A 40,406-nucleotide genomic window follows, 5' to 3' on the forward strand; every position below is an offset into this window, starting at 1 on the left:
GGCGGCCCCCGACGGCGCGCCGCCGCCGTCGCCGGTGATCACGGCGGGATCCGACGATCCCAAGTGCGTCAATTGACGACCCTGACCGACGCGCTGCTGGACCCGCTGCTGTCCGCCGGCTCGGCTGCCGACCGGATGGGCCCGCGCATCACCTACTACGACGACGCGACCGGCGAACGCATCGAACTGTCCACCGTGACGCTGGCGAACTGGGCGGCCAAGACAGCCAACCTGTTGCGCGAGGAGTTGGGCGCCGGGGCTTCCAGCCGGGTGCTGGTGCTGCTCCCGGCGCACTGGCAGACCGCGGCGGTGCTGCTGGGGGTGTGGTGGATCGGCGCGCAGGTGGCGCTGAGCGACCCGCCCGGGACGTCCGCGGATCTCGCGCTGTGCACGGCCGACCGGCTGGCCGAAGCCGACGAGGCGGTGTCCGGCGGGGAGGTCGCGGTTCTGTCACTGGACCCGTTCGGCAAGCCGGTAAGCGATCTTCCGGTCGGCGTAACCGACTACGCCACCGCGGTGCGGGTGCACGGCGACCAGGTCGTGCCCGCGCCGGATCCGGGACCGGCGCTGCAGGGCCGATCGGTCGACGAGGTGCTCGAGGCGGCCCGGCTCAGTGCCCGGCGCCAGGGCCTGACGGCCGCCGACCGGGTCATGTCGGACCGGAGCTGGTCGGACCCGGGCGAACTCACCGACAACCTGCTGGCGGTCCTGGCCGCAGGCGCGTCGCTGGTCCAGCTCGCCAATCCAGACCCCTCGGTGCTGGATCGGCGCCGGGTGACCGAGAAGGTCACCCGGACGCTGGACTAAGCGGCGGGCGCGGAGGCCGCCGGAGCCGCAGTCGGAGCCGGAGCGGCCGGAGCATCCACAGCGGGAGCGGCCGGAGCCGCCGGGGCATCCACCGCCGGGGCGGCCGGGGCATCCGGGGCGGCGACCGACGCCGGCTCGGCCGTCGCGGGCGCCGCGGGCGCCTCAACCGAGGCCGGCGCGACCGGAGCCGGCTCGACCGGGGCCGGGGCGGGAGCGGCCGCGTTCCACACCGCGGGGTCCTGCGCCGGGTAGGTCGGGCACTTGGCCGCGACGTCGTTGGCAGTCGGCTCGGCGGTGCGGAACAGCCCGACGTAGGCCGGGAAGATGTTGGCCAGCTCGTCGACCTCGGCCTGCCGCTGATCCGGGGTCTTGGCCAGCAGCAGGTTCATGTGCTTGACGATCTCGCCCTGGACCCACGGCGGCTCGGTGTTGTACTTCTCGATGATCCCGCCGTAGGTGATCGGGTCGACGACCTTGGTGGCGGCCATCAGCTGATCCAGCGTGCAATTGGTGTCCAGCATGGCCTGCGGAACGGCATCGGGGTCATCGGCTGCGGCGATCCCCGGGAAGCCCAGGACGGCGACGGCACCGGCCAGCGCGGCGGCGCCGCGAAGCGAACGAAGAGTAGTCATGGGGCCTGAACCTATCCCAGCCGCCGGTTTCGTCAAAAACGCCCATAGGCTCACGGCATGACCCCGCCGCCGCAACACCCGCCGCTGGACATCGCCGGAATCCGCCGTGACCTGGCCGGACCCGGCCGCGCACTGCGCCGCATCGACCTGGTCGAGACCACCGGCTCCACCAACGCCGACCTGTTGGCCCGGCACGCCGCCGGCGAGGATGTCGGCGGAGCGGTCCTGGTCGCCGAGCACCAGAGCGCCGGCCGGGGCCGGCTGGGCCGCGGCTGGTCCACCCCGCCCCGGACGCAGGTCGCGCTGTCGGTGGGCGTCGACGCCGCCGGGGTGCCACCCGCCGGCTGGGGCTGGCTGCCCTTGCTGACCGGGGTCGCCGCGGCCGACGCGGTGGCCGCCACCACCGGAATCGAACCAGCGCTCAAGTGGCCCAACGACCTGCTGGTCGGAAACTCCAAGCTGGGCGGGATTCTCGCCGAGGTGGCCGCTCCGGACCCGGTGATCGTGGTGGGCCTGGGCGTCAACGTGACGATGACCGCCGCCGAGGCGCCGGACGAGCGGGCCACCTCGCTGCTGATGCTCGGTTCGACCATGCTGGACCGAACCGCGCTGCTGGGCGCCATCCTGGCCGAACTCTCCGCCCGCGTCGACCGCTGGCGGGCCGCCGGCGGTCCGGACCACGGACTGGTCGCCGACTACCGCCGCCGCAGCGTCACGCTGGGCAGGCGGGTGCGGGCCACGCTACCCGGCGATCGCGAGATCACCGGAACGGCAACCGATCTCGACGAACTCGGCCAGCTGCACATCGACACCGGGGCGCAGAGCGTGGCGGTGTCGGCCGGCGACATCACCCACCTGCTCGACGCGCAGGACTGACCGCGGCGGTCAGCGCAGCAGCGCGCGTGACATCACCACGCGCTGAATCTGGTTGGTGCCCTCGTAGATCTGGGTGATCTTGGCGTCGCGCATCATCCGCTCGACCGGGAAGTCGACGGTGTAGCCGGCGCCGCCGAAGAGCTGGACGGCGTCGGTGGTCACCTCCATCGCGACGTCGGAGGCGAAGCACTTCGAGGCCGCGGAGATGAATCCCAGATCGCCCTCGCCGCGCTCGGCGCGGGCCGCGGCGGAGTAGACCATCAGCCGGGCGGCCTCCACCTTCATCGCCATGTCGGCGAGCATGAACTGCACTCCCTGGTTGTCGGCGACCGGCCGGCCGAACTGCTTGCGGTCCTTGGTGTAGGCGATCGCGGCGTCCAGCGCACCCTGGGCGAGGCCGACAGCCTGGGCGCCGATGGTGGGCCGGGTGTGATCGAGGGTGGCCAGCGCGGTCTTGAACCCGGTGCCCGGCTCTCCGATGATCCGGTCGCCGGGGATCCGGCAGTTCTCGAAGTACAGCTCGGTGGTCGGCGAGCCCTTGATGCCCAGCTTGCGCTCCTTGGGCCCGACGGTGAAGCCCTCGTCGTCCTCGTGAACCATGAACGCCGAGATGCCGTTGGCGCCTTTGTCCGGGTCGTTGACCGCCATCACGGTGTACCAGGCCGACTTGCCGCCGTTGGTGATCCAGCACTTGGAGCCGTTGAGGATCCAGTCGTCGCCGTCGGCCTTGGCGCGGGTGCGCATGGACGCGGCGTCGCTGCCGGCTTCGCGCTCGGACAGCGCGTAGGAGGCCATCTTGCCGTCGGCGATCTCGGGCAGCACCTTCTTCTTCAGCTCGTCGGAGCCGCGCAGGATCAGACCCATGGTGCCCAGCTTGTTCACCGCGGGAATCAGCGAGGCCGAGCCGTCGACGCGGGCGACCTCCTCGATGACGATGCAGGCCGCCACCGAGTCCGCGCCCTGTCCGCCGAACTCCTCGGGCACGTGCACCGCGTTGAACCCCGAGGCGGTCAGGGCGTCTAGGGCCTCCTGCGGGAAGCGAGCGTCCTCGTCGACCGCGGCCGCGTACGGGGCGATCTCCTTCTCGGCCAGCGCGCGGATCGCCGCGCGCAGTTCCTGATGCTCCTCGGGCAACTGGAAAACATCGAACGACGAATCGCCGGTCCAAGCCATGTCGGTCTCCTCACCACTCGCAGGTGACTTTACTTGTTCGCTCACTCACCCAGTAATCGCCGGCGAAGCGCCCGGTCCTTGGTCAGGACCTGGGCCTCCAGGTCGGCCTGGAAATGCCGCATCCGGGTCCGCAGCGCCGGATCCGACGACCCGAGGATCCGCACGGCCAGCAGGCCGGCGTTGCGGGCCCCGCCGATGGACACCGTCGCCACCGGGACCCCGGCCGGCATCTGCACGATCGACAGCAGGGAGTCCATCCCGTCCAGACCCGCGAGTGGAACCGGGACACCGATCACCGGCAGCGGTGTGGCCGAGGCCACCATTCCCGGCAGGTGCGCCGCGCCCCCGGCGCCGGCGATGATCACCTCGATGCCGCGGCCGGCCGCGTCGCCGGCGTACTGCAGCATCCGCCCGGGCGTCCGGTGCGCGGAGACCACGCCCACCTCGAAGGGCACGTCGAACTCGGCCAGCGCCTCGGCGGCGGCCGACATCACCGGCCAGTCGCTGTCGCTGCCCATGATGACGCCCACCCTGGGCTCAGCCGGCGCAAGCTCAGTCATGCGTTTTCCACCCGTCTGTCCATGCCGCGTGCGACAACCAGTGTGCCGCCCGTTCGGCCCGCTCACGCACCGACTCCAGATCATCGCCGAGCACGTTGACGTGGCCGATCTTGCGGCCCGGGCGTTCCTGCTTGCCGTAGAGGTGCACGTGCGCCTCGGGTATCCGGCCGAAGAGGTGGTGCAACCGCTCGTCCATGCCCATCGCCGGAGCCTGCCGCGCACCGAGCACGTTGGCCATCACGGTGACCGGCGCGATCGCCCGGGTATCGCCGAGCGGGTAGTCCAGCACCGCGCGCAGGTGCTGCTCGAACTGCCCGGTGACCGAACCGTTCATGGTCCAGTGCCCGGAGTTGTGCGGCCGCATGGCCAGTTCGTTGACCACCAGTGCGCCCCCGGCGGTCTCGAACAGCTCCACTGCGAGCACCCCGACCACGCCCAGCTCGTCGGCGATCCGGAGTCCGAGCCGTTCCGCCTCGGCGGCCGGCTCCCCGGACAGGTCCGGAGCGGGGGCCAGCACGGTGACGCAAATACCCTGCCGCTGAACCGTTTCCACCACCGGCCAGGCCGCGCCCTGGCCGAACGGGGAGCGGGCCACCAGCACCGCCAGTTCGCGGCGCATCGCCACCCGCTCCTCGAGCAGTACCGCCACCCCGTCGGCGAGGTACCCGGCGACGGCATCCCGCGCCGCGGCGACGTCGTCGGCGAGCACCACCCCGCGGCCGTCGTAGCCGCCGCGCACCGTCTTGACCACGACCGCCCCGCCCACCCGGGCGGCGAACGCGTCGACGTCGTCCACCGAGGACACCTCGGCGAAACGCGGCACCGGCACCCCCAGGCCGGAGAGCCGGCGGCGCATCGCCAGCTTGTCCTGGGCGTACACCAGCGCCTCCGGCGGCGGCAGCACCGTCACCCCCTCGGCGACCAGCGTGTGCAGCAACTCGGTGGGGACGTGCTCGTGGTCGAAGGTCAGCGCGGTGGCGCCGGTTGCGGCCCGCCGCAGCGCGTCGAGGTCGGTGTGGGAGCCGATCACCACGTCCGGGCTGACCTGTGCGGCCGGGTCGTCCGCGCTGACCGCCAGCACCCGCAGGGTCTGGCCCAGCGGAATCGCGGCCTGGTGGGTCATCCGGGCCAGCTGCCCGCCGCCCACCATCGCAACCACGGGTCCGCTAGGCACACAGACATGGTGGCACGAGACATGGCGGCAGGTTGGTCGTAGCTCGGCCTTACCGGCGGTGACCTGCGACGCTACGCAGCCTGCACGGATTTCCGTAGAATTTGCCCTTATGTCATTCGCTGACGCCACGATCGCCCGGCTGCCCGGGCCGATCCGGCCCTTCGCCGAGCGGCATCACGAGCTGATCAAGTTCGCGATCGTCGGCGCCACCACATTCGTCATCGACTCGGCGATCTTCTACACGCTCAAGCTGACGGTCCTGGAGCCCAAGCCGGTGACGGCCAAGGTGATCGCCGGGATCGTGGCGGTGATCGCCTCCTACATCCTCAACCGGGAATGGAGCTTCCGCGACCGCGGCGGCCGCGAACGCCACCATGAGGCACTGCTGTTCTTCGGCGTCAGCGGCGTCGGCGTCGTGCTGGCGATGCTCCCGTTGTGGATGTCCCGCTACGTGCTCGACCTTCAGGTCCCGAACGTCTCGCTGGCCGTGGAGAACGTCGCCGACTTCCTGTCGGCCTACCTGATCGGCAACCTGCTGCAGATGGCCTTCCGGTTCTGGGCGTTCCGGCGCTGGGTGTTCCCCGACGAGATGGTCGCGGCCGGGCCCGACCGGGCGCTGGAGGCTCTCACCACGGGTGGCATCGCCGAGGCGCTCGAGGACGAGATCGAGGCCCGCGACAAGCGCCGCAGGCTGGTTACGTCGCTGCGGCGGACGCCGCCGGCGGCCTGACCCCGGTCGCCGACGAGCCCAACCCCTAGGACTCCCGGTCGTCGAACACCTCGTGATCGACCACCTCGTGATAGAGCAGCGAGTGCACGTACTCCACCTGCGGGATGTCGCGAAACTCCAGCGGGTCCTGCGAGGCCGACTCGATGACCAGGGTTCCGGTTCGCGCCAACCGGTCGAACAGGCCGCGCCGGAACTCCACGCTGTTGATCCGGGCCAGCGGAATGTCGATGCCGGCCTTGGTGAGCACCCCGTGGCGGTACATCACCCGACGGTCGGTCAGCACGAAATGCGTTGCCTTCCAGGCCAGGAACGGCCTCAGCGTCAGCCAGAGGACAAGCAGCAGCCAGCTCGCCGCGATCCCGGCCGACACCCCCTGGCGGATGTGCGGCTCCCAGTCGGTGCGACTGACCACCGCGGCGGCGAACGAGGCCAGTGCCGTGGTGACCAGAAGGGCCAGCACCGGACCGACGAGCCGCTTCCAATGCGGGTGCCGGTGCAGCACAACTTGCTCATCTGACGCCAAAGCGCTGTCGGGATAGCCCATGATGAACTCCTACGTCACCCGCACCGGAATATGCAAGGACCCGCAATGGGCGATACCCCGCTCCATGACGCATTCAAGAGGTACCTCGCCGATCCCGGGACGCCGTTCTGCACACCCGGGCACAAACGCAACCCCGAGCTGGTCGACGAGTTCCTGGCTTTGGACGTGCCGCACTACCTGGGCGTGGAGAACCGCCGGGTGTCGACCCGGCGGCTGGCCGCCGCCGAGCGCCTGGCCGCAGAGCTGTGGGGCGCGGACTGGTGCGGGTTCTCGGTGCAGGGTTCGACGCACGGCAACGAGGCCATCTGCCTGACCGTCGGCAAGCCCGGCGACAAAGTCGTGGTGGCCCGCACCATCCACAAGTCGCTGTTCTTCGGACTGGTGCTCGCCGGCCTGGTCCCGGTGTGGGTGCGTCCCGACATCGACCCCCACACCGGCCTGACCGCGGGGATGCCGGTGTCCCGGGTCGCCGCGGCGCTTGAGGCTCACCCCGACGCCAAGGCGGTGATTCTGGTCGAGCCGAGCTACGTCGGAGGGATCTCAGACGTCGCAGCGCACGCCGAACTCGCCCACGCGCACGGCATTCCGCTGGCCGTCGACGCCGCCTGGGGCGCGCATCTCGGGTTTCACCCGGATCTGCCGCCGCACGCCATCGCGGCCGGTGCGGACATCCTCGTGACGAGCATCCACAAGCACGTGACCGGCTTCACCCAGTCGTCGATGGTGCTTGCCCGGGGCGAGCGCATCGACCTCGAACTGCTCTATGCGGCGTTCGAGGGACTGCACACCACCAGCCCGTCCGGGTCGATCTTCGCCAGCATCGACTACACCCGCGAACTGCTCGCCGAACGCGGGAAGGAGCTGCTCGGCCAGGCCATCACCCTGGCCGCCGGGGCGCGCGAGCGCTTCGGGCAGGTGCCCGGCCTCGGGGTGGTCGGCACCGAGATCGCCGACCGTTCGCCGGCGCTGCTGATGCACGACCCGACCAAGATCGTCCTGACGCTGACCGGCACCGGGGCCGACGGGCAGGAGGCGGCCGACGCCCTGGAGCGACGCGGGCTTCGTCTGGAGTTCTCCGACCGCGACACGTTCTGCCCGGTGATCACGCTGGCCGACACCCCCGACAGCGTCGACTATCTGGTCACCGAGGTTACCGCCGCGATCGAGGAACACCGCGGGCAGCCCCGGCCGGTGGTCCCGATCACCTCCTGGACGCTGGAGCCCGACACCGCGATGACCCCGCGCGACGCCTTCTTCGCCGACCGCGAGCGGGTGCCTGCCGCCGAGGCGGTGGGCCGGATCGCCGCTGAGACCGCGGCCCCCTACCCGCCCGGGGTCCCGGCGCTGGCGCCCGGCGAGCGGATCCGCGCCGAGGTGCTGGCCGCGCTGCAGGCCGAGGCGGCGAGCGGGACCCGGATGGCCTACTGCGGGGATCCGACGCTCAACTCGGTGCTGGTCGTACGCGAACTCAGTGCCTGATTCAGTGGCCCCCGGTGACCGCGATCTGAAACGCGGAGATCGTCATGACCACACAGATCAGCGCGATCAGTCCGACGGCGAACATCGCCACCGGCCTCGTCCAGTGCCCGGTGCCGAGACAGCCCGAGTCGGTATCACTGGTTCCGGCGTCCCACATCAGGACGGCCGCGCAGGCGAAGATCGCGGTCCCGAAAACCACGAAAGCCCATGTGTAGGTGTGTAATCCGAGGACGGCCGGTCCGAAGCCGGGCGGCTCCCCCGGATAGGGGCAGGCGTTGATCAGGATGTGCCGGAAGGCCGCCAGCGCACCTGAGACCGCGAACATGACCGACACCGCGTAGTGCCTGACCCGCATCCCCAGCGTCAGATTCAGCACCGCGCCCAGCGCAACGCCGATCATGCACACCCGCTGCAGCTGACACAGCTTGCACGGCTGGTCGCCCACGACGAACTGGTAGTACAGCGAGGAGCCCAGTACCGCGGCGATCGCCAGAATCCCGGCCGTGTTCAGGACCCTGGCGACCACGATCGGCCGCCGCGCCCCGGCTGCGGGAGTGCTCACAGGCTGACCCCTATCCCGACGTCGGAGAGCAGGACGTAGATGAGCAGTGTCAGGGCTACGCAGACGACCGCGGCGATCCAGGTCCGGCCGACCCGCCGCAACGCCGCGGCCAGACAGCCGCACATCAGCAGGAACGCCAGCGCCAACAACCAGAGTGTCACGGCTACCATCGTCACCCATGACGACCACCGAGTCCGACGCCCACGCGGATATCCACACCACGGCCGGCAAACTGGCCGACCTGCGCCGCCGCGCCGAGGAGACGTTGCACCCGGTCGGTGAAGCCGCCGTCGAGAAGACCCACGGCAGGGGGAAGCTCACGGCCCGGGAACGGATCCTGGCCCTGCTCGACGAGGACTCCTTCGTCGAACTCGACGCGCTGGCGCGCCACCGCGCCACCACCTTCAACCTGCAGGAGAACCGCCCGGTCGGCGACGGCGTGGTGACCGGCTACGGCACCATCGACGGCCGTGAGGTGTGCATCTTCAGCCAGGACGCCACGGTGTTCGGCGGCAGCCTCGGCGAGGTGTACGGCGAGAAGATCGTGAAGGTCCAGGATCTGGCCATCAAGACCGGACGTCCGCTGATCGGCATCAACGACGGCGCCGGCGCGCGCATCCAGGAGGGTGTGGTCTCCCTCGGCCTGTACAGCCGGATCTTCCACAACAACATCAAGGCCTCCGGGGTGATCCCGCAGATCTCACTGATCATGGGCGCGGCCGCCGGCGGCCACGTCTACTCCCCCGCGCTGACCGACTTCGTCATCATGGTCGACCAGACCAGCCAGATGTTCATCACCGGCCCGGACGTGATCAAGACCGTCACCGGCGAGGACGTCACCATGGAGGAGCTCGGCGGCGCCCACACCCACATGGCCAAGTCGGGAACCGCGCACTACGTCGCCTCCGGCGAGCAGGACGCCTTCGACTTCGTCCGCGACCTGCTCAGTTTCCTGCCGCCGAACAACTACGCCGAGCCGCCGCGCTTCCCCGCCCCGCCGCATCCGGGCGCGATCGAGGACAACCTGACCGACGAGGACCTCGAACTGGACACGCTGATCCCGGATTCGCCCAACCAGCCCTACGACATGCATGAGGTGATCACCCGGATCCTCGACGACGACGAGTTCCTGGAGATCCAGGCGGAGTACGCGCAGAACATCGTCGTCGGATTCGGGCGCATCGACGGGCGGCCGGTCGGCATCGTGGCCAACCAGCCCACCCAGTTCGCCGGATGCCTGGACATCAACGCCTCGGAGAAGGCGGCCCGGTTCGTGCGCACCTGCGACTGCTTCAACATCCCGATCGTGATGCTCGTCGACGTGCCGGGGTTCCTGCCCGGCACCGAGCAGGAGTACAACGGCATCATCCGGCGCGGCGCGAAGCTGCTCTACGCCTACGGCGAGGCCACCGTCGCCAAGATCACCGTCATCACCCGCAAGGCCTACGGCGGCGCCTACTGCGTGATGGGCTCCAAGGACATGGGCTGCGACGTCAACCTGGCCTGGCCCACCGCGCAGATCGCGGTGATGGGCGCCTCCGGCGCGGTCGGCTTCGTCTACCGCAAGCAGCTCACCGATGCCGCCAAGGCCGGCGAGGACGTCGAGGAGCTGCGGCTGGAGTTGCAGCGCGACTACGAGGATACCCTGGTCAACCCCTACATCGCCGCCGAGCGCGGGTTCGTCGACGCGGTCATCCCGCCGTCGCACACCCGTGGCTACATCGCGACCTCGCTGCGGCTGCTGGAGCGCAAGATCATTCAGACCCCGCCCAAGAAGCACGGGAACATTCCCCTCTAAGGAGACCGGTCCGTGAGGCACGAGGACATCACCGAAGTCAGCGATCCGCACCAGCTGACCATCGACGAGCCCGAGCATGCGATGCCCGAAATCAGGGTGCTCAAGGGCAATCCCACCGACGCGGAGCTGGCGGCGGCGGTCACCGTGCTGGCCGCCCTGGGCGGCACCCCCGGCCACCCCGGCCCGCAGGAGCTCAACCTGTGGGGCCACCCGGTGGACCGGCTGCGCTACGGCTTCGCCAGCTGGCAACTCGTGACGCTCAGGGACCGGACGCACGTACGCCGATGACCGGGCTCCACGCCCGGCGCCGCCGATGACCGGGCTCCACGCCCGGTGACGCGCGTCGTTCTCGCCTCGGCCTCGGCCGGCCGGCTGCGGGTGTTGCGCAGCGCCGGGATCGACCCGATGGTCGTGGTGTCCGGCGTCGACGAGGACGCACTGATGAACCGGCTGGGCCCCGACGCGGACCCGGCCCGGGTGGTGACCGCGCTGGCCGAGGCCAAGGCCGAGGCGGCGGCGGCGACCCTGGACACCCGGGTTTCCGCGGACTGCGTGGTGATCGGCTGCGATTCCATGCTCTATGTCGGCGGGACGTTGAGCGGCAAGCCCGGCACACCCGAACAGGCTCTGCGGCAATGGAATTCGATGGCGGGGCGGGACGGCGAGTTGTTCACCGGCCACTGCGTGATCCGGATGTCCGACGCCCGGATCACCCACACCGGGAGCACGGCCGCCGTGACGACGGTGCGCTTCGGCGTCCCCTCGGCCGATGAGCTGCGGGCGTACATCGCCAGCGGCGAACCGCTGGGGGTGGCGGGCGGTTTCACCCTCGACGGGCTGGGTGGCTGGTTCGTCGATTCCGTCGACGGGGACCCGGCGAACGTCATCGGCCTGAGCCTGCCGGCCACCCGGCGGCTGCTGGAATCGGTGGGCCTGGAACTCGGTGAGCTGTGGGGGGCTAATCGGTAGGCTTGCCGGGTGCCCTTACCGCCGGATCCGAACCCCGCCCTGCAGCAGTACGCACACCCGGAACGGCTGGTGACCGGTGACTGGCTGTCCGAGCATCTGGGCACCCCGGGCCTGGTGGTGGTGGAGTCCGACGAGGACGTCCTGCTCTACGACGTCGGGCACATCCCCGGCGCGGTGAAGGTCGACTGGCACACCGACCTCAACGACCCCCATGTCCGCGACTACATCAACGGCGAGCAGTTCGCGGACCTGATGAACCGCAAGGGCATCTCCCGCGACGACACCGTGGTGATCTACGGCGACAAGAGCAACTGGTGGGCCGCCTACGCCCTGTGGGTGTTCACCCTGTTCGGCCACCCGGACGTGCGGCTGCTCAACGGGGGCCGCGACCAGTGGCTGGCCGAGGGCCGCGATACGAACCTCGACGTGCCGACGCGAACCACCACCGGCTACCCGGTGGTCAAGCGCAACGACAAACCCATCCGGGCCTACCGCGACGACGTGCTGGCCGCCCTGGGCGAGCAGACCCTGATCGACGTCCGCTCGCCGCAGGAGTACACCGGCGAGCGCACCCACATGCCGGACTACCCGGAGGAGGGTGCGCTGCGGGCGGGCCACATCCCCACGGCGGTGTCGGTGCCCTGGGCGAAAGCGGCCGACGAGCAGGGACGTTTCCGCAGCCGGGCCGAACTCGACGAGATCTACTCCTTCGTCAGGCCCGATGGCCCCGGCACCATCGCCTACTGCCGGATCGGTGAGCGGTCCAGCCACACCTGGTTCGTGCTGACCTACCTGCTCGGCATCCCCGGAGTGCGCAACTACGACGGCTCGTGGACCGAGTGGGGCAACACCGTGCGGGTTCCGGTGGTGGCGGGCGAGCAGCCCGGTTCGCTGCCCGAGATGCCGTGAGCATGCCCGGGCCGCTGGCCGAGGTGGTGTCTGAGTTCGCCGAAGTCGCCGGCCAGGACAAACTGAGGCTGCTGCTGGAGTTCGCCGACGAGCTTCCCGGCCTGCCCGACGAGCTGAACGAGGCCGCGATGGAGCCGGTGCCGGAATGCCAGTCCCCGCTGTTCCTGCATGTCGACGCAGACGACCGGGCGCGTGTGCGGCTGTACTTCAGCGCACCTGCCGAGGCTCCCACCACCCGCGGGTTCGCCTCCATCCTGGCCACCGGGCTGGACGGCCAGTCCGCCGACGCAATCCTGGCGGTACCCGACGACTTCTACGCCGAGCTGGGACTGGCCGCGCTGATCAGCCCGCTGCGCCTGCGCGGCATGTCAGCCATGCTGACCCGGATCAAACGACGGCTGCGGACCTAGAAGTGCGGCGGGTTCGCCTGCCGGGCTTCATGTCTCGCCCCGCCGGCGGCGTCCTTGTGGCCGCCGTCACGGACTATTCACCCGAAAAGCCCGCGTGAGGGCCGATCGGCACCCAAGATGGCGCTATGAACATGACTCCGATCATCATCATCGCGTCTGCGGTTGTCCTGGTCGCGCTGATCACGATCGCCCTGCGCAAGACCATCCGGCACGACCGCGCCGCGATCCAATCCGACATGGACGAGCCGCACGAGATCCAGCGCTACCGGGATAACTTCGGCCCCAAGGAATAGCGCGGCGTGGACAACCGTCCACGCCTTCCGGGGACCACCCGTAACGTCGTACACGCGTTCGATCCCTTGAGCCGGTCCGGCAAATGCGGCCGGAGCACCACGCTCTAGACTGCCTGCGAACTTATATTTTCAGAGCCGTCTTAGAGTCCCCCACAGGAGGCGCAGTGCCCACCATCTCCAAGGTCCTCGTCGCCAACCGCGGAGAGATCGCGGTCCGGGTGATCCGAGCGGCCAAGGACGCCGGCCTGGCGAGTGTCGCGGTCTACGCCGAGCCCGACGCCGACGCCCCGCATGTGCGGCTCGCCGACGAGGCATTCGCACTGGGCGGACAGACCTCCGCGGAGTCCTATCTGGATTTCGGCAAGATCCTCGACGCCGCCGCCAAGTCCGGCGCCGACGCCATCCACCCCGGCTACGGGTTTCTCAGCGAGAACGCTGATTTCGCGCAGGCCGTCATCGACGCGGGCCTGATCTGGATCGGCCCGAGCCCGCAGGCCATCCGCGACCTCGGCGACAAGGTCACCGCCCGGCACATCGCCGCGCGGGCCCAGGCGCCGCTGGTGCCCGGTACGCCGGACCCGGTCAAGGACGCCGACGAGGTGGTCGCCTTCGCCCGCGAGTACGGCGTACCGGTGGCCATCAAAGCCGCCTTCGGCGGCGGCGGGCGGGGGATGAAGGTGGCCCGCACGATCGAGGAGATTCCGGAGCTGTTCGAGTCGGCGACCCGCGAGGCGGTCGCCGCGTTCGGCCGCGGCGAGTGCTTCGTCGAGCGCTACCTGGACAAGCCCCGCCACGTGGAGGCACAGGTGATCGCCGACCAGCACGGCAACGTCGTGGTCGCCGGCACCCGCGACTGCTCGCTGCAGCGCCGGTTCCAGAAGCTGGTCGAGGAGGCCCCGGCGCCATTCCTGACCGACGCCCAGCGCGCCGAGATCCACGAGTCGGCCAAGCGGATCTGCAAGGAGGCCGGCTATCACGGCGCGGGCACCGTCGAGTACCTGGTCGGCCAGGACGGTCTGATCTCTTTCCTCGAGGTCAACACCCGCCTGCAGGTGGAGCACCCGGTCACCGAGGAGACCTCCGGACTGGATCTGGTGCGTGAGCAGTTCCGCATCGCCAACGGCGAAACGCTCGCCATCACAACCGATCCCACCCCGCGCGGCCATTCCATCGAGTTCCGCATCAACGGCGAGGACGCCGGCCGCGGCTTCCTGCCCGCACCCGGACCGGTGAACCGCTACGACACCCCCAGCGGCCCGGGCGTGCGGCTGGACTCCGGCGTCGAGGCGGGGTCGGTGATCGGCGGACAGTTCGACTCGATGCTGGCCAAGCTGATCGTCACCGGCGCCGACCGTGCCCAGGCCATCGAGCGGGCACGTCGGGCTCTCGACGAGTTCCACGTCGAGGGTCTGGCCACCGTCATCCCGTTCCACCGGGCCGTGCTGCGTGACCCGGCGTTCGTCGGCGACGCCGACGGCTTCACCGTGCACACCCGCTGGATCGAGACCGAGTGGGACAACACGATCGAACCGTTCACCGGCGGCGGCGCCGTCGACGCCGAGGAGGAGCAGCCGCGCCAGACGGTCGTCGTCGAGGTGGCGGGCAGGCGGCTGGAGGTGTCGCTGCCCGGTGATTTCGCGGTGGGCAACGGCGGCGGCGCGGCCGCGCCGGGAGTGATCCGCAAGAAGCCCAAGCCGCGAAAGCGCGGCGCCCAACTCGGGTCGGCCGCCTCCGGTGACGCGGTGACCGCCCCCATGCAGGGCACCGTCGTCAAGGTCGCCGTCGAGGAGGGTCAGACCGTCGCCGTCGGCGAACTCGTGGTCGTGCTGGAGGCGATGAAGATGGAGAACCCGGTGACCGCGCACAAGGACGGCGTCATCACCGGCCTGGCCGTGGAAGCCGGTGCCGCGATCACCCAGGGCACCGTCCTGGCCGAGATCAAGTAGCGCTCCCCGAGCACACGTGAGCTGCCCGGACATCAACGCCGGCGCCTGGTACCTCAAGGCGGTCGGCGAGGGAAGCTGGGAGGTCTGCGAACCGGTCACCGGCGAGGTCCGTGCGCGGGTCACCGCGACCGGGGACGCCGCGGCGGCCGGCGCCGGCGCCGAGGCGGTGGGGCGGTTTCTACTGCAACTGGTCGCGGAGCCGGGCGAGCGACCTGGCCAGTAGCCGGGAGACGTGCATCTGGGAGATCCCGACCCGCTCGGCGATCTGGGTCTGGGTCATCGACTCGAAGAACCGCAGCATCAGCACCGTCCGCTCGCGCTCGGGCAACTCCGACAGCAACGGGCGCAACGCCTCCCGGTTCTCGATGCGGTCCAGACCGGCGTCGGCCGCTCCCAGGGTGTCAAGGATCGCCGGGACGTCCTCCGAACCGGTGCTGTCGATCGAGAGCGTCTTGTAGGAGCTACCCGCGACCAGCCCCTCGACCACCTCGTCGCGGTCCATCCCGAGTTCGGCCGCCAGTTCCGAGGCGGTGGGCGCGCGGCCGAGCCGCTGGGAGAGCTCCGCGGTGGCCGCGCCGAGCCGCAGGTGCAGTTCCTTGAGGCGTCGCGGCACTTTGAGCGACCAGCTGTTGTCTCGGAAGTAGCGGCGAACCTCACCCATGATGGTCGGCACGGCGAACGACAGGAATTCCGAACCGGTGTCGACGTCGTAGCGGATCACCGCGTTCACCAGACCCACCCGGGCCACCTGGACGAGGTCCTCGCGGCTCTCGCCGCGGCCTTCGAAGCGGCGCGCGATGTGGTCGGCCAGCGGCAGGCAGCGTTGGACGATCCGGTCGCGGCTGCGCCGGAACTCCGGCGAACCCGGTTCCAGCGTCGCCAGCTGACGGAACATCTCCGGAACGTCGGCGTACTCGGAGTCCCCCGCTCTCAGCGTCACTGCCGGGCGACCGCCCGCCTCGTGGTCAGGGTGATGCCGAAAACCGGATCATCGTCGTGGTCGCGGTGGAAGGTCTGCACCTCGTCGGTCAGCGAGCTGAGCACATGCCAGCTGAAACTGCCCTCGGGCACGACGTCGTCGGTGTCGCAGCTGGTCGATGCTTCCACCACGATCGCGTCGTCGCGGGGATCGACCAGCACCACCAGGGTGGCGCCCGGTGTGGCCGACCTGATCAGCCGGGTGCAGGCTTCGTCGACCGCCAGCCGGAGGTCGGCCACAGCGTCGAAGTCGAGATCGGCGCAGGTGCCGACGGCCCCGACCAGGGTGCGAAGCACCGCCAGGTTCTCCAGTAGGGCCGCCACCCTGAACTCGACGGCGGCGGGGCTGCGCCGCCCCGCCCCGCGGCGGCTCCCGCTGTCGGTCATCCGGCCTCCCAGGATCATCACGGTGCGGACGCATACCCGCTGGCGCACCGAAAGTAAACGCGCCGCAAGTCAAAGCACCGAAGGAGGACACCATATCGAGGTTTCACCCCCGATCGGGCCGGGAAGAAGAAGGTATGCGACAGACCGCCGCGCGGGACCGGCGAGACGAGCCGGGTTCCCCGTCCTTCCGGCCCAGCCGGTCGTGCGCCTACGAGGGCTGGACCGTCGTCGAACTCAAGAAGAGGGCCCGGCAACTGGGCATCTCCGGCTATTCGGGCCTGAGCAAGGAAGAGCTCATCTGGTTGATCCGCAACCACTGAATCAACGGTCGGAAAGCTCCCACACGGCGGCGGACATCCGGTCGGCCAGCCTGGTGGCCGTAGCCCGGCCCGAGTCGTCGCCGCGGCAGGCCATCACCTGCAGGACTGCGTTGTTGCGCAGACGCGCCTCGCCGTGGCACACCCAGTCCATCGGTATCCCGAGCTGCTGCTTGCGCCAGCGCACCGCGTCGGCGTCGATCACCGGGACGGTGAAGCTCCAGGCGGCGTCACCGCCGGTACCCAGCGCCCGCTGGCCGTCGCAGGCCCGGGCGGCGCCGGTCGCGGCGGCGAACGACGCCGCCGCCGCGCCCGCGTCGGGGTAGACCGCCACCGCCTCGGCCAGCACCTGATCGTGCCGGTCACCGTCGGTGAAGAGCAGCATGCGGAACTTCGACCAGGAGTCGCCGACGAAGGCCGACATCCCGACCGCGTCGAGCGCGGAACAGGCCGGCGCCGCCGAGGCTCCCATGATCGGCCGGGAGCGGTCGGCGTCGAGCTGGAGTGTGGCCCCGACGGTGTCGCTGAGTTCGGCGGTGGCCGGCAGCACCCGGTCGGCGTCGCCCGGGCGAAGTCCGGCGACGGCCTCGGCCGGGCTGAAACTCGCGGCTCCGGTCACGGTGTGCGAGCAGCCGGCCAGCACCACCGGTAGCACCATCGCACCCAGGAGGACCCGCAGCCGCATGGCACCCGATGCTAGACCGCGTTCCCGCCGCGGCGAACCCCGTTGAAGAAGGTCCGCACGTCCTCGACGAACAGCTCCGGCTGCTCGAAGGCGGCGAAGTGACCTCCCCGCGGCATGTCGGTCCAGTGGGTGATGTTGTAAGCCGACTCGCACCAACTGCGCGGAGCCTTGACGATCTCCTTCGGAAAGTGGGCGACCCCCGTCGGCAGCTCGACCTTCCCGCCACCGCCGAACGCGCCGAAGCTCTCCCAGTACAGCCGCGCCGAAGAGGCGCCGGAGTTGGTCGCCCAGTACATCATCACGTCGTCGAGCATCTCGTCGCGGCTGAAGATGTTCTCCGGGTGCCCGTCACAGTCGCTCCACGCGTACAGCTTCTCCACGATCCACGCCAGCTGACCCGCGGGCGAGTCGGCCAGCCCGTAACCGATCGTCTGCGGACGGGTGGCCTGCTGTTTGGAATAGCCGGCCTCCCAGCGCTGGTAGTGGTCCAGCGCCGCCAGCGCCTCGAGCTCCTCCGGGGACGGATCGCTCAAGTCGCCGACAGGCGCCGCGATCGGCATATTGATGTGGATGGCGATGCAGCCCTGAGCATTCCGGCCGATCTGGGTGGTGACCGCCGCACCCCAGTCGCCGCCCTGGGCGCCGTATCGGTCGTAGCCCAGCCGCTTCATCAGGATATCCCAGGCCAGCGCGACCCGCTCGACCGTCCATCCGGCGGCCGTCGGCTTGCCGGAGAATCCGAATCCGGGCAGCGACGGGCACACCACGTGGTAGTCCCGATTGAGCGGCCCGATCACCTTGGCGAACTCCACGATCGAGCCCGGCCAGCCGTGAGTGATCAGTAGCGGGAACGCATCCGGGTCGGTGCTGCGCTGGTGGATGAAATGGATGTCCACGCCGTCGATCTCGGTGACGAACTGCTCGAAGACATTGAGCCGGGCCTCGCGGACCCGCCAGTCGTAGTCGCCGGCCCAGTAGGCCGCCAAATCCCGCACGTAGTCCAGCGGAACGCCCTGGCTCCAGTCCGACACGCACTCGCGGTCCGGCCAGCGGGTCCGGCTCAGGCGATCGCGCAGGTCGGCGACTTCCTCGTCGGGCACGGCGATGCGGAACGGACGAATGTCTGTCATGCCCGCCAATGTTGCCACGCGCGCTACTACTCTCAGTGCCCATGCGACTAGTTGTCGATCTCAACAAGTGTCAGGGTTATGCCCAATGCGTGCCGTTGGCGCCGGAGGTGCTCAAACTCAACGGCGAGGAGGCTCTGGCCTACGACCCCAACCCGGATGAATCACAGCGCCGGCACGTGCTGCGGGCGGTGGCCTCCTGCCCGGTGCAGGCGATCATTCTCGAGCTGGATCCACCGGCCGACCGGACAACCCTGTGAGTGGTTTCTACTCGTTCGACGAGATCCTCGCGAAGTTCCGGGCGCAGGGCCGAATCGTCATCGTCGGCGCATCCCTGGCCGGCCTGCGCGCAGCGGAAGCGCTGCGCGAGATGGGTTTCGAGGGATCGCTGACGATCATCGGCGATGAGCCGCACGAACCGTATGACCGGCCGCCGCTGTCCAAGGCGGTCCTCAAGGGCTGGGTACCCGCCGACCACACCAAGCTGCCGCGGCTGCGCCGGGTCGACGCCGACTGGAAGCTGGGCGTTGCGGCGGTCGCGCTTGACCGGATCAACCACGTGGTGAAGCTGGGCAACGGCGAGGAGATCGGCTACGACAGGCTGCTGATCGCCACCGGCACCCGGGCCAGGCCATGGTCGAATCCGGAGGAAGCCGCGCTGCAGGGCGTCTTCACCGTTCGGACGGTGGAGGACGCCGCGGGACTGTCCGCGGCGTTCAAGGCCAAGCCACGACGGGTGCTGATCATCGGGTCCGGTTTCGTCGGCTCGGAGATCGCCTCGGTGTGCCGCGAACTCGACCTGCCGGTCACGGTGACAGAGCGCGGCAGCGGCCCGCTCAAGGGCGCCCTGGGCGGGGTGATCAGCGATATCTCCGCGCAGATGATGCGCGACGCGGGGGTCGACCTGCGCACCGGGGTATCGGTGAAATCCCTTCACGGCGACGAGTCCGGACACGTGCGCTCAGCGACGCTGTCGGACGGCACCGTCCTCGACGTCGACGTGGTCATCCCGTCGCAGGGCTCCGTCCGCAATGTGGAGTGGCTGGCCGGCTCGGGCCTGGCCGCGGGACAGTGGGGGGTGGGCTGCGACGCCGGCTGCCGCGCCTTCGACATCAACGGTGTGGTGACCGACCACATCTTCGTCGCCGGCGACGTGGCGCGCGCTCCGCACGTGCTCTACGGCTATGAGTTCCTGGCTCTCGAGCATTGGGACAACGCGGTTTTCGGCGCGGAGGTGGCGGCGAACAACATGCTCAACCTCGAGGTGGGCCGCCGCCCGCACCTGCCGCTGCCGTCGTTCTGGTCCGCCCAGTTCGGGGTCAACATCAAAAGCGTCGGGGTGTGTTCGTTCGGCGACGAGATCGTCTTCACCCAGGGCTCTCCGGACGAGCGCCGGTTCGCCGCCGCGTACGGCAAGAACGGCCGCATCGTCGGGGCGGTGACGTTCAACCACGGCAAGTGGCTGCCCTACTACGCGGAGTTGATCGAGCGCTCCGGGCCGTTCCCGCCGCCGCCGCCCGGCTTCGACCAGCCGGTCAACCACGAGGTGATGCCGGCCCGGTTCCCCGATCCGCGGGAGCCCGCCGGCAACCCCGACGTCGTGCTGACCGGGCACGACCCGACCGACCGCCACGCCGAATTCCGGCCACGCGGCAACTAGCCCGAACCGTCAGCAGGAGAACCGATGGACGCCGCAACCGCCTGGGCCGAGGCGATGAAGTTCGAAAACCGCCCGAACCCCTACCCCTTCTTCGCCGAACTGCGCAAGACGCCGGTCGCCAAGGTCTCCGAGAAGACCTACGCCGTGACGGGATACGACGAGGTGGTCGCGCTGACGCACGACCCGCGGATCAGCTCCGACACCTCCCGCAGTCCGTCGGGACTGTTCGGCGAGAAGCCCGATGCCCAGATCCAGGCCACGGACGGCTATGCGCCTCCTTCGAGCTTCATCGGCACCGACCCCGCCATCCACGACCGGATGCGCCGCCAGTGCATGCGGCACTTCGGGCCGCCGCACACACCCGACCTGATTCCCAGCATGGAGCCCTACGTCGTGGACATGGCCAACGACCTGCTCGACACGGTCAAGGCCCGCGGCGGGGGTCGAATGGATGTGGTCGACGATTTCGCCTACCCCATCCCGGTTTCGGTGGCCTGCAAGATCCTCGGTGTGCCGGTGAAGGACGTTCCGACGCTCCACCCCTGGATCTTCGACTTCATGGATGGCGCCGACCTCGGGCCGGAGGCCCACACCGAGGACGGCCGCGAGAGGGCGGCCAGATCCGCCGCCGGCCTGGGCAAGTTCAAGGCCTATCTCGACGAACTGGCCGATGGCTATGCCCGCCAGCCCGGCCCCGGCCTGATCTCGGCGATCCTGCACGACACCGATGGTCCCGACGGCCCGATGTCGGTCGAGGAGGTCGTGCCCAATGCGATGCTGCTGTTCTTCGCCGGTCACGACTCGACGGTCAACACGATGAGCCACTGCGTGCTGACGCTGCTGCGGAATCCCGGTTCGTGGGAATTGCTGGCGGGCAACCCCGAACTGATCCCCAGAATGATCGAGGAGGTGCAACGGCTTCAGTCGGCGGTGCAGTTCTTCCCGTCCTTCAGTGCCACCACGGACATCGAAATCGCGGGCACGACGATCAAGGCCGGATCGGCGGTGCATCTGATGTACGGCGCGGCGAACCGCGATCCGCGCCGGTTCCCCGATCCGGATCGGTTCGACCTGCATCGCCAGAACCGGGAGCACCTCGGCTGGGGCAGCGGAATCCACGTCTGCTTCGGCGGCCCGTTGGCGCGACTCGAAGTCAACGCCGCGCTGGAAGTGTTCCTCCGCCGGGTTCGCGGCCCGAGGCTTGTCGTCGATCCGCCGCCGTACCGGCGCAACCAGGTGTTCCGGGGACCGCTGCACCTGTCGATCGACTTCGACGAGATCGTGGACTGACGCGCCGATCATTCAGAACGGCGGCGGTTTCCCGCGTTCGGCGACGAGAACGTCGTTGAGTGCCCGTTCTCGTTTGACATAGGCGACCCGGTTCTGGGCGCGTGTGCGTCTTCGGGCCGGCATCATCAGCGTTCGCGCCCGCATCGGGTCGACCGGTACTGGTGGCGGTAGCGGGCTCGTGACGATGTTCCATCGCGGGAAGAGCACCCGGCTTCCCGGATGCGTCAGGTAGGTCTTGCCGGTCGGCGATGTCCACTCGACCGTGCCGTCCGGGAACTGAAGGTCCGACCAGCCATCCCAGAACGTCTTGAGCAGGTGGTCTTTTCGGCACATGCACTTGAGATTGGAGGGGTGGGTCGGGCCGAACGGCCAGGGGACGGTGTGGTCGACGTCGCACAACTCGGCGGGCACATCGCAGTTAGGGAACCGACACGTGAGGTCGCGGAATCGGACGAACTCCTCCAGCGCGGCTGACGGCCGGTAACCCGGCTCCGGCTGTTCGGAGGGTCGGCGGACGTGCCGCACTCTGGCACCGCCGCGGATGAGTTCGGCGATCACCGGGGTCGGAACCATCCCGCCACGACCGGTCAACGTCGCCGTCGACCTCTTCGCCGGCGAACCGTCACGGGAGTCATCGGAGTCGACGCCGTCGCCGGACATGGCCGGGTCGGATGCAATCGTGTCGATCGCGGCATCGGTGACCACGTGAATGACGACACCGGTGGCGCGGCCGTCATCCGCGGCGGCCGGGCAGACTGACGATCCGCACTGGCAGGCCAACCGGTCCGCGCCGGCGGCCAGCGCTCCGAGCGCATCGGCGCGGCGTTGGCCGGTGGTACGCGGGTCGTCTTCGCAGACACCCCGAGCCATCTGCATCAGGCGGCGATCCAGTAGCGCGGCATCGGTGGCGTAGAGACGACCCCGCACCGATGTCGACCCCGGGGCGTCCTCGCGGGCGCCGAACTGGACGTCGCGGTCCCGAGCCCTCGACCTCGTCTGGTGAAGTGCGCCGGGGTCGATCTGGTAAACCCAGGCGTCGATGGCCTTTTCGAGTTTGTAGGCCGAGAGCGCGCCCCATGACCGCGCGTGTTCGGCGACGGCGGCATCGATGAGGTCGAGTGCATCCCGGTCCTGGATGAGGTCGGTGCGGTCAACGATCGCCGCGCACACCCGCTGGCTGATCAGGCCGTCCCTGAACAAGCCCGCAACGCGCGGCAGGCGATCACGAAGCGACAGGCTCAGATGCATTTCCCCGGAGGCGCGTCCGCGGCTGATCTGCAGCGCCGCGCCGATCTCGGCAGCCGTCGCATCCCAGTCATCGCAGGCCCAGTAAGCCTGCTCGTCATCGCCGCAGCGCCGGCGAACCAACTCGCCGATCGCCGCGACGCGCCTGGCCGCAATCCTGGCTTCCTGGCGGGCCAGATCGGCGATTGCCTCGACAACGGCCGCATCGCTCGCTGACCGCCACCCATTGTCGAACATGTGTTCGATAGTATCCCGAGGGGGTGACAAGTCCGGACTCATCGCGTGACTGGCACTCTGGAGAGCGTGACCCCCGACCCGTTGGACCGGTTCTCGCCGCTGACCCGGCGCTGGTTCGGCGGTACCTTCCCCGCGCCGACGGCGGCGCAGGCGCAGGCGTGGAAAGCGATCGCCGACGGCGACCACACGCTGGTGATCGCGCCGACCGGTTCCGGCAAGACCCTGGCGGCATTCCTGTGGGCCATCGACCGGTTGGCCACCGAGCCGGGACCCGGAACGCGGGTGCTCTACATCTCACCGCTGAAGGCGCTGGCCATCGACGTCGAACGCAACCTGCGCACTCCGCTGGCCGGAATCGCCCGGATCGCCGAGCAGGAAGGCCGGCCCGCGCCGAGGATCACCGTCGGGGTGCGCTCCGGGGACACCACGCCATCCCGCCGGCGCGAACTGATCACCCACCCGCCCGACATCCTGATCACCACACCCGAGTCGCTGTTCCTGATGCTCACCTCGGCGGCCCGCGACACCCTGGCCGGTGTCGAGACGGTGATCATCGACGAGGTGCACGCCGTCGCCGGCACCAAACGCGGTGCGCACCTGGCCCTTTCGCTCGAGCGACTCGATTCTCTGTTGAGCGAGCCGGCCCAGCGGATCGGGCTGTCGGCAACCGTGCGCCCGCCCGAGGAGGTGGCGCGATTCCTCACCGGGGACAGGCCGGCGCGCATCGTCTCCCCGCCGGCGGCGAAGACCTTCGAGCTGGCAGTCCAGGTGCCGGTGGCGGATATGACGAACCTGGAGAACAACACCATCTGGCCCGACGTCGAGGCGCGCATCGTCGCCCTCGTCGAAGAGCACACCTCCACCATCGTGTTCGCCAACTCCCGGCGGCTGGCCGAGCGGATCAGTTCGCGGATCAACGAGATCCACGCCGAACGGACCGGCACCGAGGAGCAGCTGGCCCGCACCCACCACGGCTCGATGTCCAAGGAGCAGCGGGCCGTCGTCGAGGACGACCTCAAGCGCGGACGGCTGCGAGCCGTCGTCGCCACCTCGAGCCTGGAGTTGGGCATCGACATGGGGTCGGTGGACCTGGTGATCCAGGTGGAGGCGCCGCCTTCGGTGGCCAGCGGGCTGCAGCGGGTCGGCCGGGCCGGCCACCAGGTCGGCGAGATCTCCCGGGGTGTGCTGCTGCCCAAGCACCGCACCGACCTGATCGGCTGCGCGGTGAGCGTGCAGCGCATGCGCGACGGCGCGATCGAGACCATGTCGGTTCCGGCCAACCCGCTGGACGTGCTGGCCCAGCACACCGTCGCCGCGTGCGCCCTCGAGCCACTGAGCGCCGAGGTCTGGTTCGACACCGTGCGCCGCAGCGCGTCGTTCGCCGCGCTGCCGCGCAGCGCCTTCGAGGCCACCCTGGACCTGCTCTCCGGCAAGTACCCGTCCACCGACTTCGCCGAGTTGCGGCCCCGGCTGGTCTACGACCGCGACAGCGGCACGCTGACGGCCCGGCCCGGCGCGCAGCGGCTGGCGGTGACCTCCGGCGGTGCGATTCCCGACCGCGGACTGTTCGCCGTGTACCTGGCCAGCGAGACCGAGAAGCCCTCCCGGGTGGGTGAACTCGACGAGGAGATGGTCTACGAGTCGCGCCCCGGCGACGTCATCGCCCTCGGCGCCACCAGTTGGCGGATTACCGAGATCACCCACGACCGGGTGCTGGTGGTGCCCGCGCCGGGTCAGCCCGCGCGGCTGCCGTTCTGGCGCGGCGACGACGCCGGCCGGCCCGCCGAACTGGGCGAGGCGATCGGGCGCTTCACCGCCGAGCTCGCCGGCCTGGACCAGAAGACCTTCCAGCAGCGCTGCGCGCACATCGGTTTCGACACCAATGCCACCGAGAACCTATGGCGGCTGATCGACGACCAGCGTGCGGCCACCACGACGGTGCCCAGCGACAGCGTGCTGGTGGTGGAACGCTTCCGCGACGAACTGGGCGACTGGCGGGTGATCCTGCACTCGCCCTACGGCCTGAAGGTGCACGGCCCGCTGGCACTGGCGGTCGGCCGCCGGCTCGCGGAGCGCTACGGCGTCGACGAGAAGCCCACCGCCGGCGACGACGGAATCGTGGTGCGGCTGCCCGACACCGGGGAGGCCCCGCCCGGGGCGGAACTGTTCGTCTTCGACCCCGACGAGGTCGAGCCACTGGTCACCGCCGAGGTCGGCGGGTCGGCGTTGTTCGCCGCCCGGTTCCGGGAGTGCGCGGCGCGCGCCCTGTTGCTGCCGCGCCGGCATCCCGGCAAGCGCTCCCCGCTGTGGCACCAGCGCCAGCGCGCCGCCCAACTGCTCGACGTGGCGAGGAAATACCCGGAGTTCCCGATCGTCCTGGAGACGGTCCGGGAGTGCCTCCAGGACGTCTACGACGTGCCGAGGCTCACCGATCTGATGACCCGCATCGCCCAGCGCAGGGTCCGGCTGCTGGAGGTCGAGACCTCCACCCCGTCACCCTTCGCGGCGTCGGTGATGTTCGGCTACGTCGGGGCGTTCATCTACGAGGGCGACAGCCCGCTGGCCGAGCGCCGGGCGGCTGCACTGTCGCTGGACACCGCGCTGCTGGCCGAACTGCTGGGCCGGGTGGAACTTCGCGAACTGCTCGACCCCGAGGTGGTGTCCACCACCGAAAGACAGCTGCAGCACCTGGCGGCCGACCGCCGGGCCCGCGACGCCGAAGCCGTGGCCGATCTGCTCCGGCTGCTGGGACCGCTGACCGAAGCCGAGATCACCGAGCGCGCAACCACATCCGCCGTCGGAGCGTGGCTGGACGGTCTTCAGGCCGCCAAGCGGGCACTGCCGGTCTCCTACGCCGAGCGGACCTGGTGGGTCGCCGTCGAGGACATCGGCCGGCTGCGGGACGCCGTCGGGGTTGCGGTGCCGGTCGGGGTCCCGGCCGATTTCACCGCATCGGTGCCCGACCCGCTCGGTGAGCTGCTCGGCCGGTACGCCCGCACCCGCGGCCCGTTCAGCACCGCCGAGGCGGCAGGCCGGTTCGGATTGGGACTGCGGGTCGCCGCCGACGCGCTGAGCCGGATGGCCCAGGAAGGCAGGCTGATTCGCGGCGACTTCACCAACACCGACCAGTGGTGCGACGCCGAAGTCCTGCGGATCCTGCGACGGCGCTCGCTGGCCGCCCTGCGCGCCCAGGTCGAGCCGGTCGGCACCCGCGCCTATGCCCGGTTCCTGCCCGCCTGGCAGCTCATCGGGGGCACCTCGGGCACCGACGGTCTGGCCGCGGTCATCGACCAGCTGGCCGGGACCCCGCTGCCGGCCTCGGCGGTCGAGCCGCTGATCTTCACCCCGCGGGTCCGCGGCTACTCCCCCGCCATGCTCGACGAGCTGCTGGCCTCCGGCGAGGTGGTGTGGTCGGGCGCCGGCGCGATCTCCGGCAGTGACGGCTGGGTGGCGTTTCATCCCGCCGACACCGTCGGGTTGACGCTGGCCGACCCGGCGCACCTCGACCTCACCGACACCCACCGGAGGATCCTCGACGTCCTCGGTGCGCCGGGCGACTCCCGCGGGGCGTTCTTCTTCCGCCAGTTCGGCTCCGACGTCGCCGAGGAAGCCGCCAAATCCGCTCTGTGGGAACTGGTCTGGGCCGGCTGGGTCAGCGGGGACACCTTCGCCCCGGTGCGCGCCCTGCTCACCGGGGGCCGCCGGCCCGGCACCCGCCGCCCCGCGACCGCGGCGCACCGGCACCGGCGGGCCCCCCGGCTCAGCCGGTACTCGGTCGCGCACGCCCAGACCCGGCCCTCCGATCCGGCGGTGGCCGGCCGCTGGGCGGCGCTGCCGGCCCGCGAGCCGGACTCCACGCTGCGGGCGCACTTCACCGCCGAACTGCTGATGAACCGCTACGGGGTGCTGACCCGCAACGCGGTTGCCGCCCTGGACGTTCCGGGCGGCTTCGCCACCCTCTACAAAGTGCTCAGTGCGCTCGAGGAGGCGGGTCGCTGCCAGCGCGGCTACTTCGTCGAGTCGCTCGGCGGCGCCCAGTTCGCGACGGCGGCCACCGTGGACCGGTTGCGGGGCTACGCCGAGGCCCTCGACGGCGAGCGCGCGCTGGAGGCCGTCGTTCTGGCCGCGGCCGACCCGGCCAACCCCTACGGCGCGGCGCTGCCCTGGCCGGCCGGCGGCCCGCACGGTCACCGGCCCGGCCGCAAGGCGGGTGCGCTGGTGGCCCTGGTCGACGGCGAACTGGTCTGGTTCCTCGAGCGGGGCGGACGCTCCCTGCTGACCTTCGGCGCCGATCCCGACGCCCAGCAGGCCGCCGCCGGCGCGCTGGCCGGGATGGTGGCCGGCGGCCTGATCGGCGGCATCGTGGTGGAGAAGATCGACGGGGTGCCGGTGCTGGAGTCCGCCGGCGACACCTCCGCGGCGCTGCTGGCCGCCGGCTTCGCCCGCACCCCCCGCGGCCTGCGGTTGCGGTAGGCGCCGATGCCCGAGGGCGACACCGTCTTCCGCACCGCGGCCGCACTCGGCGAGGCGCTGACGGGCCGGACCGTGACCCGCTGCGACGTCCGGGTTCCGCGCTACGCGACCGTGGATCTGACCGGGCACCGGGTGGACGAGGTGCTCTCCCGCGGCAAGCACCTGTTCATCCGGGTCGGACCGGCCAGCGTGCACTCGCACCTGAAGATGGACGGCAGCTGGCGGCTGACCTCACGGGGAGTTCCGGCGCACAAGATCCGGATCCTGCTGGCCGCGGGCGGGGTCACCGCCGCCGGTGTCGACCTGGGGGTGCTGGAGATCCTGGACCGCGAACACGACATGGACGCCGTCGCGCACCTCGGCCCGGATCTGCTCGGCCCGGACTGGGACGCGGAGCGGGCGGCCGCCAACCTCGTCGCCGAACCCGGCCGGCAGATCGGCGCCGCCCTGCTCGACCAGCGGGTGATGGCCGGGGTCGGCAACGTGTACTGCAACGAGTTGTGTTTCCTGTTCGGCCGGCTGCCGACCAGCGCCGTGGACAGCCTGGCCGATCCGCTGCGCCTGGTCAGCAGAGCCCGGGAAGTGCTGTGGGCCAACCGGTTACGCCGGTCACGCACCACCACCGGCAACACCAGGGCCGGCGAGCAGCTGTGGGTCTACGGACGCGGCGGTCAGCCCTGCCGCCGGTGCGGCACCCGCGTCCTGCGCGCCGAGCACAGCGGCGAGCGGGTCAGCTACTGGTGTCCGTCTTGCCAGTCGTGACGTCGCTCATCACCTCGGCGATCGAGCGTTCGATGCCGTTGACCGTCGAGCGGTCCAGGCGCAGTTCCCGGAACGCACTGGCATTGCCCAGCGTCAGTTCCATCGGCTCCCGTCCGTTCGGGTAGACCACCGCCAGGATGACGGCGGTCCCGGCCGCCAGGGCCTCCCCGACCTCGTGCTGCAGCTTGGTGCGCAACTCGTGCTCGGCGAAGGCCGCGACGGCGCCGGCCGTCGCCCCGCCGACGAACAGCGCCCGGGCCAGCGGCGGTGCGAACAGTCCGAACAGCACGCCCAGTCCGGCGCCCACTCCGAAGGCGAACCGCCCGTGATGATTGGCGGCCTCCACCACGTGCGGCTCACCGGCGTTGTCCTTGCTCACCAGCGCCGCCGCCCGCATCTCCAAGCCGTGCTTGAGCCTGCGCTCCACCTCGTCGAAGTCGGTCTGCGCGGTCTCCAGACTCGGATACGCGGCGATGAGAACGAGTTGATGGTCGTCGTCCATAAGTCCTCCTCAGTCTCACCCTATCCCCCGGGCGCTGCGGAAGCTCAGCCGCTCGCCACTGAACGGATCGGTGAAGCACAGTTCCGCGGCGACCAACTGCAGGGGAGCCGAAAAGTTCTCCGGCTCAACGGTATTGACACTGGGATAGAGGGGGTCGTTGTCGATCGGCAGGCCCAGGCCTGCCATGTGCACCCGCAACTGGTGGGTGCGCCCGGTCCGCGGAGTAAGCCGGTAGCGCCCCCCACCCAGGGGCTCGATCCTGGTCACGGCGTTGGGCTCGCCCGACTCGACCTCCGCCTGCAGGTTGCCGCGTCGTTTGACGATCCGGTTGGACACCACCACGGGGTCCGACAGCGCCGGCCGGCCGGACGACCGGGCGAGATAGGTCTTGGAGACCTCGCCCCTGGCGAACATGCCCTGGTAGGCCCCGCGCACCTCGGGCCGCGCGGTGAACAGCAGCACCCCGGCGGTCAGCCGGTCCAGCCGGTGGGCGGGGCTGAGGTCGGGCAGGTCCAGCTCGCGGCGCAGCCGCACCACCGCGGTCTGGGCGACGTGGCTGCCGCGCGGCATGGTGGCCAGGAAGTGCGGCTTGTCGGCCACGACGATGTTGCGGTCGCGGTAGAGCAGCGGGACGTCGAACGGCACCGCGACCTCGTCGGGCAGGTCGCGATACAGATAGACCACCGACCCCGCCGGCAGCGCGGTGGAGCCGTCCACCGCCGCACCGTCTGCGCGAACCACCTCGCCGGCCAGCACCTTGGCCGCGGCCCGCGGACCGAACCGCCGGCCGAACTCCTCGGCGACGTTGCCGCCCTGAAGCCGCAGCCGAGCCGGGCCGAGCCCGTCGCGCACCGGCAGCGGCGCCCGCCGGCTCAAGTCAGCGGCACCGGCTCGAGGATCTCCGCCCGCGCCTCGGGGGCCGCCGCGCGCAGTGCGTCGGCGGAGGCGTCGTCGGGCTGGGTCTGCGACCGGACCTCGGCCTCCACCCGGGCGACGTAGGTGTCGACCTCGGTGTCGATGTCGTTCTGCGACCAGCCCAGGATCGGTGCCACGATCTCGGCGACCTCCCGCGCGCAGTCCACGCCGCGGTGCGGGTACTCGATCGAGATCCGCATCCGCCGGGTCAGGATGTCCTCGAGGTGCAGCGCGCCTTCGGCCGCCGCGGCGTAGGCGGCCTCAACCCGAAGATAGATCGGCGCGGTGGTGATCGGCTCGAGCAGCTCCGGGTGCCCGTCGGCCATCCCGAGCACCTCGCCGATCAGCGAGCCGTACCGGTCCAGCAGGTGACGTACCCGGTAGGGGTGCAGACCGTACTGATCGCCCACGCTGTCGGTCTGGTTGACCAGGGCGAAGTACCCGTCGGCGCCGAGCAGCGGCACCTTCTCGGTGACCGAGGGCGCCACCCGCGCCGGAACGAACTCGGCGGCCGCGTCGACGGCGTCGGCGCCCATCACCCGGTAGGTGGTGTACTTTCCGCCCGCGATGGCGACCAGCCCGGGGGTGGGTGAGGCCACCGCGTGCTCGCGGGAGAGCTTGGAGGTCTCTTCGCTCTCACCGGCCAGCAGCGGCCGCAGCCCGGCGTACACCCCGTCGATGTCGTCGTGGGTCAGCGGGGTGGCCAGCACCGTGTTGACGTGCTCGAGGATGTAGTCGATGTCGGCCTTGGTGGCCGCCGGGTGGGCCAGGTCGAGGTTCCAGTCGGTGTCGGTGGTGCCGATGATCCAGTGCGTGCCCCACGGGATGATGAACAGCACCGATTTCTCGGTGCGCAGGATGATCGCCACCTCGCTGACGATGCGGTCGCGGGGGACCACGATGTGCACGCCCTTGGAGGCCCGCACCCGGAACCGGCCGCGCTGCTTGGACAGCGCCTGGATCTCGTCGGTCCACACCCCGGTTGCGTTGATGACGACGTGGCCGCGCACGTCGGTCACTTCCCCGGTCTCGGAGTCCCGGACCGTCACCCCGACCACCCGATCACCCTCGGTGAGCAGCGCGACGACCTGGGTGGAGTTGCGCACCACCGCGCCGTAGTGGGCGGCGGTGCGGGCCACCATCATGGTGTGGCGGGCGTCGTCGACGACGGTGTCGTAGTAGCGGATACCGCCGATCAGCGCACCGCGCTTGAGGCCGGGGGCCAGTCGCAGCGCGGCCGATCTGGTCAGATGCTTCTGGGCGGGAACGGATTTGGCCCCGCCAAGCTGGTCGTAGAGGAAGATGCCGGCGGCGATGTAGGGCCGCTCCCATACCCGGTGGGTCAGCGGGAACAGGAACGGCAGCGGCTTGACCAGGTGCGGCGCCAGCACCGACAGCGACAGCTCGCGCTCGTGCAGGGCCTCGCGCACCAGTCCGAACTCCAGCTGCTCCAGATAGCGCAGGCCGCCGTGGAACATCTTCGAACTGCGGCTGGAGGTGCCCGAGGCGAAGTCGCGGGCCTCAACCATCGCCACGCTCAGGCCGCGGGTCGCCGCGTCGAGGGCAGCCCCGGCGCCGACCACGCCGCCGCCGATCACCACCACGTCGAACTGCTCGGCGCCCAGCCGCTGCCAGGCCTCCGCGCGCTGCGCGGGTCCGAGAAAAGTGCGGCCGGTGCCCGGTCGAAGGATCGGGTCGTTCACTGCCCCTCCTGGAAGTTACCGATGAGTATCGACAGGTTAGTCCAGATCATCATGGGTCATCAGCCTTCGCGCGGCTTCCACCACCGAGCCCGACAGCGACGGGTAGACCGACAGCGTCTGGGCCAGGTCGGTCACCGAGATGCGGTTCTGAACGGCCAGCGCGATGGGCAGTATCAGTTCGGAGGCGATCGGGGCCACCACCACCCCGCCGATGACCACACCGGTGGCCGGCCGGCAGAAGATCTTGACGAATCCCCGTCGCAGCAGCGACATCTTGGCCCGCGGGTTCGACGACAGCGGAAGCATCAGCGTGCGGGCCGGCACGGCGCCGCTGTCGATGGCGCTCTGCGGCACCCCCACCGCGCCGATCTCGGGCCGGGTGAAGGTCGCCGATGCCACGGTGCGCAGCCGGATCGGCGCCACGCCCTCGCCCAGCGCGTGGTACATCGCGATCCGGCCCTGCATGGCCGCCACCGACGCCAGCGGCATCAGTCCGGTGCAGTCCCCGGCCGCGTAGATCCCGGCCGCCGGGGTGCGCGACACCCGGTCGACCGGGATGTAACCGCCGGGTGAGAGTTCGACGCCCACCCGTTCCAGACCCAGCCCGGCGGTGTTGGGCACCGAGCCGACGGTCATCAGCGCGTGACTGCCCACGACGACACGACCGTCGGCCATGGTCACCGCGACCCCGTCGACGGTGCGCACCACCGAGTCCGCCCGGGCGTTCTTCACCAGTGTCACACCGCGTTCGGCGAACACCTCCTCCAGAACCGCCGCGGCGTCACTGTCCTCGTGCGGCAGGATCTGATCGCGACTGGCCACCACCGTGACGGCGACGCCGAGTTCGGTGTAGGCGTTGCAGAACTCCGCGCCGGTCACTCCCGAGCCGACGATCACCAGATGACCGGGCAGGTCGGGCAGGTCGTAGAGCTGACGCCAGTTGAGGATTCGCTCCCCGTCGGGCGCCGCGCCGGGCAGTACCCGCGGGGTGGCCCCGGTCGCGATGAGGACCACGTCGGCCTCGAGCACGCCGGTCTTGCCGTCGCCGGTGGTGACCTTGACCCGGTGGCGGGCCATGCCGGGGACGTCGTCGGTCAGCTCCGCGCGGCCGGCCACCACGGTGACCCCGTGGTTGAGCAGCTGCGCCCCGATGTCGGCGGACTGCGAGCGGGCCAGCGTCTTCACCCGGTTGTTGATCTGGGGCAGCGAGATCTTGGCGTCGTCGATGCCGATGCCGAAACCGAGGCCGGAGGCGCGACGCAGTTCGGTGCGCACCCCGGTGGAGGCGATGAAGGTCTTGGACGGCACGCAGTCGTAGAGGACACAGGCTCCGCCGATCCCGTCGGAGTCCACCACGGTGACGTCGACGACGTCCCGGCCCCGCGCGGCGGCCACCAGCGCCGCCTCGTAACCGGCCGGACCCCCGCCGATGATGACGATCCGCTTGGGCGTGGGGGCAGTCACGCGCTAAAGGTAACCTCTACGCTGGCAGCGTGCCTCTCTACGCCGCCTACGGGTCGAATATGGACCCCGAGCAGATGCTCGAGCGGGCGCCGCACTCCCCGATGGCGGGCACCGGATGGCTGCACGGCTGGCGGCTGACCTTCGCCGGCGAGGACATCGGCTGGGAGGGTGCGCTGGCCACCCTGGTCGAGGACGTGGCCTCGAGCGTGTTCGTCGTCCTTTACGACATGACCGCGGCCGACGAGACCAACCTGGACCGCTGGGAGGGTTCGGAACTCGGGCTGCACAAGAAGATCCGCTGCCGCATCGACCGCGAATCCTCCGACACCACAACCGATCCGGTGCTGGCGTGGCTGTACGTGGTGGACGCCTGGGAGGGCGGGCTGCCGTCGGCTCGCTATCTCGGGGTGATGGCCGATGCCGCCGAAGTGGCCGGGGCGCCCGCGGACTACGTGCACGACCTGCGCACCCGCCCGGCCCGCAACATCGGCCCGGGTCCGGCGGGCTAGCGGCGCGACCGCGGTGCCGCAGGCGCCGACCCGGCTCGGCCGGTGGGCGGCAGGCGGTAGGCCGCCGTCGCGGCGTCGGCCTCGGCGCCGGCGTCGGCGAAATCCGCGCCCACAACCGGGCGGCCTTGTTCGACAAGCACTTTGGCGCACGCGCTACCCGGATGGCCCGCGCCGCCGGTGACCAGCAGCCTTACCCGAAGACCGCCGACTGCTCGACGATGTTGACCAGAACCCGGACCCCGACCGCCAGGGCCCGCTCGTCGAGGTCGAAATTGGGCTGGTGCAGATCCAGTTCCGGACCGTCACCGGCCCAGACTCCGAGCCGGGCCATCGCGCCGGGCACGTCCTCCAGATACCAGGAGAAGTCCTCACCGCCACCGGACTGCCGGGTGTCGGCGAGGACGTCGGGACCGACCGCCTCGATCGCGTGGGTCATGATCTGGGTGGAGCGCTCCTCGTTGACAACCGGCGGCACACCGCGGCGGTACTGCAGCGAGTGCTCGATGCCCAGCGGGGCGAGCAGGCCCGAGACTATTTCCCGGACAAGGACTTCCATCTCCAGCCAGGCTTCGCGGCTGGCGGTGCGGACGGTGCCGGACAGGGTGCCGATCTGGGGGATCGCATTGGCCGCCACACCCGCGTTCGCCGCACCCCACACCATCACGGTGTCGTGCCGTGGATCGAGGCGACGCGACAGCACACCGGGCAACCCGGTGATCACGGTGCCCATGCCGTAGACCAGATCGGAGGTCAGGTGCGGCCGAGAGGTGTGGCCGCCCGGCGAGTGCAGGGTGATCTCGACCGAGTCGGCCGCGGAGGTGATCGGGCCCGCGGTGATGGCTACCCGGCCGACCGCCAACCGGGGATCGCAGTGCAACGCGAAGATTCGCGACACCCCCGCCAGCGCCCCGGCCTCGATCGCGTCGATGGCCCCGCCCGGCATCAGCTCCTCGGCCGGCTGGAAGATCAGCCGCACCGCGATCGGCAGCTCCGGCACCGACGCCAGCGCGGCGGCCGCGCCGAGCAGCATCGCGGTGTGGGCGTCGTGACCGCAGGCGTGGGCCACACCCGGGACCGTCGAGGAGTAGGGCGCCCCGGTCCGCTCGGTCATGGGCAGCGCGTCCATGTCCGCGCGCAGCGCCACGCGTGGTGCGTACTCGGGCCCGAAATCGCATGTCAGACCGGTTCCGCCGGGCAGTGCCTTCGGGTTGAGCCCGGCCTCGACGAGCCGGTCGGCGACGTACTGGGTGGTGGCGAACTCCTGCCGGCCCAACTCGGGGTGGCGGTGGATGTGACGGCGCCAGGCGACGAGGTCGTCGTAGTGCGCGGCCAGCCACGACTCCGCGGTGTAGGCCAGGGGCATCCTGGCAGTATCGCACCGCGGCGCTAGCGCGGCCCGAACTGGCGGTCCCCGGCGTCACCCAGGCCGGGCACGATGTAGGCGTCGGCGTTGAGCCCGTCGTCGACCGCGGCGGTGACAAGACGTGCTGTCGGGGCGGCTTTTTCCAGTGCGGCAACACCTTCCGGCGCGCAGACCACGCAGACCACGGTGATGTCGACCGCGCCCCGGCTCTGCAGCAGTCCGATGGTCTCGACCATCGACCCGCCGGTGGCCAGCATCGGATCGAGGACGATGACCGGCACCGCGCCCAGGTCGGCCGGCAGCGACTCCAGGTACCGCACCGGCTGGTGGGTGGCCTCGTCGCGCGCGATGCCGACGAACCCCACCCTGGCCTCCGGGATCAGGGCGTGCGCCTGGTCGACCATCCCCAGGCCGGCCCGCAGCACCGGCACCAGCAGCGGCGGGTTGGCAAGCCTGGCGCCGGTGGTGTCGGCCAGCGGCGTGCGCACGCCGACCGCCTCCCGGGGCGCCTCCCGGGTGGCCTCGTAGACCAGCATGTGAGTCAGATCGCACAGGGCCGCACGGAAGGCGGCGTTGCCGGTGCGTTCGTCGCGCAGGGTGGTCAGCCGGGCGGCAGCCAGCGGGTGGTCGACGACACGCACGTCCATGGGCACAAACTGTAGGTCGTTAGGCTGTCCGGCATGGCTGCACAGCTGGTACCGATCCGACTGAGTGTCTCCGCGGGTGACCTGTACACCCTCTGGGCCCCCCGCTGGCGGGACGACGGCGACGAGTGGGAGGGGTTCTTGGGCAGGGACGAGGACCTCTATGCCTTCGAGTCGGTGGCCGACCTGGTGGCGTTCGTTCGTACCGACACCGACAACGACCTGGCCGACCATCCGGCCTGGGAGCGGCTGGCCAAGGCCAACGCCCACAAGCTGCTGCCGGCCGAGGACCGCCACGCCGACCTGGTCGGCACCGAGGAACTGCTCGCCGACAAACCCACCGAGGCGTCGGTCGATTCGTTGGCCGGGACGCTGGCCGTGGTGTCCTCGCTCGGGTCGGTGTGCGAGCTGCCGACGGTGTCGCGGTTCTTCAACGGCAACCCCAACCTGGGCCTGGTGGCCGGCGGGATCGACCAGTTCACCGGACGGGCCGGACGCAAGCGGTGGAGCACGGTCGGGGAGATCTTCACTCGCGGCTGGGACGGCGTGATCGCGGCCATCGACGAGATCATCAGGACGCCGGAGGTCGACCGGCGGGTCGCCGCCGAGGCCGCCGCCGAACTCGAGGAGCCCTACGAGGACGACGGCGAGGAACTGGCGGCGGAGGAATCGTTCGCCGACCACGGTGATGCCGATGGGGACGGCGGCGAGGCAGCCGCCCTGCGCGCCACCGGCGCCCCGGTGATCCTGGGCGGCGACGCACGGTTCTGGGAACAGGTCGGGATCGACCCGGTGCGGGTGATGACCAGCGGCGGCACGCTGTACACGCTGCGCTGCTACTTCGACGACAAGCCGATCTTCCTGGGCCGCAACGGCCGGATCAGCGTGTTCGGCTCCGAGCGCGCGCTGGCGCGCTACCTGGCCGACGAGCATGACCACGACCTGGCCGACCTGGCGACCTATGAGGACATCCGCACCGCGGCGACCGACGGCTCGCTGCGGGTGGACGTCACCGACGACAACGTCTACGTGCTCAGCGGACTCGTCGACGACATCGCCGACGGCCCCGACGCTCTGGACCGCGACCAGATGGCCCTGGCGGCGGAGTTCGTCCGCGACGTCGGGGACTACTCCGAGGACGACACCGTCGACCGTCTGCTCGCCGGGGACTCCGCGCTGGGCCGGCTGGTGGCTTACACGCAGGATCCCGATTCCGCGCCCCGGCCCGCCGGATCCCCCGCCCAGGCGGTGGCCGAATGGGAGGAACTCGAGCGGTTCGTGGAGTCGCGGCTGAGGCGCGAATAGCGCCGAAGACGGCGACGACATCCGCCCCAGAGTCGCGGCTGAGGCGCGAATAGCGCCGAAGACGGCGACGACATCCGCCCCAGAGTCGCGGCTGAGGCGCGAATAGCGCCGAAGACGACGACGACATCGCGCTCGAGGGAAACGGCGCCCAGTTATCGGCTCGCTCACCTAGGATTCTCCGCAAATCCGGGGCGTAGATCGGGATGGAAGTGTCGGGTAGAAGAAAAGTTCTCGGGGCGGCGCTCCTCGCTTGTGGCGGCTTGATGCTCACCGACGGCCACACGATGGCCGTCGCCGTGGCGGACAGCACCGACACTGCGGGCGCCACATCGTCGGCCGGGCCCGATTCTGCTGTGCCTCGTCAGGCCGCCCGAAGGAGCCGTCCCGCCCGAACAAGCCAGCCCGAGCCCGGAACAGCGGCCAACCGCCACCGGTCCAGACCCGGTCCGGCCGCCTCGAAGCCGGTCGCCCGCGTAACACCGGTGGCGACATCACCCCGGCTCCCGGCCGGGGTCAGAACACGACCGAGCAAAGCCGTCACACCACCCAAGGCCACAGCCGGCCCCGCAGCGGTCGTGGTCGCGATTCCGGCGGCCGCCACGGCGGCCGCAGCAGGACCGGCGCCGGCCGTAGAGCAGCCAGCACCGGCGCCGGCGCCGGCGATCGCCACTGCCGCACCGCAGTCGGCCCACCCGGTCGGCCGTCCGGCGGATTCGATCCGGGACTGGCTGGCCGGGCTCCCGACGAACCGGTTTTCCGGTTTCACCACCGGCGCGCTCTTCCTTCTACGCCGCGACTGGTCGGAAGCTGAGCCCGGGGCTGCAGCCGCCAGCATCACCAGCCTGCCGGGTCAAAATGTATTCGCCGTCAGCACGCTCTCGGATTCCGGCGCCGGATCGCTGCGGCAGGCGATTCTGGACGCGAATGCCGCCCCCGGGGCCGACCTCATCAGGTTCGACGTCGCAGGCGTGATCCGCGTCGGCTCTTCGTCCCTGCCGGCCGTGACCGACACCGTCAAGATCGACGGAACCACCGCGCCGCGCTTCTTGGACAGCCCCATAGTCCGCATCGACTTCCAGAACACCGACGGTTTGAGACTGGCTGCCGGCGCGTCGAATTCCGAAATCCTCTCACTTTCGCTCGTCGACGCGGCCGGCGCGGGCGTCACCATCGCGGCCTCGGATACCACGCTGACCGGAAACTACGTCGGGGTGTGGGGCGACGGCCGCACGGTCGAAGGCAACCGGGGTGACGGGATCCTGCTGGCGCCCGGTGCGACCGGTAACAAAATCGGGACCGGCGAGGACGGTCCGTTCGTTCTGTCAAACGTGATCAGCGGCAATTACGGCAACGGCATAACCATCTCCGCAGCCGGTTACAACGTGGTGCAGGCCAACTACATCGGCACGGACTCCACCGGACAACGCCGACTTGCCAACCGCGGTAACGGAATTCAGATCACCGATGCCGCATTCGGCAACCTCATCGGCGGAGACGCAACCAACAACAACAGTCCGACCCAGGGCACTTTCGCCCGGCCCCCGCTGGGCAACCTGATCTCCGGAAACCGGGGCGACGGTGTTCTCATAGACGCGAAAGCCACCGACAATACGCTGAGCGGCAACTACATCGGCACCACGGCATCGGGCACCTCGCCGCTGGGAAACCGGGGCGACGGTGTTGCGATCGTGGGCGCCGACTTCAATCGCCTCGCCGGCACGACCGCCACCCAGGAACCGTTCGTCTTCTTCAACGTGCTCGCCGGCAACCGGGGCAACGGCCTGCGAATCAGCGATTCCAACGACACGATCGTGTGGGCCAACTTCTTCGGTGCCGGTTCTGACAACGCCACCGCCGTACCCAACCGCGGCGACGGCGTGCTGGTCGAAGGCAGTTCCGCCAGGACCCTCGTCGGCGGCGAGATACCGCTGGGCAACGTGATGGCCGGCAACGGCCGGTACGGTATCGAAGTCACCGACACGGCAAGCGGATTCCTCTCGTTCAACAGTTTCGTCGGGCAGACCGCTTTTGGTCCGACACCCGTCCCGAACCACGCGGGTGGAATCCGAATCACCTCGAGCAACCCCGCCTTCGACATCCAAGACTCACTGACCTGGAACGTCATTCGCACCTCGCTGATCGGCGGCAACTGGGGCAACGGGATCGAGTTCCTCGAAGACGCCCATGGCGCGGAGGTCAAAGACACCGCCGTCGGCACGAACTACAAGATCAACAGCGCACTTCCCAACCGCGGCAACGGCATCGTCATCGGCGGCAACGCCAGCAAGATCGCGATCGGCGGCTTCAACCCCTCGATCCAGCAGTTCGACAGCAATTTCAGCGTCCACGTCGGCAGCAACGGCGGCTACGGGATCGTTCTGCAGGGCGGCGCCCACGACAGCACCGTGTTCGACACCCGAGTCGGCCTCGGAATCGGGGTTCCCATCGGCAATGCCTGGCAGCTTCCCAACCAGCGCGGCGGAATCCTGATCAGGGGAACTTCCAGGATCACCATCGGCGGCCCACCCGAAACCGACGAAGGGCGGCGACTGGCCGATGAAATCGCCGCCAACCGGGGCAACGGCGTGACGGCGATGTTCGCTCAAGAGCTGCAGATCCTGGGCAGCGTAATCGCTGACAATGCCCGCTCCGGCATCGTCCTCGTCGGCGGCAGCGGAACCGAGATCGGCCGCCCCCTGATCGGCAACATCATCAGGAACAACGGCTGGTACGGCCTCAGCGCGACGGGACGAATGGATGGTTCCGTCGCCCAGTCATCAACCATCAGCGACAACGGAAGCTCCGGTGTGCGACTCTCCGGCGCCCGGGGAATCACCATTGGCGGTAACGGTCTGGCACTGGTCAACGACATCTCCCGCAATCAGGGCTGGGGCATTCTCGCAACCGGATGGAGCCGAGGGTCCACACTGGCCACCAACATCAGCAACGACAACACACGCGGTGATGTGAACACGGCACTCGCGTTCGGCCTCGACACCTAGCCGGGCGCCCGGCCGCCGACGCCGAAGCGCGCGGCCACACTAGCCGAGGCCGGCGACTATCTCGCTGATCGCCTTGTCGGCGGCCACGCAACTGGGCGGGTCGGTCTTGCCCGAAAGAGCGACCAGTTCGTAGCCCTGATCGAGGTCGTCCCGGTGCAGGTAGCCGAAGTTGTACTTCGCGACGACCGCCCCGAGGAAACTGAAGCGCGCATCGCCCAGGGGGATCGAGCCGTGTCCGGAGCGGGGGTGGTCCACGCTGGCGTCGTAGTAGATACCGTCGTCCACTCCGCGGGAGTGGTAGTGCCAGAGCCGGCCATCGGGCAACAACAGCTGCGGGGCCACCGCGTCGAGCACGAAACCCTTGGGCGACCGGAGCTTGAGCAGGCTGCCCGCCCGGCCGCGGCCGTAGGAGACCCGCTTTGGCCGCGCACCGTTGGCGGTGAGCCGATCGGCGACGGCTTTGAACTTGCCGGCCAGCTCATCGGCCGCGGCCTGCCGCACGGCCTCGTGCGACGCCCCCTGCGGCAGGTCCTCAGCAACCACACCCAACCCCTGGAATCCGTAATGTCAACAGCGAACTTAGGCGAAGCCGTCCGGGCGTTGCAAATCCCGTAAGCCGTCGGCGCGCTAGCCGACGAGGACCGCGTAGCGCGGCTTGACGACCTCGTCGATGATAGCCAGCCGCTGGTCGAAATGGATGAAAGCCGACTTCATCGCGTTGATGGTGAAGCGCTCCAGGTCACTCCACCCGTAGCCGAAGGCCTGCACCAGAAGCAACATCTCCCGGCTCATGGTGGTGTCGCTCATCAGCCGGTTGTCGGTATTGACCGTGACGCGGAAGCGCAGCCGGGCCAACAGGTCGAACGGGTGCTTCTCGATGCTGGCCACCGCTCCGGTCTGCACGTTGGAACTCGGGCACATCTCCAGCGGAATCCGTTTGTCCCGCACGATGGCGGCCAGCCGCCCCAGGCCCGCG

40 protein-coding genes and 1 pseudogene are annotated in these 40,406 nt (G+C 70.1%); 21 read left to right on the forward strand and 20 right to left on the reverse strand.

The window, feature by feature from the left end:
• Positions 1-63 precede the first annotated feature (63 nt).
• Positions 64-807, forward strand: coding sequence for a TIGR03089 family protein (locus tag ACKOQ4_RS01640; RefSeq protein ID WP_526288175.1), 744 nt, complete (start codon positions 64-66; stop codon positions 805-807).
• On the opposite strand, the gene ACKOQ4_RS01645 is transcribed toward ACKOQ4_RS01640, so the two are convergent.
• Positions 804-1,439 carry a DUF5078 domain-containing protein gene (locus tag ACKOQ4_RS01645; RefSeq protein WP_526288177.1) on the reverse strand — a complete coding sequence of 212 codons (636 nt, stop codon included), beginning with the start codon at positions 1,437-1,439 and terminating at the stop codon, positions 804-806. The two genes, ACKOQ4_RS01640 and ACKOQ4_RS01645, sit on opposite strands and share 4 nt — an antisense overlap.
• A 57-nt stretch (positions 1,440-1,496) precedes the next feature.
• Between ACKOQ4_RS01645 and ACKOQ4_RS01650 the strand changes: the two genes are divergently transcribed.
• A complete protein-coding gene (locus ACKOQ4_RS01650) occupies positions 1,497-2,315 on the forward strand; it encodes a biotin--[acetyl-CoA-carboxylase] ligase (RefSeq protein WP_526288179.1) in 819 nt (272 codons plus the stop codon).
• Positions 2,316-2,324: 9 nt separating this feature from the next.
• On the opposite strand, the gene ACKOQ4_RS01655 is transcribed toward ACKOQ4_RS01650, so the two are convergent.
• Genes ACKOQ4_RS01655 through ACKOQ4_RS01665 form a run of 3 tightly spaced genes read right to left on the reverse strand, consistent with a single transcriptional unit; the run spans position 2,325 to position 5,222 of the window.
• The gene (locus ACKOQ4_RS01655) at positions 2,325-3,488 is read right to left on the reverse strand and encodes an acyl-CoA dehydrogenase (RefSeq protein ID WP_526288181.1); all 1,164 of its coding nucleotides are present in this window, start codon (positions 3,486-3,488) and stop codon (positions 2,325-2,327) included.
• A 41-nt stretch (positions 3,489-3,529) separates the two neighbouring features.
• A complete protein-coding gene (gene purE, locus ACKOQ4_RS01660) occupies positions 3,530-4,048 on the reverse strand; it encodes a 5-(carboxyamino)imidazole ribonucleotide mutase (RefSeq protein ID WP_526288183.1) in 519 nt (172 codons plus the stop codon).
• The gene (locus ACKOQ4_RS01665) at positions 4,041-5,222 is read right to left on the reverse strand and encodes a 5-(carboxyamino)imidazole ribonucleotide synthase (protein ID WP_526288185.1); all 1,182 of its coding nucleotides are present in this window, start codon (positions 5,220-5,222) and stop codon (positions 4,041-4,043) included. Before ACKOQ4_RS01665 ends, purE begins: the two co-directional genes overlap by 8 nt.
• 109 nt (positions 5,223-5,331) lie before the next feature.
• On the opposite strand from ACKOQ4_RS01665, the gene ACKOQ4_RS01670 reads away from it, so the two are divergent.
• Positions 5,332-5,952: a GtrA family protein gene (locus tag ACKOQ4_RS01670; protein WP_526288187.1), complete on the forward strand. Its 621-nt coding sequence runs from the start codon at positions 5,332-5,334 to the stop codon at positions 5,950-5,952.
• Between the two features lie 25 nt (positions 5,953-5,977).
• Here the strand turns inward: ACKOQ4_RS01670 and ACKOQ4_RS01675 are convergent, their stop codons facing one another.
• On the reverse strand, positions 5,978-6,496 hold the full coding sequence (locus tag ACKOQ4_RS01675; RefSeq protein WP_526288189.1) for a PH domain-containing protein: 519 nt from the start codon (positions 6,494-6,496) through the stop codon (positions 5,978-5,980).
• A 45-nt stretch (positions 6,497-6,541) separates the two neighbouring features.
• Between ACKOQ4_RS01675 and ACKOQ4_RS01680 the strand changes: the two genes are divergently transcribed.
• On the forward strand, positions 6,542-7,975 hold the full coding sequence (locus ACKOQ4_RS01680) for an aminotransferase class I/II-fold pyridoxal phosphate-dependent enzyme (RefSeq protein ID WP_526288191.1): 1,434 nt from the start codon (positions 6,542-6,544) through the stop codon (positions 7,973-7,975).
• A gap of 1 nt (position 7,976) precedes the next feature.
• Here ACKOQ4_RS01680 and ACKOQ4_RS01685 read toward each other — a convergent pair whose 3' ends face one another.
• Both ACKOQ4_RS01685 and ACKOQ4_RS01690 read right to left on the reverse strand, forming a co-directional pair.
• Entirely contained in the window at positions 7,977-8,537 is a 561-nt protein-coding gene (locus ACKOQ4_RS01685) for a disulfide bond formation protein B (RefSeq protein WP_526288193.1), read from the reverse strand.
• Positions 8,534-8,698, reverse strand: a complete 165-nt coding sequence (locus tag ACKOQ4_RS01690) for a hypothetical protein (protein WP_526288195.1) — start codon at positions 8,696-8,698, stop codon at positions 8,534-8,536. Before ACKOQ4_RS01690 ends, ACKOQ4_RS01685 begins: the two co-directional genes overlap by 4 nt.
• A gap of 17 nt (positions 8,699-8,715) precedes the next feature.
• Here ACKOQ4_RS01690 and ACKOQ4_RS01695 point away from each other — a divergent pair, with 17 nt between their 5' ends.
• The 8 genes from ACKOQ4_RS01695 to ACKOQ4_RS01730 all read left to right on the forward strand — a co-directional run bounded on the left by ACKOQ4_RS01695 (position 8,716) and on the right by ACKOQ4_RS01730 (position 15,085).
• Positions 8,716-10,335 carry an acyl-CoA carboxylase subunit beta gene (locus ACKOQ4_RS01695; protein ID WP_526288197.1) on the forward strand — a complete coding sequence of 540 codons (1,620 nt, stop codon included), beginning with the start codon at positions 8,716-8,718 and terminating at the stop codon, positions 10,333-10,335.
• Positions 10,336-10,347: 12 nt separating this feature from the next.
• Complete coding sequence (locus ACKOQ4_RS01700; protein WP_526288199.1) at positions 10,348-10,623, forward strand: acyl-CoA carboxylase epsilon subunit; 276 nt, start codon at positions 10,348-10,350, stop codon at positions 10,621-10,623.
• Positions 10,624-10,668: 45 nt separating this feature from the next.
• The gene (locus ACKOQ4_RS01705) at positions 10,669-11,304 is read left to right on the forward strand and encodes a Maf family protein (protein WP_526288201.1); all 636 of its coding nucleotides are present in this window, start codon (positions 10,669-10,671) and stop codon (positions 11,302-11,304) included.
• 9 nt (positions 11,305-11,313) lie between these two features.
• On the forward strand, positions 11,314-12,213 hold the full coding sequence (locus ACKOQ4_RS01710) for a sulfurtransferase (protein ID WP_526288203.1): 900 nt from the start codon (positions 11,314-11,316) through the stop codon (positions 12,211-12,213).
• A gap of 2 nt (positions 12,214-12,215) precedes the next feature.
• Positions 12,216-12,623 carry a SufE family protein gene (locus tag ACKOQ4_RS01715; protein ID WP_526288205.1) on the forward strand — a complete coding sequence of 136 codons (408 nt, stop codon included), beginning with the start codon at positions 12,216-12,218 and terminating at the stop codon, positions 12,621-12,623.
• Between the two features lie 125 nt (positions 12,624-12,748).
• Positions 12,749-12,916 (forward strand): hypothetical protein, encoded by a 168-nt coding sequence (locus ACKOQ4_RS01720; protein WP_526288207.1) that lies wholly within the window; start codon positions 12,749-12,751, stop codon positions 12,914-12,916.
• 164 nt (positions 12,917-13,080) lie between these two features.
• Positions 13,081-14,862 (forward strand): acetyl/propionyl/methylcrotonyl-CoA carboxylase subunit alpha, encoded by a 1,782-nt coding sequence (locus tag ACKOQ4_RS01725; protein ID WP_526288209.1) that lies wholly within the window; start codon positions 13,081-13,083, stop codon positions 14,860-14,862.
• Between the two features lie 16 nt (positions 14,863-14,878).
• Complete coding sequence (locus tag ACKOQ4_RS01730; RefSeq protein WP_526288211.1) at positions 14,879-15,085, forward strand: hypothetical protein; 207 nt, start codon at positions 14,879-14,881, stop codon at positions 15,083-15,085.
• Here ACKOQ4_RS01730 and ACKOQ4_RS01735 read toward each other — a convergent pair.
• Both ACKOQ4_RS01735 and ACKOQ4_RS01740 read right to left on the reverse strand, forming a co-directional pair.
• The gene (locus ACKOQ4_RS01735; protein ID WP_526288249.1) at positions 15,041-15,757 is read right to left on the reverse strand and encodes an RNA polymerase sigma factor SigF; all 717 of its coding nucleotides are present in this window, start codon (positions 15,755-15,757) and stop codon (positions 15,041-15,043) included. The genes ACKOQ4_RS01730 and ACKOQ4_RS01735 overlap by 45 nt on opposite strands.
• A 41-nt stretch (positions 15,758-15,798) precedes the next feature.
• A complete protein-coding gene (locus ACKOQ4_RS01740) occupies positions 15,799-16,227 on the reverse strand; it encodes an ATP-binding protein (RefSeq protein ID WP_526288213.1) in 429 nt (142 codons plus the stop codon).
• A 134-nt stretch (positions 16,228-16,361) separates the two neighbouring features.
• Between ACKOQ4_RS01740 and ACKOQ4_RS01745 the strand changes: the two genes are divergently transcribed.
• Positions 16,362-16,547: a Rho termination factor N-terminal domain-containing protein gene (locus ACKOQ4_RS01745; protein ID WP_526288215.1), complete on the forward strand. Its 186-nt coding sequence runs from the start codon at positions 16,362-16,364 to the stop codon at positions 16,545-16,547.
• Between the two features lies 1 nt (position 16,548).
• Here ACKOQ4_RS01745 and ACKOQ4_RS01750 read toward each other — a convergent pair whose 3' ends face one another.
• Together ACKOQ4_RS01750 and ACKOQ4_RS01755 are read right to left on the reverse strand one after the other, a co-directional pair.
• Positions 16,549-17,229 carry a sensor domain-containing protein gene (locus ACKOQ4_RS01750; protein ID WP_526288217.1) on the reverse strand — a complete coding sequence of 227 codons (681 nt, stop codon included), beginning with the start codon at positions 17,227-17,229 and terminating at the stop codon, positions 16,549-16,551.
• 11 nt (positions 17,230-17,240) lie between these two features.
• Positions 17,241-18,350: an alpha/beta fold hydrolase gene (locus ACKOQ4_RS01755; protein WP_526288251.1), complete on the reverse strand. Its 1,110-nt coding sequence runs from the start codon at positions 18,348-18,350 to the stop codon at positions 17,241-17,243.
• Positions 18,351-18,400: 50 nt separating this feature from the next.
• Here ACKOQ4_RS01755 and ACKOQ4_RS01760 point away from each other — a divergent pair, with 50 nt between their 5' ends.
• From ACKOQ4_RS01760 to ACKOQ4_RS01770, 3 genes are read left to right on the forward strand one after another with little or no spacing between them, the layout of a single operon-like run.
• Positions 18,401-18,616, forward strand: coding sequence for a ferredoxin (locus ACKOQ4_RS01760; protein WP_526288219.1), 216 nt, complete (start codon positions 18,401-18,403; stop codon positions 18,614-18,616).
• Positions 18,613-20,016, forward strand: coding sequence for an NAD(P)/FAD-dependent oxidoreductase (locus ACKOQ4_RS01765; RefSeq protein ID WP_526288221.1), 1,404 nt, complete (start codon positions 18,613-18,615; stop codon positions 20,014-20,016). Before ACKOQ4_RS01760 ends, ACKOQ4_RS01765 begins: the two co-directional genes overlap by 4 nt.
• Before the next feature lie 24 nt (positions 20,017-20,040).
• The gene (locus tag ACKOQ4_RS01770) at positions 20,041-21,306 is read left to right on the forward strand and encodes a cytochrome P450 (RefSeq protein WP_526288223.1); all 1,266 of its coding nucleotides are present in this window, start codon (positions 20,041-20,043) and stop codon (positions 21,304-21,306) included.
• Positions 21,307-21,318: 12 nt separating this feature from the next.
• On the opposite strand, the gene ACKOQ4_RS01775 is transcribed toward ACKOQ4_RS01770, so the two are convergent.
• Positions 21,319-22,788 carry an HNH endonuclease signature motif containing protein gene (locus ACKOQ4_RS01775; protein WP_526288225.1) on the reverse strand — a complete coding sequence of 490 codons (1,470 nt, stop codon included), beginning with the start codon at positions 22,786-22,788 and terminating at the stop codon, positions 21,319-21,321.
• Between the two features lie 57 nt (positions 22,789-22,845).
• Here ACKOQ4_RS01775 and ACKOQ4_RS01780 point away from each other — a divergent pair, with 57 nt between their 5' ends.
• On the forward strand, positions 22,846-27,261 hold the full coding sequence (locus ACKOQ4_RS01780; protein ID WP_526288253.1) for a DEAD/DEAH box helicase: 4,416 nt from the start codon (positions 22,846-22,848) through the stop codon (positions 27,259-27,261).
• Positions 27,262-27,267: 6 nt separating this feature from the next.
• Positions 27,268-28,023 carry an endonuclease VIII Nei2 gene (gene nei2 / locus ACKOQ4_RS01785; RefSeq protein ID WP_526288227.1) on the forward strand — a complete coding sequence of 252 codons (756 nt, stop codon included), beginning with the start codon at positions 27,268-27,270 and terminating at the stop codon, positions 28,021-28,023.
• Here nei2 and ACKOQ4_RS01790 read toward each other — a convergent pair.
• Genes ACKOQ4_RS01790 through ACKOQ4_RS01805 form a run of 4 tightly spaced genes read right to left on the reverse strand, consistent with a single transcriptional unit; the run spans position 27,992 to position 32,607 of the window.
• Positions 27,992-28,525, reverse strand: a complete 534-nt coding sequence (locus ACKOQ4_RS01790; protein WP_526288229.1) for a sulfatase — start codon at positions 28,523-28,525, stop codon at positions 27,992-27,994. The two genes, nei2 and ACKOQ4_RS01790, sit on opposite strands and share 32 nt — an antisense overlap.
• Positions 28,526-28,540: 15 nt before the next feature.
• Positions 28,541-29,401, reverse strand: coding sequence for a pseudouridine synthase (locus tag ACKOQ4_RS01795; protein WP_526288231.1), 861 nt, complete (start codon positions 29,399-29,401; stop codon positions 28,541-28,543).
• On the reverse strand, positions 29,398-31,143 hold the full coding sequence (locus tag ACKOQ4_RS01800; protein ID WP_526288233.1) for a glycerol-3-phosphate dehydrogenase/oxidase: 1,746 nt from the start codon (positions 31,141-31,143) through the stop codon (positions 29,398-29,400). The genes ACKOQ4_RS01795 and ACKOQ4_RS01800 overlap by 4 nt, the downstream gene beginning before the upstream one ends.
• 36 nt (positions 31,144-31,179) lie before the next feature.
• Positions 31,180-32,607, reverse strand: a complete 1,428-nt coding sequence (locus tag ACKOQ4_RS01805; protein ID WP_526288235.1) for an NAD(P)H-quinone dehydrogenase — start codon at positions 32,605-32,607, stop codon at positions 31,180-31,182.
• A gap of 29 nt (positions 32,608-32,636) precedes the next feature.
• On the opposite strand from ACKOQ4_RS01805, the gene ACKOQ4_RS01810 reads away from it, so the two are divergent.
• Positions 32,637-33,116, forward strand: a complete 480-nt coding sequence (locus ACKOQ4_RS01810; protein WP_526288237.1) for a gamma-glutamylcyclotransferase family protein — start codon at positions 32,637-32,639, stop codon at positions 33,114-33,116.
• Positions 33,117-33,306: 190 nt separating this feature from the next.
• On the opposite strand, the gene ACKOQ4_RS01815 is transcribed toward ACKOQ4_RS01810, so the two are convergent.
• Together ACKOQ4_RS01815 and upp are read right to left on the reverse strand one after the other, a co-directional pair.
• On the reverse strand, positions 33,307-34,479 hold the full coding sequence (locus ACKOQ4_RS01815) for an amidohydrolase (RefSeq protein ID WP_526288239.1): 1,173 nt from the start codon (positions 34,477-34,479) through the stop codon (positions 33,307-33,309).
• A 23-nt stretch (positions 34,480-34,502) separates the two neighbouring features.
• Complete coding sequence (gene upp / locus ACKOQ4_RS01820; protein ID WP_526288241.1) at positions 34,503-35,126, reverse strand: uracil phosphoribosyltransferase; 624 nt, start codon at positions 35,124-35,126, stop codon at positions 34,503-34,505.
• A 33-nt stretch (positions 35,127-35,159) separates the two neighbouring features.
• Between upp and ACKOQ4_RS01825 the strand changes: the two genes are divergently transcribed.
• Both ACKOQ4_RS01825 and ACKOQ4_RS01830 read left to right on the forward strand, forming a co-directional pair.
• Positions 35,160-36,428, forward strand: a complete 1,269-nt coding sequence (locus tag ACKOQ4_RS01825) for a SatS C-terminal domain-containing protein (RefSeq protein WP_526288243.1) — start codon at positions 35,160-35,162, stop codon at positions 36,426-36,428.
• A gap of 575 nt (positions 36,429-37,003) precedes the next feature.
• Positions 37,004-39,430 carry a right-handed parallel beta-helix repeat-containing protein gene (locus tag ACKOQ4_RS01830; protein WP_526288245.1) on the forward strand — a complete coding sequence of 809 codons (2,427 nt, stop codon included), beginning with the start codon at positions 37,004-37,006 and terminating at the stop codon, positions 39,428-39,430.
• 39 nt (positions 39,431-39,469) lie between these two features.
• On the opposite strand, the gene ACKOQ4_RS01835 is transcribed toward ACKOQ4_RS01830, so the two are convergent.
• Positions 39,470-39,973, reverse strand: a complete 504-nt coding sequence (locus tag ACKOQ4_RS01835; protein ID WP_526288247.1) for a hypothetical protein — start codon at positions 39,971-39,973, stop codon at positions 39,470-39,472.
• Between the two features lie 84 nt (positions 39,974-40,057).
• Positions 40,058-40,406: pseudogene (locus ACKOQ4_RS01840) on the reverse strand (adenosine deaminase); the annotation flags it as partial.

Source organism: Mycobacterium sp., assembly GCF_046095365.1.
In the GTDB taxonomy this organism is placed as follows: Bacteria; Actinomycetota; Actinomycetes; order Mycobacteriales; family Mycobacteriaceae; genus Mycobacterium.

What these genes read in the sequence shown, in the direction of transcription:
- purE (WP_526288183.1), bottom strand. Translation starts at nt 4,048, where the DNA reads ATGACTGAGCTTGCGCCGGCTGAGCCCAGGGTGGGCGTCATCATGGGC.
- ACKOQ4_RS01745 (WP_526288215.1), top strand. Translation starts at nt 16,362, where the DNA reads ATGCGACAGACCGCCGCGCGGGACCGGCGAGACGAGCCGGGTTCCCCG.
- upp (WP_526288241.1), bottom strand. Translation starts at nt 35,126, where the DNA reads ATGGACGTGCGTGTCGTCGACCACCCGCTGGCTGCCGCCCGGCTGACC.
- ACKOQ4_RS01775 (WP_526288225.1), bottom strand. Translation starts at nt 22,788, where the DNA reads ATGTTCGACAATGGGTGGCGGTCAGCGAGCGATGCGGCCGTTGTCGAG.
- ACKOQ4_RS01680 (WP_526288191.1), top strand. Translation starts at nt 6,542, where the DNA reads ATGGGCGATACCCCGCTCCATGACGCATTCAAGAGGTACCTCGCCGAT.
- ACKOQ4_RS01715 (WP_526288205.1), top strand. Translation starts at nt 12,216, where the DNA reads ATGCCCGGGCCGCTGGCCGAGGTGGTGTCTGAGTTCGCCGAAGTCGCC.
- ACKOQ4_RS01645 (WP_526288177.1), bottom strand. Translation starts at nt 1,439, where the DNA reads ATGACTACTCTTCGTTCGCTTCGCGGCGCCGCCGCGCTGGCCGGTGCC.
- ACKOQ4_RS01675 (WP_526288189.1), bottom strand. Translation starts at nt 6,496, where the DNA reads ATGGGCTATCCCGACAGCGCTTTGGCGTCAGATGAGCAAGTTGTGCTG.
- ACKOQ4_RS01740 (WP_526288213.1), bottom strand. Translation starts at nt 16,227, where the DNA reads ATGACCGACAGCGGGAGCCGCCGCGGGGCGGGGCGGCGCAGCCCCGCC.
- ACKOQ4_RS01655 (WP_526288181.1), bottom strand. Translation starts at nt 3,488, where the DNA reads ATGGCTTGGACCGGCGATTCGTCGTTCGATGTTTTCCAGTTGCCCGAG.
- ACKOQ4_RS01695 (WP_526288197.1), top strand. Translation starts at nt 8,716, where the DNA reads ATGACGACCACCGAGTCCGACGCCCACGCGGATATCCACACCACGGCC.
- ACKOQ4_RS01825 (WP_526288243.1), top strand. Translation starts at nt 35,160, where the DNA reads ATGGCTGCACAGCTGGTACCGATCCGACTGAGTGTCTCCGCGGGTGAC.
- ACKOQ4_RS01720 (WP_526288207.1), top strand. Translation starts at nt 12,749, where the DNA reads ATGAACATGACTCCGATCATCATCATCGCGTCTGCGGTTGTCCTGGTC.
- ACKOQ4_RS01790 (WP_526288229.1), bottom strand. Translation starts at nt 28,525, where the DNA reads ATGGACGACGACCATCAACTCGTTCTCATCGCCGCGTATCCGAGTCTG.
- ACKOQ4_RS01760 (WP_526288219.1), top strand. Translation starts at nt 18,401, where the DNA reads ATGCGACTAGTTGTCGATCTCAACAAGTGTCAGGGTTATGCCCAATGC.
- ACKOQ4_RS01735 (WP_526288249.1), bottom strand. Translation starts at nt 15,757, where the DNA reads ATGTTCCGTCAGCTGGCGACGCTGGAACCGGGTTCGCCGGAGTTCCGG.
- ACKOQ4_RS01815 (WP_526288239.1), bottom strand. Translation starts at nt 34,479, where the DNA reads ATGCCCCTGGCCTACACCGCGGAGTCGTGGCTGGCCGCGCACTACGAC.
- nei2 (WP_526288227.1), top strand. Translation starts at nt 27,268, where the DNA reads ATGCCCGAGGGCGACACCGTCTTCCGCACCGCGGCCGCACTCGGCGAG.
- ACKOQ4_RS01750 (WP_526288217.1), bottom strand. Translation starts at nt 17,229, where the DNA reads ATGCGGCTGCGGGTCCTCCTGGGTGCGATGGTGCTACCGGTGGTGCTG.
- ACKOQ4_RS01650 (WP_526288179.1), top strand. Translation starts at nt 1,497, where the DNA reads ATGACCCCGCCGCCGCAACACCCGCCGCTGGACATCGCCGGAATCCGC.
- ACKOQ4_RS01670 (WP_526288187.1), top strand. Translation starts at nt 5,332, where the DNA reads ATGTCATTCGCTGACGCCACGATCGCCCGGCTGCCCGGGCCGATCCGG.
- ACKOQ4_RS01770 (WP_526288223.1), top strand. Translation starts at nt 20,041, where the DNA reads ATGGACGCCGCAACCGCCTGGGCCGAGGCGATGAAGTTCGAAAACCGC.